This is a genomic window from Methylobacterium persicinum, from assembly GCF_022179525.1.
GTDB lineage: Bacteria > Pseudomonadota > Alphaproteobacteria > Rhizobiales > Beijerinckiaceae > Methylobacterium > Methylobacterium persicinum.
Genome location: NZ_BPQX01000031.1, coordinates 1 through 56,333 on the forward strand (window position 1 = coordinate 1; position 56,333 = coordinate 56,333).

Consider the following 56,333-nt stretch of genomic DNA (forward strand, 5'->3'; position numbering starts at 1 on the left):
TACGAGCCGGCCGAGTCGACGACCGCCACCTTCGGGGGGAACTCGAACTGGCGCGGTCCTGTCTGGATGCCGATCAACATCCTCCTGATCGAGGCGCTGGATCGCTTCGGGGCCTTCTATGGCGACGACACCCGCTTCGAATGCCCGACCGGTTCGGGCCATTTTCTCAGCCTCCCCGAGATCGCGGACGAGTTGAGCCGGCGCCTCTGCGCCCTGTTCCTGCGGGGACCGGACGGCCGCCGCCCGGTCCTCGCGTCCTACGGTGAACTCGCCGACGATCCTCACCTGCGCGACTGCATCCCGTTCCACGAATATTTCAACGGCGATACCGGTGCGGGGCTCGGCGCGATGCATCAGACGGGCTGGACGGGCTTGGTCGCCCTGCTCCTCAGGCCCGGACGCCTCGCGACGACGCCGGCCGCCCGCACCATCCCCACTTCAGGGCATGCGTCCCCGACCCCGGCCGGCATGGATCCCGACAGTCCCCGCCATTGATCTGCCTCAAGATCGATCCGGCAGGGAGGGCTAGGCTCGAGGGGCGATCGAAAAGAGCCTTCGGAGGACGCCGCGCGGCTGCGACCGCCCCGGCAGGCTCGCGCGATCGCCGGGGCGGCTTTCTCGGTGACGGGAGAGGACCATGTGCTTTGCCTGCAGTCCTTTCGCCGGGGCCCTCGCGGACGCCGTATCCCGCCGCGTGCTCCTGAAGCACGCCTTCGCCGGGGTCGCATCGGCCGGCTTGGCGGGAGTGACCCGGCGCTTCGTGTGCAGCCCGGCCGAGGCGGCTTCGGAGGGGGCCGACACGCTCTTCAGCGGTGGCCCGATCGTCACCATCGACGACGCGCGGCCGACCGCCGAGGCCATCCTCGTCCGTGGCGGGAGGATCGTCGCCGTCGGCGCCCGCGCCGATGTCGAAAGACAGGCCAGCGGCCCCGTCAGGACCGTCGATCTCCAGGGCAAGGCGCTGCTCCCGGGTTTCGTCGATCCGCACGGGCACGTGGTCATGGTCGGGTTGCAGGCGCTCGCGGCGAACCTGCTGCCGGCGCCCGACGGGGCGGGCAACGATATCCCGGCGCTGCAACGCATCCTGCGGGACTGGATCGTCGGGAACAGCAGGATCATCGATCGTTACGGCGTCATCATCGGGTTCGGCTACGACGACTCCCAGTTGAGGGAACAGCGCCACCCGACCCGCGCCGACCTCGACGCCGTCTCGTCCGACGTCCCGATCGTGATCGTCCACCAGTCGGGCCATCTCGGGAGCCTCAACGGCAAGGCGCTGGATCGGGTGGGCGTGACCAGGGACACGCCCGATCCGCCCGGCGGCGCCTTCCGCCGCGGGGCCGACGGCGCGACCCCGAACGGGGTCTGCGAGGAGGCCGCGTTCTTCACCGCGATCAGCACGCTTCTCGGCCGCCTCGACCGGCAAGCCTATCTCGACATGATCAAGGCGGGGGCCGCCTTCTACGCCTCCTTCGGGTACACGACCGTTCAGGAGGGCCGGGCCATGCCCGGCAGCGCCACGATGCTCGCGCAGGCGGGCGAGGCCGGGCTGCTCGATGTCGACGTCGTTGTCTATCCCGACGTCTTCCAATCCCTGAAGGAGGCCGCGCCCTCGCGCGACTACACGCACCACGTCCGCATCGGCGGCGTGAAGGCGACCATCGACGGCTCGCCGCAGGGCAAGACGGCGTTCCTCTCGCAGCCCTACTACAAGCCGCCCGACGGGAAGGGCCCGGACTACCGCGGCTACGCGGCGATCACCAAGGAGCAGATCGTCGGCGCCGTCGATCTCGCCTTCGCCAACGGCTGGCAGATCCTGACCCACGCCAACGGCGACGCGGCGGTCGACTGGCTGATCGAGGCGGTCGCGGCGGGGACCGCCAAGCATGGCCCCGGCGACCGACGCGCGGTCCTGGACCACGGCCAGACGACGCGGCTCGACCAGTTGCCCAAGCTGAAGGAGCTGGCCATCCTGCCGTCCTTCTTCCCCATGCACACCTATTACTGGGGCGACTGGCACCGCGATTCGGTTCTGGGGCCGGAGCGGGCTGCGCGGATCTCGCCCTGCCGCTCGGCACGGACCCTCGGCCTGATCTTCACGACCCATCACGATGCGCCGGTCGCCAACCCGGACTCGATCCGCGTGCTGTCGGCCACCGTGACCCGCGTGACGCGCTCCGGCCATGTGCTCGGCCCCGAGGAACGTGTCGATACGCTGACCGCGCTCAAAGCCATGACGCTCTGGCCGGCCATCCAGTATTTCGAAGAGGCGGACAAGGGCACGATCACGCCCGGCAAGCTCGCCGACTTCGTGGTCCTGAGCGAAAACCCCCTCGCGGTGAAGCCCGAGGATCTGATCACGCTCAAGGTCGTCGAAACGATCAAGGAAGGGAAGAGCATCCACCGATCGACCTGAGCACGGCAGGCCGTCGCGGGATGCGGGACGCCTCAATCCCATCGAAGGGGACAGCGATGCGCGTTCGAGCCTTGCCCCGTCTCGCGGTCATGATCGCCGCGATGGTCGCCGTCCCGGCGCTCACGGGTCGTGCGCAGGAGACCAAGCCCGACTGGCGGGAGATGTACGCCTATTCGCTCGGCGTCCAGGCCTACATCTATACGTCTCCCTGGTCTTACATGACCGAACAACGGTGGAACCGGAGCGCCGATGTCGGACATCAGGCGAACCGGCTGTTCCATTTCCGCGAACTGAAGGACGCGAGCCATGTGGATGGCGGCTCGCCCAACAACGACACCCTCTATTCGCGTTCGTGGTTATCCCTGAAGGACGGGCCCATCGTCCTCAGCGTACCGGCCATTTCGGACCGGTATCACTCGGTCGAGCTGACCGACTACATGGATGACAACTTCGCCTATGTCGGCACGCGCACGACCGGCGACGGGGCCGGCCACTTCGCCATCATCGGCCCAGGCTGGACGGGCCCGCTGCCGGCCGGCGTGACCGCGCTCCCGCCCTCGCCGACCCCCTGGGCGTTCCTCCAGGTGCGCACCGCCGTCAGGGATGCCGCCGACCTGCCGGCGGTCCACGCCATCCAGGACGGGTACACGCTGACGCCCCTCTCCCAATGGGGACACGCCCATCCCGCTCCTCCGCCGGGCGCCGGGATCTGGGAGCCGTTCGACCGGCACGCCGACCCGCTCAACGAGTGGCGAACGATCGATCGGGCCATGCGCGAAGTGCCCGCCGACCCGCGCGATGGGGATATGCTCCAGTCCTTCGCCCGTATCGGCGTGGGGCCCGGCCTCGATCCCGACGCGCTCGATCCAAGCACCAAACGCGGGCTGGCGCGGGCCGCCATCGACGGGCGAACGATCATCAATGCAGCATTCGCGGCCGGCTACCGGCAGACGAACGTCAACGGCTGGAACTATCCGCCCCCTGAAACGGGGAGAATGACGCAAACCCGCGACTGGCTCCTGCGGGCGCTTCAACCGGCCGCCGGCTTCAACGCCAACGACCCGGTCGAGGCGACCTATCTCAACGCGTCGGTCGATGGCGACGGAAGGATGCTATCCGGCAACCATCGCTACGTCATCCATTTCGGTAAGGGCGCCGAACCCAAGGTCGAGGCGTTCTGGTCGATCACGATGTACAATCTCAAGTACAATCTCGTCGCCAACCCGATCGACCGTTACTCGCTGGGTGACCGCAGCGGGATGAAGCACGACGCCGATGGCGGGCTGACGATCTATGTGCAGACGACTTCGCCGGGCGGGGACAAGGACAGCAACTGGCTGCCTGCGCCGGACGAACCGTTCTTCCTTTTACTTCGCACGTATCTGCCCGGCGACGACATCCTGAAGCAGACGTGGCAGCCCCCGAAGATCTCGCGCGTCGATTGAGAAGGGTGGGGTGGACCGGGGAGGAGACGGCGATGTGCATGATCTGCAGCTCGGCGATGGCCGCCGCCTTCACGGCTCTCAGCGCCACATCGCGCAGGTCTTTCCTGGGCAGCGCCGCCGCGGCGGCCGGCGTCTTCGTCGCCGAGGCGGTCGGACCCGCCGGCATCGGGCCTGCTTTGGCCGACGGCTCCCTGAACGGCGTTCTGGAAGGCGATCTGCCGAGGGACGGCGGCAAGGCGAACCCAGCCACCACGATCTTCACCGCGAAGGCCGTCATCACCATGGAGCGGGAAAATCCAAGAGCATGGGCGGTGGCCGTGCAGGGCAAGACGATCGTCGCGGCCGGGTCGCTCGAACAGGTCAAGGCGGCCCTCGGCGACCGGCCCTCCACGATCGACGACACCTTCGCCGATCACGTGATCCTGCCCGGCTTCATCGACCAGCATCTGCATCCGATCCTGGGCGCGCTGACGCTCGCCGTGGAGGTGATCGCGCCGGAGGATTGGCCCATGCCGGGGCGGACCTTCAAGGCCGCCACGACGCCGGAGGAGTACAGGTCCCGGCTCCGGTCGGCGGAGGCCGCCCTCAAGGATCCCGGGGAATGGCTCCTGTCATGGGGCTATCATCCGCTGTGGCACGGGCCGCTGATGCGCGCCGACCTCGACGGGGTGAGCGAGGCGCGGCCCATCGCGATCTGGCAGCGCTCCTGCCACGAATTCACCCTGAACTCCGCCGCGATCACGGCGCTGGGCATCCGTGAAGACGCGACACGGGGCAAGGGTGAGTGGAGCCGGCAGGTCGATTTCGCCAACGGTCATTTCTGGGAAGGCGGCCTGAATTTCATGATCGGCCCGATGCTGAAGGTTCTGGCGACGCCCGAACGCCTTCGCTCCGGCCTCCGGCAGATGGTCGCCTACCTGCACGCCAACGGCGTGACCGCCTATAACGAACCGGGCGCGCTCTACACGCCCGACATGTGGACGATCTACGAGGCGATCCTCGGCGCGCCCACGACGCCGATGTACGCCACCTTCCTCGCGGACGGACGGGGCATTCCCGACCGGGTCGGCCTCGCCCGGGCCCTGGAGGCGACGGAGGCGCAGATCGCGGTATCGCCGGCCGGCCCGGGCAAGAAGCTGATGTTCTTCCCAAAACAGATCAAGCTCTTCGCCGACGGCGCAATCATCTCACAGCTGATGCAGATGAAAGACGGGTATCTCGACGGCCACAAGGGCGAATGGATCATGCCGCCTGGGCAACTGGAAGAGCGCGCCCGCCTCTACTGGAACGCGGGCTATCAGATCCATGTGCATGTCAACGGCGACCTCGGGCTGGAAGTGCTCTTGAACGTCCTCGAAAAGCTGATGGCCGAGAACCCGCGCGCCGACCATCGCACGGTGATCGTCCATTTCGCCAACTCCACCGACGAGCAGGTCGCGCGGATCGCCCGGCTCGGCGCCATCGTCAGCGCCAATCCGTATTATCCGGTGGGCTTTGCCGACAAATACGGGGAGAGCGGCCTCGGGCCGGAGCGCGCCGACGTCATGGTCCGGGCGAGATCGGTCCTCGATCACGCCATCCCCTTCTCCCTCCATTCGGACCTGCCGATGGCCCCCGCGGCGCCCCTCGCCCTGGCCTGGTACGCCGTCAACCGCCTCACGCCTTCGGGCCGCGTGGCCGGACCGGAGCAGAGGATCGACGTCGATGCGGCGCTGCGGGCCGTGACCATCGAGGCGGCCTATTCCTGGCGGCAGGAGGACAGGATCGGCAGCATCGCGCCGGGCAAGGTCGCCAACTTCACGGTGCTCCACGACGATCCCTACGCCGTCGATCCGATGAAGCTCAGAGATATCCCGGTCTGGGGCACCGTCTTCGAGGGGGTCGTGTTCCCTGTCGTACGCGCTTAGGGCGTTGTCCGGGACACTTGGATCACGTCATCTCCACGGTCATTGCGAGCGAAGCGAAGCAACCCAGGGATCCGCTCCGTTCTGAGTTGTCCCGCGGCCCTGGATTGCTTCGCTCCGCTCGCAAAGACGAAAAGCGCGCGATCCAGTGGTTTCCGGGCCGGCCGACGCGGACTCTCGCGCGCCGTCCTTCGGCCGCATTGTGAAGTACCTGACAGTTTGGATTAACCGCTTCGTGCCAGGGTCCGGCGGTTTCGTGGTAGGACGTCGTCATGCGGTTGCGCACGCTCCTGGCCCTCGTCTTCGCGGCCGGGGCGCTGATCCTCACGTTCGCCGCCACGATCGCCGTTTCTCAGTTCGTCGCGCAGCGGGCGCAGATCCGCGCCGAAGCCCACACGGCGGAACTCGCGGAGCACCTGCGGCAGATCATCGACGTCAACATCACGGAGCGGCTCGGCGACATGGCCGTGCTGTCCGCGGTGGCGCGGACGAACGCGACCACGCCGGAGGCGCGGCGCGTCTGGGTCGACGCCTTGAGCGAGAGCTATCCTGCCTATGCCTGGATCGGCTTCGCGGACAGGAGCGGCGCCGTCGTGGCCAGCACCGGCGGCGTCCTGGAGGGTGAGAGCGTCGCGGCGCGGCCGTGGTTCCGGCAGGGCATGGAAGCCGCGTCCGTCATCGACATCCACGAAGCGAAGCTCCTCGCCACACGCCTGCCGGCCCTTCCCTCCGGCGAGCCGTGGCGATTCGTCGATGTCGCGATGCCGCTCCGCGACGCATCCGGCGCCAAGGTCGGCGTCGTCGGCGGCCACCTGAGCGTCAGCTGGATGCGCGACATGAGCCGGGCGGCCATCGCCAGGGCGCTCAAGCGGGAGCCGAGCGTCGAGGTGCTGATCCTCGCCGGTGACGGGACCGTCGTCCTCGGCGCGGGCGACCGGACCGGCCAGAGGATCGGCTCCGACCTGCCCGCCCTCCCGGCGCTGACGGCCGGCGCCGAACTGTCCAGCGCCCGGGGACGATGGCCCGATGGCGGAGACTACTTCACCGGCGCGAGCCGGGGGCGACCGTCCGCCGACAAGCCGACCCTGCCGTGGACCGTCCTGGTTCGTCAGCGCGTCGAGGTGGCGAAGGCCATCTCAGACCCGATCATCAACCGCCTGATGCTCGGGGGTGCGGCGTTCTCGCTGCTCTTCGCCCTGCTGGGCTGGTGGGCCGCCGAACGCTTGGCCGATCCCCTCCGCGCCCTCGCCAGGGCCGCGGGCGACGTCAGCAATGCCCCCGCCGACGCCCGGTTGCCCAAGCCGAGGGGGTACCTCGAGATCTCCGAACTGACGGGGGCGCTGACCGGATTGCTCGTGCGCCTGAGCGAGCGTGACCGGGCCCTCGAGCAAGCCAATGCGGACTTGGAGGGGCGTGTCGCGGCCCGGACGATGGAACTGGCCGAGGCCTGCGACCGGGCCGAGGCGGCCCAGTCCCGCGCCGAAGCCGGCGAGCGGGCCAAGAGCGACTTCCTGGCGACGATGAGCCACGAGGTGCGTACGCCCCTGAACGCCATCGTCGGCTTCGGCGACCTCCTCCGCGACGATCACAGCCTCACCCCGGGCCAGAGGCGCTGCATCGAGCAGATGCGCGTCGGGTGCGAGGTCCTGACGACGGTGGTCAACGACATCCTCGATTACGCCCGCATCGAAGCGGATGGCGTCACGCTCGAGGCCGCTCCGTTCTCGCCGCACGGCCTCGTGGAGGAGACCGTCGCTTTGGTTGCGGGCACCGCCGAGCGCAAGGGTCTAGACCTGCGCATGGTGGGCGACGCGGCGGACGACCGTCCCGTGATCGGCGACAAGAACCGGCTTCGCCAAGTGCTGCTCAACCTCGTCAACAACGCGGTCAAGTTCACGCAGCAGGGGTCCGTGACGGTGGCGATCACGCAAACGGAGGCGGCCGGGGGCAACGCCCTGCACGTCACCGTCCGCGACACCGGCATCGGTATCCCCGCCGAGGCGCAGACCCGGCTCTTCGCGCGGTTCGTGCAGGCCGACAGCAGCACCACGCGGCGGTTCGGCGGCACGGGATTGGGCCTCGCCATCGCCAAGGGGCTGATCGAGGCGATGGGCGGCACCATCGGCCTGGAGAGCCGCGACGGCGAAGGATCGACTTTCTGGTTCGATCTGGTCCTGCCCTTCGCATCCGCCGGCGAGCGCGGGCTCGAACCAACGGCCGTCGCGGCCCCGCCCGCCTCGTCCGGTTCGTCCCCGCGGCGGCCGGCGCATCTCCTGCTCGTCGAGGATGGGGCCATCAACCGCGAGATCGCCCAGATGGTCCTCGAAGCGATGGGCTACCGCGTGTCCACCGCCTGCGACGGACGGGAGGCCGTGGACATGGTCCAGGCGGAGCCGTTCGATCTGGTTCTGATGGATATCGAGATGCCTGTCATGGATGGCATCACCGCCACGAGGCTGATCCGCGGCCTCGAGGGGCAGGTCCGCGAGCTGCCGATCCTGGCCATGACGGCGCATGTCCTGCCGGAGCAGGTCCGGACCCTGATCGCGGCCGGTGTGAACGACCACGTCGGAAAGCCCTTCGACCGGGCCCATCTTCAGGCCGTCATCGAGCGCTCACTGGCCAAGGCACGCGAGCGCGCGGCTTCGGCGGCGTGAACCCGGTCGGGGCGGGCCGCCAAAGCCCCTGTACGAGGGCGCCGGCGCATCATCTTGGACGGATCACGACGTGAGGCCGCTCTTCACGGCGAAACGGATGTTCGGGCGAACCACGACATCCGGCGTCGCCGCAAAGCTCTCGAGCACTTGGCGTGAACCGCCGCGGGGATCAGTACGAGCGCGACGTGGTGGTCGGGGCCGTCGAACCCGCCGAGGTCGGCATCGTGTTGGTCGTGGTGGCCCGGTTGGCGCGGTGATGGCCGATGGCGCAGCCGGCGGCGGCTCCCGCCACGCCGTGGCCGACCATATGACCCGCCAGACCGCCGACGACGGCACCCTTCAGACAGCCCTTGGCCTCAGCCTGTCCGACGCCGGCCACGGCAGTCATGGCAAGGATGGAAACAACGGTCAGCACGCGCATGGGGAAACTCCTGGATCAATTGTGGCTTTGAAACGTAATGCGCCCGCATCCCGTTCCGCATCGGTCCGTGCGAGCGAGGATCCTTTCGTCGCCATGACCGGGAACATTGCGCGTGTCTGATCAGACGTCACCGGATTCTCTCTGCGCGCTCGTCGTCGATGACGATGCCCTCATCCTGATGGACGCCAGCTACATCCTCGAGGATGCGGGGTTCCATGTCCTCGACGCGATGAACGTCGTCGACGCCATGGCCGTGCTCGAGCGGCATCATGGCGAAGTCCACCTGCTGTTCACCGACGTGCACATGCCGGGCGATCTCGACGGGTTCGCCCTGGCGCGTCGGACCTCCGAGCGGTGGCCGCATATCGCGATCGTCGTCGCGTCCGGCGAAGCCAATCCCAAACCGGGGGATCTGCCCGACGGCGCGACGTTCATCGCCAAGCCGTTCAGCGCCGAGGTGGTCTACGACCATGTGAGCGAGACGATGCCCCGGGAAAAGCACCCGGCGCCCCTTCGGAAGCGCGTCTCCCGCAAGCAGTCTTGATACGTGAGGGACGGCGGATTCGGACCCAGCCCCGGCGCCGTGACGCCCCGCCGGGGTGCCCGGCTGCGCGTCAGGCACGCATCGCGAAGTGGATCAGCCCTTGGTGAGCCGCCGATGGTTGGCCTGGACTTTCCGGCGATATCCCCGGACGACCTTGCGCGGCGTCCCCCCGGCCGCGAGCGTCGCCGCCGCCTGGCCTGCGGCGAGGACCTTCTCGGCCACCATGCGCCGCGCCTCCCGGCGTGCCTTCGGGCCGCCGACCATCATCAGTGCCATCCGCTCGCCGATGACCATCTGCGCCTCGACGCCGAGCATCGCGATCTCGGTCCCTAAGGCGAGCCACGATCCCGGGCCGCTTCCTGTCCGACGACGTCCCCGCATGGCGCTGCCTCCGTTCGGCCGGTCGCGTGCAGTGTCAGCCCGTCAGGCCGCACTCTCACGCCGGGTGACCACCAGAGCCCAGATCGTCGCCGGGATCCAGCCGATCAGCGTGATGTGGAGCAGGATACACAGGATGCCCTGAAGCACCTTCCCGCGCAGGAACATGGCGAGCCATGGCGCGAGAATGCAGATGATGATCATGACCATGGCGATGTCGGGTCTCCAGAACCATGACCGAACACCGACCGTGATGGATCGTTCCCCCGCGCCGCCGCCCATCCGCCGGCCATCGCACACAAAAAAGGCCACCCCTTGGGGGCGGCCCGAAGTCTAGGGAGGAAACGCCCAAGAAGGGCACAGGGAGTATGCGTACCTCGCTGCACCGCGTCAACGGACATCGATTGATGGAGTTCCCTATAACCAGCGATTCGATTGCTAAACCCGGATCGCCGAGACCCTCAAGCTAGGGATTGTCTGACGTAGGTGAGACCGGCAGTCCTGCACAGGTCCGCATTGAGACGGCAGGGACAGGTGCGCAGCCACACGTTGGTGTGAAGCCGTTCCGGTCAGCCTTCGGTCGAATTGCCACGAGAATCGCGGATGATGGCATCGCCAGGGTACAGGGTTCGAGGCTCGCAGAAGCGGCAGCGGCACCGGCAGGCCCGCAATGCCGTGGTCCCGTGAGGCGAGCTTTTTTGGGGTGACGTAGGTGCTACGGCTCCCGTCCCCCGTCTGGACTGCGCCGACAGCGGTCTCGAAATGGCCAATGCGGGATGTCTCGAGCATTCCGTGCACGGCTTCTTCACGCTGAATGACGACGCACCGGCCCTAAGCTGCAACAGGATCCTGTGATCCTGTTACCGGAGGTTAAGTGAAACCATCGGTGCTTCCGTATTCGGTGGTAAGGAGCCGATCCAGACCTCGTGACAACATGCGATTTCGAAAGTCTTCCAACACCCTACCACTCGTCGAAACCAGATCGATCCAATACAAATCCGATAATCTACCCTCATCACGCTAGGCTTGTCTCACATCATCCATGAGTCGGCGATCAGAACATATTTGCTTTTGTGCCGCGATACGGCCTATTTACCACTAAATCGAGCCAATCAGGGCATTTTTTCTCAAAAGATACAGATTGTTCCAAAGTCTAGGCGCATTGACAAGATAGCGCACTGCGAATACCCATTGCCGCCGCGACCGCTTATAGCGTCGTTTGCCATCTAATATACTGAAAATCATTCGGGGAGATGGTGATGGGTCATGCGGTAATTCTATCGTTCACCGATGAAGAAGCTGTCGGATTGACGGCCGTAGAGCTGAACATCCGCAATGATATCCTCCATCGATATCAGCGCTTTTCCGACGAACTGCGAAAGGCCGGGTGGGATGCCATCGTGGAGATGGAAGGCACCCTCGACCCGTCCCAGCGTGTGGCCTGCCAGCGTGCGTTCCAGCTCTATCGCGCCGCTGCGGCGGGAATTGACGAGACGCTCGCCGAACTGAGCGAGAGCTTCGACAATTCATCCGAAGAGCCGCAGTGGCGAACGGGGTCTTCAGCCCGTTCAGGTCCTTCCCCGCGATGTGTCGGTCAGTCCCGGAGGCAACGATGACCTATTTCGTTCCGCAAACGGTCACCGATTGGAAGCAGGTCGGCTATACGGGGCTGCGCATCATGCATTGTCCCCGTTGTCGGGTCTCGACCTGGGCGAGCTGGGGACAACTCGAGGCCGTCGAGGATGAGGACGTGATCTCCGTCGCGAAGCGCCTGCGCTGCGAAGGCTGTGGCGAGGCGCCCACCGGCCTTGCCGTCGTCGCCAGCATGTCACCGCCGCTGCATTGAGCCGGCGGCGATCACCCGGCGGAGGTGCCGGGGCGCGCCCACTCACACGACAATCCCGCTGAAACCGCCATCGGCGCCGGTACGGGGCAGGCCTCGATCAAAGCCGTTCAATGGGAACGGGATGCGTGGCACAATACGGCCGAAGCAGCGCGGGCTTGTCTCGCTCGGTCGGCCTGACGCTCCGCGACAAGGGAGGACATCATGGGCCTACTCGCTTTCATCCTGATTGGCGGTCCCTGGGTGGCCATAACGGCATGGCTCTGGCTTCAGTCGGGCGGCGTCGAGGCGTGGCGGCAAGCCGTTCACGGAACGCCGCGCGATGGCGGCCGATAACCGGAGCACGCAGGCTAGAGCCGCCCCGGAACGAGTTGGTCAGCAAGCCTTCTCCAAATTTTCCCCTCATCCTGAGGTGCGGCGACAGCCGCCTCGAAGGAGGGCTCCAGGGATCGCGCGGCAGGCTGGAGCCCTCCTTCGAGGCCCGCTGACGCGGGCACCTCAGGATGAGGCCTTAGAGGCCCGCTGACGCGGGCACCTCAGCCTGAGGTGAGAGGCTGGGGGCCGCCTTGACGTGATCGGTCGCTGCTCGAGAGGCCCGGAACCGGCGCCTCAGACCGCGGGGCGCAGGATGCCGCCCGCCGAGGCGGGGTGAGGCCGCGTTCGGCTACCACCCCTGTGTGCCGGGCTCGCCCTTGAACGGGCCGACGACCTGCCCGGTGATCCAGCCGCCATAGAAGCCGCCCGGCTGGGGGCTGGCACGCTCCTCGCCGACGTAGCAGGCGTCCATCGCCCCCACGTAGAAGGCGACGTGATCGCCGAGCTCCGCGAAGGCTGGGGTCGGCGACGGATAGGTCCAGGCCGCCCGGGAAGCCCGGCGGCGGGCGCCGACCACGTCGAAATAGGCCGCGCGCCCCTTCCACTCGCAGACGCTGCCCGCGCCTGCCGCAACGAGGCAGCCGGGACGGATATCGTCCGGGGGCAGGTAGTAGGACGGAGGATGGCTCGTCTCGAGCACGCGCCAGCCGCGAATCGTGTCGGCGATGTCCACGCCGTCGAAGACGACGCGCAAACGGACGGTCACCCTCTCCAGCCGCGGTGGCCTGGGATAGTCCCAGACGCTCTCTTGGCCGGGACCGGGTGGGATGGCGACGGGACTGCGTAGGGTCATGGTGGGGCGATCCGTGTGGGCGGCGGAACAACCCGGTCCTTGCCGTCGGGATCCGACGAATCGACGGCCGGCCCTCAGAGACGCCGTCCGCTCTTCAGCCGGAGGGCGGGCAGGAAATCGGGGTCGGTCAAGGCCGCCGCGAGGACGGCGAACAGGCCGGCGTGCAAACCCAGGGCCGCGACGCCGAGATGATGCAGCGACCACATCCCCGCCGCGCCGGCGGCCATGAGCGGCGGCGCGGCGACGTAGATGGCCATCCGCCAGGGGTTCGCCGGCCGTGCGAGGCGCCAGTAGCAGGCCGTGAAGGCCGCCAGGGCGAAGGTCCCCTTCATCGCAGCCATGAGCCGGAGCACCCGCGCGAGATCGGGTTCGACCCGTGTCGGATCGCCGCCGAGGATCGCGGCGCTCCCTGCCGCGATGGCCAGGGCCGAGAGAACGAGCAGAGTGACACGCGCCGGCCGTGCAGCCGATGCCGTCTGCCTCGCTCCCACGTCCGCAACGGTGACTTGCATGAGCCCCTCCCGTCCGAGAGAGCAACGATGGTGGGCCTGCTGCCCGAAATGATCAAGCCACGGCGAACGCGTCCGCCGCGCGGGCGCGGGCTTCGATGTCGCCGGGGACAGCGCCTTGGCAGCCGGCGAGGCCGGACCGACGGAGAAGGTGTCGGCGCAGGCCGATCAAGTTACCGAAGCGCTCCCCTTGGGCCAGCACCGATCCGCACCGGCATATCAGTGGCCTGGATGGCCGCTTCCGGCTTCGTATAGCGTTTATCCCACGCTGGATGGGCCGCTGTTTATATCCATGACCTCCACGAGTTCTTGGATCGCGACGGATCGATAGAGTAAGGGGCCACGCATCAGGCCCTCCTTCGTGGTATGCTCTCACCGCGCCGCGCCGCGGCGGCGCTCGGCATCATGCGACGAGAGCGGGAGAATGGGCAGGCCAGCCACCGGGCGTCGCCTCTCAGCGATCCTGATCGCCGACATCGTCGGATATTCCCGCCTCGTCGGCGCCGACGAGGAAGGTACCGTGCGGCGCTTCCGAACCCTGCGCTCCGGGCTGATCGATCCGGCCGTCCGGCATCATGACGGGCGCGTCGTCAAGTCGACGGGCGACGGCGTCCTCGCCGAGTTCGCCAGCGCGGTCGAAGCGGTGCGATGCGCCCTCGATCTCCAGCAGGCGATGATCGACACCAATGCCGGTGTTCCTGAATACAAGCGGATCTGCTTCCGCATCGGCATCAACGCCGGCGAGGTGATGATCGAGCGCGATGGGGATATCTCCGGCGACAGCGTCAACCTCACGGCACGCCTGGAGTCTCTCTCGCCCTGCGGTGGGTTGTGCTTCTCGCGCACCGTCCGCGATCAGATCCGTGATCGGATCGAGATCGCCTTCGAGGACTGGGGCGAGCGATCCCTCAAGAATATCAGCCGTCCGACCCGCGTCTTCGCCGTCACGCCGGACACGATCGCCGCCCTTCCCACGGATGGCCCCGTTCGCGCACGGCCCACGCGCCGCCCCCTCCTCGCCCCCGCGGCTGCCCTGGCCGGCTGCCTGATCGCGGGGACCGGTTGGTACGTGTCACGGCCGGCCCCGCCGCCCCTTTCTCCCGCCACGCTGGCCGCAACCTCCGCCGGCATGCCCGAACCGGACAGGAAAACGGCCCATGACGGGGACGCCCCGCGGCTTTCGATCGTGGTCCTGCCTTTCGCCAACCTGAGCGGCGACCCCGGACAGGATTACCTCGCGGAGAGCCTCACCGCAGACCTCACCGCCGACCTGTCGCGCATCCGCGAGAGCTTCGTCATCGCGAGCGGCACGGCGATGTCCTACAAGGGAAAGGCGGTGGATCTCCGGCAGATCGGGCACGATCTCGGCGTGCGCTATGCACTCCTCGGCAGCGTGCGTCGTGCAAGCGACAAGATCCACGTCAACGCCCAGCTCGCCGATGTCGCGACCGGCGCGCAGGTCTGGTCCGACCGCTTCGTGGGCGACCGGAGTACATTCGCGGATCTTCAGGACGATCTGATCGCGCGTCTTGCCCGCACGATGGACCTCGAACTGACGGAGGCCGAGAGCCAGCGCGCGCAGAAGGAGCGGTCCGGAAACCCCGACGCGAGCGACCTTGCGATGCAGGGATGGTCGGCCCTGAACCGCCCGATCTCGCCCAGGCAATTGTCGGAGGCCCAGTCGCTCTTCGAGCGATCCCTGACGCTGGACCCGCACCACATGCATGCCCGCGTCGGCCTCGCCAGGACCCTGGCGGCCAAGGTCAATGCCAGGATGTCCGATGCGCAGGAGGCCGACCTCGCACGGGCCGAGGCCCTGAACGAGGAGACGCTCACTGCCCGCCCCGAGGACGCCATGGGGCATTTCGTGAGAGCGGACATCCTGCGCGGCCGAAAGCGATTCGACGATGCGGTCGCCGCCTACGGAACCTCCATCGCGCTCAACCGCAACTTCGCCCCCGCCTACGGCGCCATGGCCAGCGCCCTCCTCCGGGCGGGCCGCTCTGCCGATGCGATCCCGCAGATCGATCACGCCGTACGCCTGAGCCCGCGCGATCCGCTGCTGAGCTTCTGGCTGTACGTCAAATGCCACGCTTACACGCACTTGGCGCGAGACGAAGAGGCGGTCGAGTGGTGTCGCCGTTCGCTCGCGGCTTCCGCCGTGCCCTACTGGCTCAACTACGTCGATCTGGCGGCCTCCAATGCCTGGCTCGGACGCCAGGACGAGGCGAAATCCGCGGTCGAGTCGCTCCTCAAGCTCAAGCCTGGCTACACGGTCAGCCATTGGCGGCACGAAGGCTGGTCCGACAACCCGACCTTCCTGCGGGAGTACGAGCGCATCGTGGCCGGCTTGCGGAAGGCGGGGCTCCCGGAATAGCCGTCCACCCCCGCCCCACCCCCGCCCGAGTGCCGGCGCTGTCGATAATATACTTATGTTTCCGCCCTCAAGTTTCATGCATGGACAATTTGTATTTCCAGTATTACTAATGCGATTGGTATAATTTATTGCTTTAACGCGATTCTATGACAGCCAATATTGTCATAAATGACAGGTTATTGGGCCACTAGGGAGAACCGCAATGACGCGAGCTCATGGTATCGTGCGTGGCGCGACCTATGTTGACCGCTCCCCGTTGGATGGCGCGCGTTTCGGGCGGATGTTCAGATGGCTGCCGCCCGAAAACTATGAAAAGGCGGATCTGGCCAATCTAGCCAAGATCATGATCCAGCAGGAAACAGCACATTTTCGCAAGAGCGGCGAAGCAACGCTCCCGCCGAAGACGCCCGTCGCGGAGGGCCCCGATGTCGTGTTCGGTGCGGTCCCTTTCGACCGGGACCCGCCCGACACGAACAAGCTCCTGGACACCCCCTATGGCGAGCCGGAGCCCGCCGACGAGAACCCGACGATTCCCGCGGGCTATACCTATTTCGGTCAGTTCATCGACCACGATCTGACGTTCGATCCCAACAGCTCCCTGCAGAAGCAGAACGATCCCGATGCCACGGAGGACTTCCGGACCCCGCGGTTCGACCTCGATTCCCTCTACGGACGAGGACCGGACGACCAACCCTACCTCTACAAGGATCGGCCGGTGGACGGCGGCGGCATCCGCTTCCTGCTCGGCCGGCAGACGGGGAACCCTTCGATGGAGCGCCGGGGCGAGTTGCCGCGCAACGTCGAGGGCCGGGCCCTGACGGGCGACCCCCGCAACGATGAGAACGGCATCATCTGCCAAGTCCAGGCACTCTTCCTGAACTTCCATAACAAGGTCGTGGACACGCTCGAAACCGCCCGCCCCGATCTCAAGGCGGACCGGCACAGGCTCTTCCTCGAGGCACAGCGGATCGTGCGCTGGCACTACCAGTATCTGGTGCTGAACGATTACCTGCCGCGGATCGTCGGTGAGGAGACGTGGAAGCGCGTCTATCTGGGCGGCGGAACCAAGCCCCACCCCCACATCGAGTTCTACAAGCCCAAGGACGGTCAGGCGTACATGCCTGTCGAGTTCTCCGTCGCCGCGTTCCGGTTCGGCCATTCCATGGTACGGCCGAGCTATGCCCTGCGGCGCGGCGATGCCAACGTCGGGGGCGATGCCGTCGCGCCCTTTGCGGCCGACCACCGGTTCCACCGCATTCCGATCTTCTCGGACAACTTCGAGGCGGACAAGAGCCTGAACGGTTTCGGCCCCCTCCCCCCCGGATGGGAGATCGACTGGCGCCTCTTCTTCAGTGCCGGGGCTCTGCCGACCGCGGTCACGGGATCGGGGAAGGACAAGGGCATCCTCGGCGTCCTCCCGCAGACCGATACCCAGCGGACCCAGCCCGGCTACCGGATCGATGCCCAGATCGTCGATCCCCTCGCGATGCTGCCCCCCGACGTGGCCAAGAGCGGCGATCAGCCCGACGGCATCCCCTCGCTCGCCTACCGGAACCTGCTGCGCGGAAGCGCCTTCTCCCTGCCGTCCGGGCAGAACGTGGCGCGGGCGATCCGTGTGCCCGTTCTGTCGGAGAAGGAACTCTGGGACGACACGGCGGGCGGCAGCCGGGGCCATGACTTCAGCGCCACCGCTTCGACGCCCAATCCGTTCGCATTCCGGGCGCCGCTCTGGTTCTACATCCTGAAGGAATCGGAATTGAAGGGTCGGTCGGCCTTGCCGAAGGACAAAGCCGGCGGTCATCACCTCGGCCCGGTGGGCGGGCGGATCGTGGCCGAGGTGCTGGTCGGCATCGCCTTCAACGACCACACGTCCTTCTTGTACCAGGACCGCGAGTGGACACCGGCGGCCGAAAAGGCGCGGAGCGGGTTCGACCCGGGCACCCCAGTCACCACGATGTTCGAACTCGCCGCGTGGACCACGGGCGGGACGATGACGCTCGGTTGAGGGGCTTGCTCGCGGGGGGAGATCAAGGCCGGGGGGGCCGATGCCGCCTTACCGGCGCGACCCCCTGGCGGGTTCGGCCCCGAGGCGGCGCATGCAGGCGTGATAGAGCTCAGCCCCGAGACCGTAAGGCGACAGCCCCTTCGGGTTCGGCGCCGTGAAGACGTGGTCCCGTGCCTCGTCGCGGCACCTGGCATCCTCCGGGCTCTTGATCGGCTGGTTCTGGGCCACGGCGGGCGAGAGGACGCCCGTAAGCAGGATCGCCGCCGCGAGCCCCGTCCGGAGGACCCTCACTTGCCGCCCCGGGCCTGGTAGGCATCGATGGCCCGGCGGCAATTGTCCGACAGCTCTCGCCGATGCGCGGCAAAACAGGCGTCCATCTTCTTGCTGTGCGGGTCGAGGTCGCCGCAGAAGGTTGCGGCATCCCCCGAGCAGAAGCGTCTGAGATCGGCGTTGCCCCGCTTCCCGGCGGCGAGGCCGGGGGTCGCCGACAGGAGCGCGAAGGTCATCGCAAGGCCGAGGCGGCTTATCATCATCCCTCTTCGTGTTCCCATCTCTGTTGGAGAAGCGACGCCGGGCGGTGGAGGCGCAAGGACAGCGTCCGTCCTTGATCGCGACGATAAACAACGGCTCGGGAATTCCGTTCGCGGCGCTCAAGCGGGGATTTTCATCAGGCGACACCTTGCCGCTCACGGGATGCGTGGGGGGGCGAGGGTGCGAAACGATGGCGCAATCGGCCTGTGGTGTGGTGACGGTCCTCGGGCGCGTCGGGTAAGGAGCGTCCCCACATCCGCCTGTGAGATCGTTCCCGGTCATCATGTGGAGTGACCGGGGTTTCGATCGATGCGCCGCGGGCCGCCGAGTCTCAGGTCTTCGCGCTGGCGGTTCGGCCTGTTCTCCCTGCTGTACCTCTATCAGGGCCTTGTGGCCGGCTTCGCGCTGACGGCGCTGGCCAACCACTTCGCCGCGGCGGGCGCCTCGACGGCGCAGATCGGCCGCCACCTCGCGGTCGTCGGCCTGCCCTGGGTGCTGCAACCGCTGCTCTGGGGACCGGTGATCGATCGCGGGACCCCGTCCCGCATGGGAGCCCGCCGATTCTGGCTGGTCCTGTCCCTGGCCTGCGCCCAGGCCTGCCTGGCCGGACTGCTTCTGCTCGGCGCGGATGCGGGCCTGACGGCGATCAGCGCCGTGCTCTTCCTCCACAGCCTCGCTGCCTCCCTCGCCGACACCGCCACCGACCGCTTGATCTCCGGCACAGTCCCCGCCGACGAACTCGGACGCACCAGCGCCGGGACGCGGGCGGGGTTCGTGATCGGAAGTGCGGCCGGGACCGCGATCTTCGCGTGGATTCTCGCGCAATACGGCCTGCCCGCCGCGGCCGGCGCGCTGCTCGCCCTGACCACGCCGCTCGCCCTGGCCCCCGTCATCGTGCGCGAAACCCCCGATGACCGGCTCTTCTCCCTCCGCCGGGATGCCCCGCCGCGGGCACCGGGCCGGGGGAGGATGGCGGAGGTTGTCCTCTTCACACGCGGGCTCCTGGCGGCGTTCCGCGGCCGCGATGCGGCGATCCTGCTTGCCATGTGCTTCGCCATCGATTTCGGGCTCGCCCTGTTTCAAGTGCCCTTCGCCGTCGCCCTGGTGCAGGTCCACGGTTGGGACGCGGGTGATCTCTCACGCCTCCAGGCCGGGCTCGCGCTCCTGGGCGGGACCCTGGGTGCGGGGGGTCTCGGCGCCGCGGTGGACCACATGGGACCGCACCGGGTCTTGCGTGGCCTTCTCGTGGCCTGCGCTCTGGCGTTCGGGGGGGCCGGCGTGCTGATCGGCGCCGGGTGGGAGGCCGCCGCCGGTCCGTTCATTCTGGGGCTGGCCAGCGTCGTGCCGGCCCTGCTCTACGTCGCCCTGCTGCCGACCGTGCTGCTGGCGAGCCGCGCGGGACGGGCGTCGGCGACGCAGTTCCAGGTCTATATGGCGGCGATGAACCTCGGTGACGTCGCCGGCTCGGCCCTGGCGGGCCCCCTCGCGGCCGTGATGGGATCGACCCTCGTCGCGTTGGCGGTTGCGGCCCTTTTCGTCCTCTGCACGGGCGGCGTGCGCCATCGGGGGCCGGCGAACGTTGCACAGCATTCGGAGGCGTAGGCCTCCCCACGGGCATGAGCGAGGCTTCAGGATGAGCGAGACCGACCACCGCCCCGTAGCGAGGGGCACGGAGACGGCCCCGGCCGCCTCCGGGTCCACCCCACCGGGCACATGGGAAACCCTGAACCGCAGCCAGCGTGACAGCGCCTACAACAACTCCGGTGCCGTCGCCGACGGGGCCAGAATCGTGGAAGGCTGGACCAGAGACTCGGCCAAGCTGCGCGAACGGTTCTCCGGCACGGTGGACCTCCCGTACGGACCGAAGCCGCGGAACAAGTGGGATCTGTTCCCCGCATCCGATCCCTCGTCCCCCTGCTGCGTCCACATCCACGGCGGGTATTGGCAGACGCGCTCGCGTGAAGACTTCGCCTGCGTGATGGAGGGGGTGCTCGCTGCCGGGTTCTCCGCGGCGATGCAGGGCTACACCCTCGCGCCGGACGCGACCCTGACGGAGATCGTCGCGGAGGTGCGGCAAGCCCTCGACTGGCTGGCCGCCGAGGGTCCGTCGCGCGGCATCGCCGGACCCGTGATCCTCACCGGCTGGTCCGCCGGCGGTCACCTCTGCGCGATGGCCCTCGATCACGCGAGCGTCCGGGCGGGGCTCGCCATCTCCGGCATCTACGAACTCGGCCCCCTGCGGGACACCTACCTGAACGACAAGCTGCACCTCACTGACGAGGAGGTCGCGACCCTGTCGCCGATGCGGCTGCCGCCCGTCGACAAGCCCCTGGCGCTGGCCTACGGGGCGGGCGAGCTGCCCCGGCTGACCGAGAACAGCCGCGCGTTCCACGCGTTCCGCGCCGCCCACCACGGGGCGGGTGCGCTGATCCCCGTCCCCCATGCCAACCATTTCACCGTCTACGACGAGCTGCGGTCGAAGGATGGGATCCTGGCGCAGGCCGTCGTCGCGCTCGCGCGGGCGTGACGGCTCACCGTGATCGGACCGGGTCTGACGGGGCTCAGCGCGAGGCTCCCGGCCGACCGGATCCGCGTCATGTCATGGGGCAGCTCATGGGGCGGCCATTCGGACCGCCACTTCGTTCCTGCGGAGGAATGGGATGGCGAAAGGCGGATCGTAGCCCATGAAGAACGTCGCGCCAGCGGTCGGCCGGTCGGCCGCCGCCAACACGTCCGTCAGGACCCGCGCCTTCTCAGCCCGGACCTCGGGCGTGATGCGCCCGGAGAAGCCGAGCGTCGCCACGCGCTCGGCCGGGATCTGGACCAAGCGGACACTGGCCTCGGTCGGCTCCGGCGCGCCGGCCTCGGCGACCTCCCGCGGCAGGAAGAAGCGCATCGTGCCGCCCGCATCCTGCTCGACGGGGACCGTCATGGCGATGCGCCTGCCGCCGGTCTCGACGGGCGCCGTCATGGCGATGCGGCCGCCGGTCCGGTTCGCGCCGGTGATGTAGCGAAACAGCCGCCCGAACGCCTCGCCATCGCCCTGGTTGCGGGCGTCGGTCTCGACCGCGAGCCGCGGTGCGTAGGCGCGGATCTCGACACCGCGGTCGAGGTGCTCGACCACGGTGTAGCGAGGTTGCTCGTAGAATGACCGCACGCCGAAGATCCCGAGGACCGATTCGAGCAGCGTGACGAGGTAGTAGACGAACATACCCATTGCTGGTGCCTCCGGTCTGGGGCCCGCCCCGACCGTGTCTCGGGGATAGGAACTTCCGTCAATACGTGTTCGACCCGGTCCGCCGGGACCAGCCACTGGGCCGTGCGGGACAAGATCCTGGCGGACAATTTAGTGCGGCAGTACGGTCTTACCTGACGCGGGAGGAGCCGATGCGGATCCCGCCTGCGTCACGAACGGCACGAGATGAGGAGCAAGCTCATGAATCTCGGAAAAGCTGTCTCTCTCTACGCGGGAATAGTGTCGATCTTGCTTCTCGCGGTCGCACCCCTTCACGCCGCCGATGAAGGCGCCCGGCGGATCGTCAAGTCGGACGGGATCGAGATCGAGCTGTTCGAGTACGGCAAAGGCCCCGAGACGCTGATCATGGCGGCCGGAAACGGGCGGCCCGCGGCACAGCTTGGCGACCTCGCCAAGGGCATCGCGGCAACCGGCACCCGCGTGATCACGTATAATTACCGCTCGTTGGGCGCCAGCACCGGCCAGATCGACAACCTCACCCTTCACGACTACGCCAATGACGTGTGGCGGGTCGCCGATGCCCTTGGCGTCGATCGCGTCCATCTGGCTGGCAAAACCTACGGAAACCGCGTCGTTCGCGCCGCCTCGCAAGACAAGCCGGATCGCGCGCTCAGTGTCATTCTGATCGGCGCGGGCGGGGAACAGTTGCCCTCTCCGGAAACGCGTGCCCTCTACGAACGCTATCTCGATCCCACGACGCCCAAGGCTGAGTGGATGACGCTACAGGGCCAACTCATGTACGCGCCGGGCCACGAACATCTGGCTGCCCTGGACGCCGAACAGGGAGAATACCCTGTCCTTGCCGCGGCTCAGGTCAAAGCGAGCGATGCCACCCCGAAAGACCAGTGGGCGAGCGGCGGCACGGCCCCCATGCTGGTGATGACCTGCCTTCTCGATCGTGTCGCCGTGCCGGAAAGCGCACTCATCGTCGCGAAATCGAGACCCAACGCTTGGCTCGTCGGCTTGCCGGGCTGCGGCCACAACATGCTGAACGAACGGGGCGAGGATCTGGTGCGGCTGATGGCTGAATTCATCGCACGCACGTCGAAGCGCCCCTAGTGCATCGATCCAGACGAAGGCGTCAGCCGTGTCTGGAAAAATTGATGCAAAAACCAGAGGATAGTCCTCTGGCGCATGAACGAAGTGACTGCGTCAGTGCACTAGTGCGGTTTCGGTTTGATCTGGATCGCCCGCTTCACCGTCTTTGCGAGCGGAGCGAAGCCCGGTCATCGCGGGGAGCCGTCGGCCACGTGCACGACCTTGTGCAGGATCCCGAGCAGGTCGAGGCGGGGGGTTTGGCCCGCCGCATCCACGGAGACCGTCGCCGTCCTGCCCGAGACCAGCCGCGTCTGCGCGGGCAGGCCATCCAGCTTGATCCGCACGGGAATGCGCTGGGCCAGCCGGACCCACGCGAAGGTCGGGTTGACGTTGGCGAGCAGGGTCGCCCCGGCCGAACGCTCCCGGTCCTCGATGCCGCCGGCGACGCTCTCGACGTGGCCGGCCAGAAGCCCGTCCTCCCCCATCAGACGGATGCTGGCCCGGTCGCCGACATGGATGCGCGGAAGCTTGGTCTCCTCGAAGTAGCCCTCGACCCGGAGCGTGTCGCGGTCGACCAGGGCCATCACGCCCTTGCCCGTGTTGACGTAGGTGCCCGGGCGCAACTCCATGTTGGTGATGCGTCCGTTGACCGAGGCCTTCACCGCCGAGCGATCGAGGTTGAGCTTGGCGAGGTCCCGGTCGGCCATCGCTTGGTCGTAGGATGCCTTGGCCGCCAGGTCGGTCGCCCGGGCAAGCTCGACCTTCTGCTGCGAGACGGCCGCATCGCTCAACTTGATGTAGCGCTGGTAGTCGGCCGCGGCCTGCTCCGCCGTGGCCTTCCTGCCCTCCACGATGGCGTCGGCCTGCCGCAGGGCCAGGGTGAAGCGCTCCGGGTCGATCTTGAACAGGACGTCGCCGCGCTTCACGGTCTGGTTGTCTTCGACGAGGACCTCGGTGACGAGGCCGGAGACGTCCGGTGCCACCTCGACCACGTCCGCCCGCACGCGGCCGTCCCGCGTCCAGGGCGCCTCCATGTAGTAGTCCCACAGGGCGAGGCCGACGACGACGGCCGCGGCCACCATCGCCAGGGTGACGACGAGCCGGACAGAGAGGGCGAAGAACCGTGTCATGGCGGGAACCGGGGGTCGGGGAAGGGTGAGAGGGACTGACGGCGGGCCGTCAGGAGATCAGCGGCTGCCCGAGCGCGACGACGCAGCCCAGCAGGACGACGTAGAGCGCGAGGTCGAACAACGGCCGGTGCCAGACGAAGCGGTAGAATCCGGCCAGGGCGAGGACCCGGCGCAGGGGAAGGCCGATGAGGAAGGCGAGCAGCATCCAAGCCGCGAGGCTCGGGACGAAGACGCCGTAGATGTCGAGTTCGCCGGTCATGCCGCGAGCGCCGTCCGGGTTGGGGCCATCAGACTTGGCCGGTAAGGGGGAGAATCGGGAAACAGTCCGCGGCGGACGCCCACGAGCCCGAGGAGCGCCGCGCGATGGGCCGGCTGCTGCGGTTCGGTCGCCACCGCGTCGAGCGCCGCATCGATGGACATCAGGAGTTCGGGCGGCGGCCGGGTCGCGCGGCCGCCGAAGTGCCGGGCCATGCCGGCCAGGAGCCCCTCGACCGCAACCCTGGCTTCGGTCGAGAGCTGCCGCCGGTCGCGGCGCAGCTCGACCACGTTGACCCCGACCCGCACCTCGGCGAGGAGGTCGGCCGTCCATTCCGCGTCGTCCGGCGGCAGGGCCGCGAGACGCGGGGCGAGCAATCCGACACGGTCGAGCATGACGGCGGCGAGCTCCAGGCCGCTCTGCGCGCCGCGTCGCCCGGCGGCCTGGGCGAGGCTGCGCCGGTTCACCGCCCGGAGGCGGTGGGCCGACCACCCGGCCCCCACCGAGCGGATGAGGCGCGTGACCAGCGCGGCGACCCACATCCCGACGATGATCGAGAGCGCGGAGTTGGCGAAGGCCGCGAAGTCGCCCGTATAGCTGCTCTGGAGCGCGATCACGGCCGAGCCGTTCACCGCCGCGCCCATCGCCATCGGCGCCGTCCGCGGCTGCGTCATGCAGACTCCGCACAGGATGAGGGCCGGGGACAGGGCGAGCGCCAGCATCTCGAAGCTCGTGGCCTGCGGCAGCACCCCGAACAGGTAGATGGCGGCGACGACGGCGCCGAGCACGGCCGAGTTGGCGAAGCCGAGGATGGACGGCGCGGGGTCGTCCTGCGCGGCGAAGAAGCAGCAGCCGACCGACGCCATCATCGGCGCGCCGGCCCCGTCCGGCCAACCGGTGGCGATCCAGATCCAGCAGGTGAGCAGCACGACGAGGAACACGCCGACCGCGGACAGGATGGCCATGCCGTGGTCACGGTGGCGGATCGTGCGCGCGGCGGCGGTGTAGCGGAAGGCCAGCTCTTCGCTGACGGATGTCCCGTCGGTGATATGCTTCTGCAGGAGCCTCACGTCCTGGCGCAGGTCGATGAAATCGCGCAGGCGCGCCACCAAGCTGGCAAGCACCAGATCCGGCCAGCCGAACTCCCCGCGCAGGACTGGATCGACCGCGTCGGCGGCGCTCCGCAGCCGGTCGGCCTCGACGGGGTCGGTCGTCCCCGAAGCGAGCCATGCAGCCATCTCGTCGAGGAGGGCGCGCATGCGGGCCGGCATAGCCCCGGCCCGTTCCAGGGCCTCGACCCGGTCCGCGACCGCGGAGACGATCGGCAGGACCATCAGCATGTGCTGGCGCAGGGTCGCCATCGCCCCTGCGGAGCGTTCGGCTCCGGTCATGTCGTAGCGCAGGGGCGTCGCCAGGGCGTCGAAGGCGATGGCGTCGGAGGCGAGCTTCAGCCGCCGGGCCTGGGTATCCCCCGCCTGACGCGCCCGGCCGACCACGTCGGCGACCCAGCTGCGGGCGTCGCGCAGCAAGAGATCGAGGCGCGCGGAGATCGTCGGCGCCACGGACTGGGGCAGCACGATGGTGTTGACGAGGCTGGCGCACAGGATGCCGAGGGTGATCTCCTCGGCGCGGGCCACCGCGGTGTCGAACATGGTCCCGGGTTCACCCACGCTCGGGAAGCCGATCAGGGCGGCGGTGTAGCCGGCCAGCATCATCAGGTAGCTGCGGGGGGTGCGGTCGAGCAGCGAGAAGTACAGGCAGACCGACACCCAGAGCGCGATGGCGAGGGTCAGAAGCTCCGGCGAATCGGCGAGGTTCGGCACCAGGGCGATGCTGACGACGGCGCCCAGCACGGTGCCGAGCACCCGGTAGAGGGCCTTGGCCCGGGTCGCGCCCGCCAGCATCTGGCTGGTGATGTACACCGTGCCCAGCGCCCAATAGGGCCGGGGCAGGTCGATCCACATGGCGAGATACATCGCCAGCACCGCCGCAGCGAAGGTCTTGATCGAGAACGCCCAGTCGCGCCAGCCGGGAAGAGTCACTCCGCGGCCTCCCCCCGCGTCGCGGCCTCCGGCGTCTCCCGCGCATACCGCTGGAGGGCCTGGAAGACCCTCAGGCTCGCTTCCAGGTCGGCGGTGTCGACGTCGGCGAAGACCTGCCCCCGCAATGCGATGAGCTCGGCCTCCATCTGCGACACGGTTCGCTGCCCGGCCGGCGTGAGGTTGAGGACCTTGGCGCGGCGATCCGTCGGATCTTCCTTCCGGACGACCAGCCCGGCCGTGCAGAGCTGATCCAGCAACCGCACCAGCGACGGGCCTTCGATGCCGACGGCGTCGGCCAGGGCGTTCTGGCGCGGCTCGCCCTCGAGCCGGCCGATGAGGATGAGGGGGAGCGCGGTCGCGTCGGAGAGGCCATGCGCTTCCACGAGGCCGTTGGCCGCCCGCCGCCACTGCCGCCCGGCCAGGAGCAGGGTGTGCGTGAAGGCTTGGCGCAGTTGGTCGAGCTTCTCGGACATCCGGATCGCCTCGTCGCCGAAGGCCCTTAGGCCAACGAGTTTGAGCCTTATAGATATGTCACTATCCGTTAGGATGCGATCTTTTTGAAGCGCAGCCATGCGGTGGTGGCAGGCGATCGGAACGAGTGTCATTCGCGCCGTGTCTCGCGTCTTTGCGAGCGCAGGGAAGCAATCCAGGGCAGCGGGACATCTCAGAACTGAGCGGATCCCGGGGTTGCTTCGCTGCGCTCGCAATGACCTTGGAGATGACCTGAACCAGGTTTCCCGGAAAATGCGCTAGACGCCCTGAATGTAGCGGTTGGCGACCATCGACGCCGCGGTGCGGTTCTCGACGCCGAGCTTGGCGTAGATCGCTTCGAGATGCTTGGTCACGGTGCGGTGACTGAGGCCCAGAATCTCTCCGATATCGCGGCTCGACTTGCCCTGGGATAGCCAGAACAGCACTTCGGCCTCGCGGGCTGTAATGGGCAAGTTCGCCCGTAGCCGGGCGAGGCTCAGCGCCGGATCGTCCTGCGACAGCCGCAGGAGGATCTCCTCGGCCGTCCCGCCGACGAAGCTCAGGCTGTGCGGCGGCCCGTTCGATCCCTTCAGCGTCACGGACCCGGTCGTCGTCCCAGCGATGCAGCCTCGCAGCCATGCGATGGCCGCGGGCGGCAGGGACAGGACGCCGTCGGGTGTCGCGGCCAGTTCGGCGATGAGCTGTCCGGCCTGGGGCGTGCACCACAACACCCGCCCGTCTGCGGAGACCGCCAGCAGGGTCCGGCCCATCGCATCGAGGGCGGTGCGGGCGCTGCGGGCGGAGCGCGCCCCGGCGAGATGGGTGCGGATGCGGGCCAGCAATTCGTCGGGGACGATGGGCTTCGTCACGTAATCGACGCCGCCCGCGTCGAGGCCCCGGACGATGTGCTCGGTCTCGCTGAGGCCGGTCATGAAGATCACCGGAACGCTGGCGAGATGCGGCTTGGCCTTGAGGCGGCGGCAGGTCTCGAAGCCGTCGAGGCCCGGCATCACCGCGTCGAGCAGAATCACATCGGGGGTGACCTCATCGACGAGGGCGAGGGCGAGATCGCCCGCCACCGCGATCAGCACCGTCGCGCCGGACCGTTCGATCGCCTCCGTCAGGAAGCTCAGGGTCTCGGGCGAATCGTCGACGACGAGGATCACGTCGCCGCCGGACTCACTCATCGCCGGCGAGCTCCTTCAGTACCGTCAGGTAGCGGCGCAGGTCGTAGCCGGCGATCAACCCGCGCATCTGCGCGACGAAGGCCGGGGGAACGGCGTCGTCCTCTTCCATCGCCGCGAGCTTCGCCTCGATGCCGCGGATATGCCCGATCCTGCCGAGGCGCAGCAGGTCTCCGACATGGACGGCGGCGGGGCGGGCCGCCGCGGGCGGGAGGTCCGCCTTCGCGGCCGGGCGAGGCCCCGCCGCCGTCTCCGTCCAGTCGAGGCGCAACAGGGCACCGGTCCGGTCCAGCACGTCGCGCAGGTCGAAGGGCTTGGTGAGGATCGCGTCGTGGGGTGGGCTGTCGCCCCGCAGGGGGCCGAGTTCGTGGACGTTGGCGGACATCATCGCGATCGGCCCGGTATGGCCCCGCGCGCGCAGGGCCGTCGCCACGTCCCAGCCGCTCATGCCCGGCATCGCGATATCGAGGAGGATCAGGTCGATCCCCTCGGTATCCGTCGCCTCCGCGACGGCCGCGAGGCAGGCGGGTCCGGTCTCGGCCTCGCGCACCGTGAGCCCGCGCGGTTCCAGGATAGCCCGCATCAGGGTGCGGTGCGCGGTGTCGTCGTCGACCACGAGGACGGTCCTGCGCGGTCCCGCGTAACCGGGCTCCGGGCGGACCGGCGGTGCGGGAGCGGGCGTGAGCGCGGGTTGCGTCACCGCCGCGAGCATCAGGCGCAGGCGTGCCTGCGTCCCTCCCCCCGGGGCCGCCGTCAGCGAGATTTCCCCGCCGAGGAGTTGCGCCAGCAGGTTGGCGATGGTGAGCCCGAGGCCGGTTCCGGGCGTGCTGCGGGCAGCCGGTGTCGAGCCGCGCTCGAACGGCTCGAAGATCCGGGCGAGGTCCGCCTCCGGGATGCCGGGCCCCGTGTCACGGATCGTGAAGACCGCGACCTGGCTGCGGTAGCTCAGGTCGAGGGACACGGTCCCGCGCGGCGTGAACTTGATGGCGTTCGACAGCAGGTTGAGAAGCACTTGGCGCAGGCGCTTCTCGTCGGTGGCGACGACCTGGGGCAGGGTCTCGGGGCGCGTGAAGCGGAAGTCGAGCCCGGCCTCACGGGCCTGGAGCCGGACCATGTCGGCGAGCTGGTCGAGGAAATCCGAAAGCCGGATCTCGTCGCGGTTGATCTGGAGACGGCCCGCTTCCATCCGCGAGATGTCGAGAAGCCCGTCGATCAGGCCCGAAAGGTGCTGGGCGCTGCGCCGGATCACCCGGATGCCGTTAAGGCGGGCCGCGGGGATCGTCGGGTCCGTCTCGAGGAGCTGAGCGTAGCCGAGCACGCTGGAAAGCGGGGTGCGCAACTCGTGGCTGAGGCCGACGACGTAACGGCTCTTGGCTTGGTTGGCGGCCTCGGCCCGCTCCTTGGCGTCCTGCAGCTTCGCGTCGGTCACCTTGTGCGCCGCGATCTCGGATTCGTAGAGGACGGTCTGGCGTCTCGTCTCGGCCTGGGCGACCCGCCGGCTTTCCTGCGCCAGCACGAACAGCCACGCGACGACCCCGAGGATGACGACGAGGATGAAGAACACGCTGGTCAGCGCCGCCCGCAGGACCTCGCGGTGGTCCGGGTGGGCGATGCTCGCGCCCGCATGCACGACGCCGAGGATCAGGCCGATCACCGCGCAGAGCGTCAGCATCACCGCCAGATAGCGGCCCAGCGGCGCACCGATCCAGGCGGCCGTGCGGCGCGGCAGGATGCGCCCGAGGGCGTCCTGCGCCTGGACCTCCAGCCGGCCGTGCGGCTTGCAGAGGTCGCCGCAGCGGGCGTCGAGGGAGCAGCAGAGCGAGCAGATCGGCGCGTCATAGGCCGGGCAATGAGCCATGTCCTCGCCCTCGAAGGGCAATTCGCAGACCCGGCAGGTGATCTCGCCCGCACCCCAGTCCCGGCGGGGCGGCCGGGCGAGGTACCAGCGCCCCCCCGTCGCCCAGGCGAAAGCGGGCGCCGCAACGAACGCGATGGCGAGCGTCAGCATCGGGGCGAAGGCCTGTGGCGCCGGGCCGAGCAGACCGAGGTGGAGCAGGCAGCTCGCCGCCAAGGCGAGCACCATCGCCCCGGTGCCGACCGGGTTGACCGCGTAGAGATGCGCCCGCTTGAACTCGATGCCGGGCGGCGACAGGCCCAGCGGCTTGTTGACGGCGAGGTCGGCGGCCAGCGCCCCAACCCAGGCCGAGACCACGCAGGCATAGAGCGGCAGGGTGCTTTCGATCGTCTTGTCGATGCCGAGCATCATCAGCAGCACGGCGATGGCGACGTTGAAGACGAGCCAAACGACCCGGCCCGGATGGCTGTGCGTGAGGCGCGAGAAGAAGTTCGACCACGCGATCGAGCCGGCATAGGCGTTGGTCAGGTTGATCTTGAGCTGCGAGACGAGGACGAAGGCCCCCATCAGCAGGAGCGCCGCCTGCCCGTTCCCGCCGGTCACGTAGCCGAACGCGACGCGGTACATCTGGGTCGGTTCGGCGGCCTTATCAGGCGGGACGCCGTGGGACAGGGCGAGGACCGCGAGCCCCGCGCCGAGCAGGATTTTGACCATGCCGGGCAGGATCCAGCCGGCGCCCCCCGCCAGCACCGCCAGCCACCACGCCCGGTCGCGCCCGGCCGCCGGCTCCGGCACGAAGCGCAGGAAATCCACCTGCTCGCCCACCTGGGCCAGCAGGGCCAGCAGCACGCCGGTGGCGGCACCGAACCGCGTGAGGTCGAAGCCGTCCCCCCGCCCGTCGAGACCGGGGAACGCGGCCAGCGCCCGGAGCGCCGCAGGATCCTGGACGGCGATGCAGATGACAGGCAGCAGGCCGAGGGCGAGCCAGAGGGGCTGCGTCCAGATCTGGATCCGGCTGATCAGGCGGATGCCGTAGGCTACCAGCGGGATCACGGCGCTCGCGCAGACGAGATAGCCGATCCAGAGCGGCAACCCGAGGCAGAGCTGCAGCGCCAGCGCCATGATCGCCGCCTCGATGGCGAAGAATAGGAAGGTGAAGCTCGCGTAGATCAGCGACGTCACCGTCGAGCCGAGGTAGCCGAAGCCCGCCCCGCGGGTGAGCAGATCCATGTCGACGCCGTAGCGGGCGGCATAGGTGGTGATCGGCGCGGCGGTGGCGAAGATGATCAGGCCGACGACGAGGATCGCCGCCAGGGCGTTGACGAAGCCCGCGGTGAGAACGAGCGTGCCGCCGATTGCCTCCAGCGCCAGGAACGAGACCGAGCCGAGCGCGGTCTGCGCGACTTCGAATCCCGACCAGCGCCGCGCCTTCTTGGCCGTGAAGCGGAGCGCGTAATCCTCGAGGGTCTCATCCGCGACGAAGCGATTGTAATCGCGCCGGATCGGGATGATGCGCTGCGGGCCGCTCATCGCCCGCCGATCCGGCCCCGGCCGCTGCCGACTGGCCATGCGGAAGCGACCGCGCGTGACCTGCACCGCACGGCGCCATGCGCTCCTGCGCGACTGGGATTCCCGACCCTGAGCGCCATCGGTCCCTGGACTAGACGGTTCGACGGTGCCGGAGAGGCAAGAGCCCGGCCATACGCAAAACAGCGTATATGCCGCACCGCGGCGACCGCCCTAGCCTGCACCGGTCGATCCGGAGGCCGCCTCTCAAGGCCCCGGACGCAACCGGGGCAGGCACATGGCAGACGACACCGACACCGGCGCGGATCACGGCTTGCGGTCACCGTTGCGGCGCAGGCTGCTCATGGGGCTGGCAGGCGCCCCGGCGCTGGCGCTGATGCCGCGCACCGCCTGGGCGGCGGCCCCGACCTCGGCGGTCAACACCACCGGGCTCGCGGTGACCGACAGCGAGGTGACGGTCGGCATCCTGCACTCGATCACCGGCACGATGGCGATTTCCGAAACCGGCGCGCAGGAAGCGGAAAAGCTCGCGATCCAGCAGATCAACGATGCCGGCGGCGTGCTCGGCCGCAAGATCAAGATCATCCAGGAGGACGGCGCCTCCGACTGGCCGACCTTCGCCGAGAAGGCGAAGAAGCTCCTCGTCAACGACCATTGCGCCGCCGTGATGGGCTGCTGGACCTCAGCCTCGCGCAAGGCGGTTCTGCCGGTCTTCGAACAGTATAACGGGCTCCTGTACTACCCGACCTTCTATGAGGGCCTGGAGCAGTCCAAGAACGTCTTCTACACCGGACAGGAGGCGACGCAGCAGATCCTCGCCGGCCTCGACTGGGTCCACAAGGAGAAGGGCGGCGACAGCTTCTACTTCATCGGCTCGGACTACATCTGGCCGCGCACCTCCAACAAGATCGCCCGCAAGCACGTCGAGAACGTGCTCAAGGGCAAGGTCGTCGGCGAGGAGTACTTCCCCCTCGGCCATACCCAGTTCAACTCGGTGATCAACAAGATCAAGCTGACGAAGCCCAAGGTGATCTTCGCCGACGTGGTCGGCGGCTCGAACGTGGCGTTCTACAAGCAGCTCAAGGCGGCCGGCATCGACCTGTCGAAGCAGGTGCTGATGACGATCTCGGTGACGGAAGACGAGATCGACGGCATCGGCGGCGAGAACATCGCCGGGGCCTATGCCTGCATGAAGTATTTCCAGTCGATCGAGAATGAGAACAACAAGGCGTTCGTCGCGGCCTTCAAGAAGATGTGGGGCGAGAAGACCGTCATCGGCGACGTGACGCAGGCGGCCTATCTCGGGCCATACCTCTGGAAGATGGCCTGCGAGAAGGCCGGCTCGTTCGACGTCGACAAGGTCGTGGCCGCCTCGCCGGGCATCGAGTTCAAGGGCGCGCCCGAAGGCTACGTCAGGATCGACGAGAACCATCACCTCTGGTCGAAAACCCGGGTCGGCCGGGCCAAGACCGACGGCCAGTTCGAGATCGTCTACACCAGTCCGGAACTGATCAAGCCGGACCCGTTCCCGAAGGGGTATCAGTAGTCGCACAAGACGCGCGCTTCCCATACGCGCCCTCATCATGAGGTGCAGGGCGATCAGCGATCGCCCTGCCTCGAAGAAGCTCTCCAGGGCCCGCGCGAAATCTGGAGCCCTCCTTCGAGGCCTCCGCTGCGCTCCGGCACCTCAGGATGAGGTGACCTGAGTGGGATCACGGGCCTCCGCCGCCGGCGGAGTTCATCTCTGATCGGAGAGACTGAGGCCATGCTCGGCGATTATTCCTTCAGCGATCTCGGCGCGATCTTCGCCATGCAGGGCTTCGCCGGCCTGATTCTGTTCTCCGTCTACCTGCTGATGGCGCTGGGGCTCGCGATCATCTTCGGCCAGATGGGCGTGATCAACATGGCCCACGGGGAGTTCATGATCCTCGGCGCCTACGTCACCTACCTCTGCTCGACCTTCTTCCAGACCTACCTGCCGGCCTTGTTCCCGATCTACTTCTTCATCGCGATGGGGCTGGCGTTCCTCGCCTCCGGCGCCCTGGGGATGCTGGTGGAATGGGGCCTGATCCGGTTCCTCTACAAGCGCCCGCTGGACACCCTGCTCGCCACCTGGGGCCTCTCGCTGATCCTCCAGCAGGCCTACCGCTCGATCTTCGGCGCGCGCGAGGTCGGCGTCGAGCTGCCCTCCTGGCTGATCGGCTCGGTGCAGGTCACCGACACGATCGAGATCCCGATCAACGGCTTGTTCGTCATGGGCGTGACCATCCTCATCACGGTCTGCGTCGCGCTGCTGATCTTCCGCTCGCGCTTCGGCCAGCAGGTCCGGGCGGTGATGGCGAACCGGGCCATGGCGGGGGCGGTCGGCATCGATACCGAGAAGGTCGACCGCTACACCTTCGGCCTCGGCTGCGGCATCGCCGGCATCGCCGGCTCGGCCTTCACGATGATCGGCTCGACGGGGCCGACCTCGGGCCAGCTCTACATCGTCGACACCTTCCTGATCGTCGTGTTCGGCGGCGCCGCGAGCCTCGTCGGCACCATCGCCTCGGCCTTCTCGATCTCCCAGACGCAATCGACCCTCGAGTTCTTCCTCTCCGGCTCGATGGCCAAGGTGATCACCCTGCTCGCGGTGGTCGGCATCCTGATGTTGCGGCCTCAGGGCCTCTTCACCCTCAAGGTCCGGCGCTGAGGATCTTTTTCAAGATGACCAACCCCGTCCAGACCCTCACCAAATCCGTCACCGTCAACGACAACCCGTTCATGAAGCCGGTGGAGTGGCTGAGCCTCCTCCTCCTGGCCGGGGTGATCCTGGTGGTCCTGCCGCTGGCGCTCGACGGCTTCCGCCTCAACCTCGTCGGCAAGTACCTGACCTACGCCTTCGTGGCGCTGGGGCTCGTGATCTGCTGGGGCTACGCCGGCATCCTGTCGCTGGGCCAGGGCGTCTTCTTCGGGTTGGGCGGCTACTGCATGGCGATGTACTTGAAGCTGGAAGCTTCGAGCGTCGCCAACACCAAGATCCAGTCGACGCCGGGCATCCCGGACTTCATGGACTGGAACCAGATCACGGCGCTCCCCTGGTTCTGGCAGCCGTTCAAGAGCCTGCCGCTGACGCTGATCCTGGTCATCGCGGTGCCGGTCCTGTTCGCGATGCTGATCTCCTTCGCGATGTTCAAGCGCCGGGTCGGCGGCACCTACTTCGCCATCATCACCCAGGCCATCGCCGCGATCCTGACGATCCTGATCGTCGGCCAGCAGGGCTATACCGGCGGCATCAACGGCATCACCGACCTGCGCACCCTCCACGGCTGGGACATCCGCACCGACAGCGCGAAGTCCATCCTCTACTTCATCAACGGCGGCCTGCTGATCGCCTGCATCCTGGCGGCACAGTACGTGAAGAAGTCGAAGCTCGGCCGCATCCTCGTCGCCATGCGCGACAAGGAGGACCGGGTGCGCTTCTCCGGCTACTCGGTGGCGGGGTTCAAGGTCTTCGCCTTCTGCTTGGCGGCAGCCTTCGCGGCGATCGGCGGGGCGATGTTCACCCTCCAGGTCGGGTTCATGTCGCCCTCCTTCGTCGGCATCGTGCCATCGATCGAGATGGTGATCTACGCCGCGGTCGGCGGGCGCCTGTCCCTGTTCGGCGCGGTGTGGGGCACGCTGCTGGTCAACTGGGCCAAGACCACCTTCTCCGAGAGTTTTCCGGATCTTTGGCTGTTCGGCCTCGGCGCCCTGTTCATCGCGGTGGTGCTGGCCTTCCCGAACGGCCTCGCCGGGATCTGGCGGGAGCACATCGAGCCCCGCCTCACCCGCCGCGCGAAGGGCCTGCGGGCCCCCGCCCCCGCCATCGCCCCGCCTCAGAATGCGCCCGCCGGCGCCCCGGCCGAGTGAGGATGCCATGAACGCCGCGATCCTCTCCTCCCCCGTGGTCGGCGCCGAGGCCGCGCCGCCCGACCATCTCCTCGCCGTCGAGGCGCTGACGGTGTCCTTCGACGGGTTCAAGGCGGTGAACGACGTGTCGTTCTACGTCGAACCCGACGAGATCCGGGTGATCATCGGCCCGAACGGCGCCGGCAAGACCACGGTGCTCGACCTGATCTGCGGGCGCACCCGGGCCAGCGCCGGCTCGATCAAGTACAAGGGCCAGGAGCTGACGAAGCTCTCCGAGAGCGCCATCGTCCAGGCCGGCGTCGGCCGCAAGTTCCAGACACCGTCGATCTACGACGACCTGACGGTGTTCGAGAACCTGGAGATTTCGTTCCCCCGGGGCCGCTCGGTCTTCGGCGCCCTTACGTTCAAGCGCGACGCCGAGGTCAGGGACCGCATCCACGCCATCGCCGAGACGATCTTCCTGAAGGACCAGCTCCGGGAGCGGGCCGAGTTCCTGAGCCACGGCCAGAAGCAGTGGCTGGAGATCGGCATGCTGCTGATCCAGGACCCGGAACTCCTGATGCTCGACGAGCCGGTGGCCGGGATGAGCGTCGGCGAGCGGATCAAGACCGCCGAACTGCTCAACCAGATTATCAAGGGCCGCTCGGTGCTGGTGATCGAGCACGACATGAAGTTCGTCGAGGACATCGCCCACCGGGTGACCGTCCTGCACCAGGGCAAGGTGCTCTCCGAAGGCTCGATGGAGCGGGTCAAGACCGACCCGAAGGTCATCGAAGTATATCTGGGACATTGACGATGGCCTCGCTCCAGACCGCGCATTCAGCCTCCGTCCCGCCGCCCCTCGCGGCGCTTCCCTCCGCAATGCCGGCGCTCGCCGTCGAGGACCTGCACGCCGCCTATGGCCAGAGCGAGGTCCTGCACGGGCTCACCTTCGCGGTGGCGCCGGGCGAAATCGTCGCCGTGATGGGCCGCAACGGCATGGGCAAGACCACGCTGATGAAGACCCTGATGGGCCTCGTGCCCGTCAAGGCCGGCGCGATCCTGGTCGAGGGCACGGATGTCGCCGCCCTCAAGAGCCATGCCCGGGTCGCCAAGGGCCTCGCCTACGTGCCCCAGGGCCGCATGATCTTCTCGACCATGACGGTCCAGGAGAACATCGAGACCGGCCTGACGGTCACCGGCACCCGCAAGGTGCCGCAGGACCTCTACGAGATGTTCCCGGTCCTGCTGGAGATGAAGGGAAGGCGGGGCGGCAACCTCTCGGGCGGCCAGCAGCAGCAGCTCGCCATCGCCCGGGCGCTGGCGAGCCGTCCCAAGGTGCTGCTCCTCGACGAGCCCACGGAGGGCATCCAGCCCTCTATCATCCGCGAGATGGGACGAACATTGAAAACAATCCGCGACGAGCGCGGCCTCTCCATCATCGTGTCGGAACAGGTCCTGAGCTTCGCCCTCGACGTCGCCGACCGGGTCATCGTCATGGAGAACGGAGCCATCGTCCACGAGGCCCCCCGCGAGGGCATCGACGAGGCGGCCGTCGCCCGGTTCCTGTCGGTGTGAAGTCTGGGCCGACCATCGTGGTCGTCATTGCGAGCGGAGCGAAGCAATCCAGGGCAGCGGGACGTATCCGACCTCGGCGGATCCCTGGATTGCTTCGCTCCGCTCGCAAAGACGGCGGCGACAAAGATTTGACCATTATAATCGCAGCAGGGAGTCCCAAAAAATGCCCGAGACGCTGATCAAGGTCGATCTCACGCAGTCGGCTTACGACAACGACATGGTGCACAACCGCTGGCACCCTGACATCCCGATGGTCGCCACCGTGAAGCCGGGCGCGGACTTCATCGTCGAGACCTACGACTGGACCGGCGGCTTCATCAAGAACAACGATTCCGCCGACGACGTGCGCGACATCGACCTGTCGATCGTCCACTTCCTCTCGGGTCCCATCGGCGTGGAGGGCGCGGAGCCCGGCGACCTCCTGGTGGTGGATCTGCTCGATATCGGCGCCAAGCCGGAGAGCCAGTGGGGCTTTAACGGCTTCTTCTCCAAGAAGAACGGCGGCGGCTTCCTCGACGAGCACTTCCCGCAGGCCCAGAAGTCGATCTGGGACTTCGAGGGCATGTTCACCAAGTCGCGCCACGTCCCCGGCGTCCGCTTCCCCGGCCTGATCCACCCCGGCCTGATCGGCTGCCTACCCGATCCGAAGATGCTGGAGACCTGGAACACCCGGGAGAAGGCCCTCTACGACACCAATCCGGAGCGCGTCCCGGCGCTGGCCACCCTGCCCTTCGGCCCGACCGCCCATATGGGCCGCCTGAAGGGCGACGCGAAGGACGCGGCCGCCGCCACCGGTGCCCGCACGGTCCCGCCCCGCGAGCATGGCGGGAATTGCGACATCAAGGATCTGTCCCGCGGCTCGAAGATCTACTTCCCCGTCTATGTGCCCGGCGCCGGCCTCAGCATGGGCGACCTGCATTTCAGCCAGGGCGACGGCGAGATCACCTTCTGCGGCGCCATCGAGATGGCCGGCTGGGTCCATCTCAAGGTCGACCTGATCAAGGGCGGCATGGCCAAGTACGGGATCAAGAACCCGATCTTCAAGCCATCGCCGATCACCCCGAAGTTCGACGATCACCTGATCTTCGAGGGCATCTCCGTCGACGAGCATGGCGGCCAGCATTACCTCGACGTGCACATCGCCTACCGGCAGGCCTGCCTGAATGCGATCGAATACCTGAAGAAGTTCGGCTATTCGGGTGCGCAGGCCTACTCGATCCTCGGCACGGCGCCGGTCCAGGGCCACATCTCGGGCGTCGTCGATATCCCGAACGCCTGCGCGACGCTCTGGATTCCGACCAAGATCTTCGAGTTCGACATCAATCCCGGCGCGGACGGACCGACGAAGTTCCTCGACGGCTCGGTCCAGATGCCGCTCTCGCCGGATCTGTGATCATGCCCGTCTACGAATACGCCTGCGCGGCCTGCGGGCCGTTCACCGCCATGCGGCCGATGGCGGAGTTCAAGGATCCGCACGCCTGCCCGGACTGTGGGGAGGCCTGCCAGCGGGCCTTCCTCACCGCACCGCGCATCTCCGGGATGGACGCCGGGCTGAAGGCGGCCCACGCCACCAACGAGCGCAGCCGCCACGCACCGCGGCGCTCCGGAAGCCACGGGGCGGGCTGCGGCTGCTGCACGCCGAAGAAGGCGGCCACGGCGCCGGCCGCGGCGAAGAGCTTCCCGGCGGCCCGGCCGTGGATGATCAGCCACTGAGCGGGACACCCAGTGCCCTCCCCCCTCCACGGGGGAGGGTCACGGCGCAACAATCATCGAAGGAATGACGCCATGATGCACGGAGACATCTCGTCCAGCCAGGACAGCGTCGGCGTCGCCGTCGTGAACTACAAGATGCCGCGCCTGCACACCCGCGCCGAAGTGCTGGAGAACGCCAAGGCCATCGGCAGGATGATCGTCGGCATGAAGACCGGCTTGCCGGGCCTCGACCTCGTGATCTTCCCCGAATACTCCACCCACGGCATCATGTATGACGCCGCCGAGATGTACGAGACCGCCTCGACGGTCCCCGGCGCCGAGACCGAGGTGTTCGCGGCCGCCTGCCGGGAGGCGAAGGTCTGGGGGGTGTTCTCGCTCACCGGCGAGCGCCACGAGGAGCATCCGCACAAGGCGCCCTACAACACCCTGATCCTGATGAACGACCAGGGCGAGATCGTCCAGAAGTACCGCAAGATCATGCCCTGGACGCCGATCGAGGGATGGTATCCGGGCGACCGCACTTACGTGTCGGACGGGCCGAAGGGCCTCAAGATCAGCCTGATCATCTGCGACGACGGCAACTACCCGGAGATCTGGCGCGACTGCGCCATGCGAGGCGCCGAGCTGATCATCCGCTGCCAGGGCTACATGTATCCGGCCAAGGAGCAGCAGATCGTCATCTCGAAGGCGATGGCGTTCGCCAACAACACTTACGTCGCGGTCTCGAATGCGGCCGGGTTCGACGGAGTCTACACGTATTTCGGCCACTCGGCGATCATCGGCTTCGACGGCCGCACCCTCGGCGAGTGCGGCGAGGAGGAGATGGGGATCCAGTACGCGGCCCTGTCGAAGTTCCTCATCCGGGATTTCCGCGCCCACGGTCAGTCGGAGAACCACCTCTTCAAGCTTCTGCACCGTGGCTACACGGGCATGATCAACTCGAAGGAGAACCGGCACGGGATGTCGGAATGCCCCTACGACTTCTACCGGCGCTGGATCGAGGATCCCGACGGGACCCGCGACGCGGTGCGGGCCATCACCCGGCAGAGCGTCGGCACGGAGGAATGCCCGATCGAGGGCATCCCCTTCATCGGTCAGGGCGACGCACCGCCCGATCCCTGACCGGCCGGAGCCTGCCGGCGACAGGCCGGCGCGCGTTCGGAGGATCGCACGTGCCCCGATGCCGGGTGTCGGGGCTGGCGGGGCGTTCACCGTGGCACCACGTTCTGACGGACTTGTCCTCCTGAGGAGCACGCCATGCCCGAGCGCACCGTCAAGATCCCCGGTCCCGATCATCCGATCACCGTCGCGCGGACCGGGGGCCGCGTGGTCGTCACCGCGGGCGGGCGCGTGATCGCCGACACCCGCGAGGCGCTGACCCTGCGCGAAGGACGGTATCCGCCCGTCCAGTACATCCCGCGCAAGGACGTCGATCTGGCTTCGCTGGCCCGCTCCGCAACCACGAGCTACTGCCCCTACAAGGGAGAGGCCTCGTATTTCAGCATCCCGGACGCCGGCCAGCGGTCGGTCGACGCGATCTGGACCTACGAAACACCGTACGTTGCCGTGGCGGAGATCAAGGACCACATGGCCTTCTATCCCGATCGCGTCGACGCCATCGAGGAACGCGCCGCCTGAGCGACGGGCGCCCCGGGGCGCAGTCGCCGGCTTCCACCTGCCCCCGGGCAGAGGGAAGCCGACCCCCGACGGCCTCTCAACCCTGCGCTCTTGGTCACCGACGATCCGACATCATGCGCTGCCGATCAGGATCCCCGTCGCCAGCACCAGGGCGCCGCCGAGCATGACTTTCGCCGCGGCGGAGAGCGGAGGCGTATCCATGTAGCGCCACTGGATGTAGGCGATGGCCAGGAGTTCGAACACGACCACCACGCCGGCCACGATGGTCGCGGTGAGGAAATCGGGGATTAGGTAGGGGATCGTGTGACCGATCCCCCCGGCGATGGTCATCAACCCGCAGACGAGGCCCCGCAGGAACGGGGTACCCCGTCCGGACAGCTTGCCGTCGTCGGCGAGCGCCTCCGCGAAGCCCATGCTGATGCCGGCGCCGAGGGAAGCGGCGAGCCCGACGACGAAGGCGTTCCACGGATCGTGGGTCGCGAAGGCGGCCGCGAAGACCGGCGCGAGCGTGGAGACCGAGCCGTCCATCAGCCCGACGAGGCCGGGTTGGATGACCTGAAGCACGAAGCGGCGCTGTGCGCTCGTATCCTCCTCCGCCCGGACCTCCCCCGGGAGGCGCGCCTGCTCGATGTCGCCGGCCGTGCGGGCATGGCCCTGCTCCGCCTCGGCGAGATCGCCGAGGAGGCGGCGGATGCCGGCATCCGAAGTCCGCGCGGCGGCCTCGCGATAGAAGCGGGCCGCATCTTCCTCCATCTGCCGGGCATGGCTGCGGACCGCCTCGATCCCCCGCGCGCGGACCTGCCACACAGGCTTGCGGCGCACCCAGCCGCGCACGTCCTCGCGCCGGATCAGGGGGATGTGGTCGCCGAACCGGGCGACGAAGGCGTCGATCAGTTGACGCCGGTGCTCGCTCTCCTCGGCTGCCATGTCGGAGAAGACCCGGGCGCTGTCGGGATAGTCGGCCTGAAGCTCATGCGCGAAATCCGCATAGACCCTGCCATCCTCCTCCTCGCTGGCGATGGCCAGGGCGAGGAGCTCTCTTTCGGACAGGTCGGAAAAGGGACGCATCGTGGAATTCCGTCGTCGGCGGCCATGCGCAGGGAGCCCCCGGTGGGGACGCTGGATGCAGCCATATAATTAGAATCGTTCTAATATGGTGCGCTCTGATCGAGGTCAACCGGCATGGCCGGGCCTGCCGTGACGATGCGAAATTCCGGACGCAGTCGGTAATCAGCAGTCAAATCAGCGCGCTACGCTAACTCGGCCCGTTCGAATGCAGGACATCGCGCCTTCGAGACCTGACTTCGCAGTTTAGAAAAATTCTACTTTCCAGGACGGCCGAGTGGGTCTATGAGGCCTACCGCCAGACGCATCCTCGCGCCTCCGGCCCCACCCCGAAGACCCATGCCTAGCGACAGTCACAGTCGATCGACCGTGCCGCCTCGTCGGTCCGGCTCAAGGGAAGGCGCCCGTCACGGGTGATTCTCTGCCGGTCCGCGTGCGCGGTCCGGTCCTGGAGATCCCCATGCCGATCATCGACCTTTTCAGAAGCGGGCGCGCGACCCGCTGCATCGTCGAAGCGCGCGTTTCGCACGATGCAACGCCCACGAACCTGCAGGCCGTTTGGTCTCGTGCGCCGCTCACCGGGCACCTGGAATGTCGCTGGCGGAGCGCTGCCAGCGTCGTGAACTTGCCGTCCGTCGAACCCCAGGCCGAGGCTGGGTTCGGGGCCGCGGTCGTGGTGTTCACCCGACAGTCGGTGCCATCCCGTTGAGGATCACGGGGAGTTCCGGCGTCAAAGGAAGCAGGCCCACCGGAACACCTCGGGCTGGCTGTACGAGCCAACCCTCCGATGCGACCATCGCGGCCAGCCGCGCCGTCCCATCGAGTCCCTCCCCGGCAGCAGCGGAGTCGCCGCGATGAGTTCGAGCACATCTTCTGTCATCGGCGCCGGGGAGCGGGGAACCCCGACCTACGACAGGGGCACCATCGCCCTGCACTGGCTGACCGCCGGCCTCGTGCTGGTCCTCTGGCTGATCGGCACCTTCCTCGAAGACCTGCTGCCGAAGGGGGCGTTGCGCTCCGGGATCTGGTCGGCCCACTTCGACCTGGGCTTCGTCCTGACCGCACTCATCGTCGCCTTGCCGGTCTGGCGGCATACCGGTGGACGCCAGCTCCCCGTCGACGATCCCGGCCCCCTGCATGTCCTGGCCAAGGCGACCCACGCCGCCCTGTACGTGCTGCTCTTCGTGATCGCCGGGCTCGGCATCGCCAACGCCTTGGTGCGCGGTGTCACCCTCGTGGGGCCGCTGGCGTTGCCGGCCGTCGGCGATCCCGAATGGCGCCGGCCGCTCACCCACTGGCATGGCCTCGCCGCCAACATCCTGATGGCGCTGGCCCTGTTCCATGCCGCGGCCGCCCTGGTCCACCACTACCTCTGGCACGATGGCATCCTGCGGCGCATCCTCCCCGGCCGCGGCGCCCCGCTTCCCCGCGACAGGCGTTGAAGACCGAACGCGGGCCTCACGCGGGACCTCACCCCCCATCGACCGCATTCGGATTCCGGCGCGTCACAGCGGTCTTATCGGGCTACGCCGTGCGCCGCCCCTTCAGCGCTCGAGATGCCGATCCAGGAAGGACGCGATTTCCCCGAACGCCTCTTTGACCTCGGGCACGCGGTCGTCCCGGTAGAACTGCGCATGCGATTGTCCCTCGAACACCTGCAGGACGGCGTCGACCCCGGCCTGCCGCAGCTTGCGATGCATCCGCACGGTGTTCGAGAGCAGGAGGTCGCGCGTGCCCGTGGTCAGGATGGCGGGCGGGAATCCCTTCACGTCGCCGTAGACCGGTGACAGCATGGGGTCGGACAGGTCATGTCCGGCGGCGTAGAATGTCGTGGCGGCGTGGCAGAACCCGTCGGGCGAGACCAGCACGTTGTCCACCAACGCGTTGGTCTGGAACGAGTCGCCGCGCTTGGTCGTGTCCGCCATCGGGGTGCCGGGGGCGATGGCGCCCGGCATCGGCAGGCCGTCCTGCTTGGCGCGCAGCATCATCGCCAGGGTCAATGCCCCGCCGGCCGAACTGCCGAAGACCGCGACCCGACCGGGCGCGGTCGTCCTGAGCACGGCCTTGTAGACGGTCATGCCGTCGTCGAGGGCGGCGGGGAAGAAGGCCTCTGGCGGCATCCGGTAGTCCACGGAGATGACCTTCATCCGGCCGAAGCCGGCGAGCATCATCGCCTCGGGCAAGGCCGCCTCCCGGGGATTGAGGACGTAGCAGCCGCCATGGACATGGATCGCGACCCGGTTCCGGTTCTCGGCGGGGATGTCCGTCGGCGTGATCGTGTAAGCCCGCACGCCGTCGATCAACGTCGCCTCTACGCTCACCCGGAGGCGCTCCGCCATCGGGCCGATCTGCGGCGCGGCCTTCGTCGCGAAGCTGTCCGAGAGCTGCTTCCAGCCTTCGGGGGTCGTCGGCGGCCTGTCCCAGTCCGTCCGCAGGGGCTGGGCGATGATCGCCTGCATCGCCGGACTGACGGTGTCCGGCACCGGGATCGACTTGGCGGGTTCGTCGCGGGGCGGCAGGGGGCTCTGGGTTTGGGTCTGGGCTTGGCTCTGGGCTTGGCTCTGGGCTTGGGCCTGGGCCGCGAACGGGGCGGCGAGGCAGGCGATGATGACCGGGATCGCGGGGCGCATGCGGTTTGTCCTCCCGTGAGGGGGTTACGGATCTGGCGTGAGGGTACGACGGGAGGGGCGCGTGGGGGTCAGGGGCCGGGCGCGTCGCGGGCAGCGGCGACCGACCGGTCCCCGTCCTCCCGCAACATCAACCGCGCCGCCACGAGGCGGTCGACGGCCTGCGACACCGCCGCGACATAGTCCGCCTGGGCGGGATACCGCTCCGCGAGGGAGAGGCGCGGATCGCCCCTGGCTTCGCGGTCGGCCTTTGTCGCGGCGAAGGGGATCATGCTGCCCTCCCGATCGCACAGCTCGCCCGCCGGGAAGGGGTCGGCATAAAGGTTCCATCCGGTTCGGGTGGCCCGGGGCGCCGCGACGTCCGGCAGGCGGATGCCGGCGAGATCGTCCCCGTCCGCGTCGACCTTCGGGACCAGCGGCCGGTACTGCGGGCCGGCTTCGGGATGGGGATCGACGTAGGTCGCGAACCGGGCGATCGCGTTCGGAGCGGCGGCGGCGGGGATCCCCGGGATGTAGGGGAAGCCGGTATCGACCGCCTCAACGAGGGTGCCGTCGGTCAGACGCGGCACCCGGCTGTCCGGCGGGGCCCGTCCGTCCCGGACCCAATCCTCCAGGTCGACGAGGAGCGCGCGCAGGGCCGGCCCCGGATTGAGGGTGTTGCGCCGGTAGGCACACGGCCCCTTGTCGGACGTCAGTCCCGAGCGCCCGTAATGGAAGCCGCTCGCGATCAGGAAGGCGCGCGCCGTGTCCGGCAGGACGACGTCGTGCCGGCCGAGGGGATCGGTGGTCAGGAGCGAGGCGCCCTTCTGCCAGTACTCCGTGCTCGTGTTGGTCTCGATCAGGAGGGGGTCGAAGCCGTCGCCGCGCAGGAGGGCGCCGCTCTCGCCGGTGACCGGGTCGTGCTGGGCCGCCGCCGAGAAGGGGAAGGCATTTTCTGGGTAGAGGTGATCCTCGTGCTGCGTGTTGGTGCGGGACGGCTGTCCGAAGCGCGCGTTGAGGAACACGCCGCCGACCCCGGCGATGTGGGACAGCACGCCGTCGAACACGCGATGGCCCGCCTCGTCACGGTTGAACCCCTGATGGATGAAGTCCCGCAGGAAGCGTCCGCTCTGCGAGATGCCCAGGGCGACCGTGTGCCGGATGGCGCCCCCCGCCGGGTTGGCGCCGCCCGCGGCGTCGCCCCGCAGATACGCCACCACGTCGCGGGTCGCGGCGAAGCCGATGCCGAGCACCTTCGGGCCGGTTGCCCGGTAGGTGAACATGTACAGGGAGCCGGGCTCCGGCTTCGCGCCCGCCGGCAGCAGCCTGAGCTGCTTGGGTCCGGCGAAGGCCCAGGCCTCCCGCGGCACGTCCCGCGGCGCATCCGCCTCCCGCCGGCGCAGGGTGAGGTTCGCCCCCGCCTGATCGAGGCTCGCGCTGTTGAAGGTGAGGTAGAACGGCGCCTCGGTCGGTCCGCGGGTGCCGCTGACGAGCTCGTCGCGGACCGTCTCGACGATGGGATTGCCGTTCCGGGTCGCGACCGGGACGTCGATCGCCATGCCACCCTGCTGGCGCAGGGCGTCCGCCTCCCAGCCTGACCAGACGATGGTGTCGCCCCGCCGGAGGACGAGACCGGTGCCGGCATCGGCAGCCGTCTTGGGGTCGTTCACGGCCTGGGCCGCCTGGGCGGGGGCGTCCAGAACCCAGTTGAAGAGGAACTTGCGGCCGCGGTTGAGGGCCTCGTAGAGGAGGGTTCCGCTCCCGCGGGAGGGGTCCTTGGGGCGCAACATGAACAGGTCGGTGTGGTACTCGACCATCCCCCGGGCGTTGCGCGGCGCCAGCACGAGGTCGGTGATGCCGCTGTTGGCGGGATCGGCGGGGTCGAGTTCGCCGCTCGCGGTTCCGATCACCCGCTCATAGGGCCCGGCATCGCCCCATGCGGCCCCGTCCGCGAAGGGTTCGACCGTCCGGATATCGAGGGACGTGATCCGCGACTGCGCGGCCGTCGCGACGAGGCTGCAGCCGACTGCGCCGAGGATCGCCCACGTCACCCGCATGATCGCTTCCGCCCCGATTCCGCCCGGCCGTCTCGCCCGGTCTTCGGGTCGACAGATAGGGCGATGCCCGATCCGTCGACGGCACCGGCGCACCCGCCGCTTGGCGTCCGGGGCGATCTGTCAGGTTCGAAGGCCGCACCGGCCCGGGGGATGACGATGGCGCCCGCCTGTCGTCCCCGCGTCACGTCTCCGGCTCGTCAGGGGATGCAACCAGAGGCTAGGAGGATCCGGCAAGCCGGGCCAACCGGCAGCACGATGTCGTTCGGGAGAGAAACATGACGCCGGCCCAGTCTCGCGGCCTCGCCGCCGCCCTCGCCTGCCTCGGGCTCGGTGCCCTCGGACCGCTGCCGGCCGCGGCTCAGGAAACGAAGGCGACCGCCGCCCCGCCGCCGACCGTCCAGGCGGACAAGGGCTCGGCGCTCTATGGCCGCCCGGACGGGACCGGCGCGGCCAAGCTCGCCCCCGTCGCCGGACCGCCGCTGCCGACGCCGGCCGCCAAGCTGCCCCTCGACAAGCTGAAGGTGGCCGACGGCTTCAAGGTCGAGCTCTATGCCAGCGGCCTCGCCAACGCCCGCTCGATGACCCAGGCGCCGGACGGGACCCTGTTCGTCGGCACCCGGACCGTCGGCAAGGTCTACGCCGTCCTCCCACAGGCCGGCGCGGACGGGACGCACGAGGTCAAGACCATCGCCTCCGGTCTGCATCGCCCCAACGGCGTCGCCTTCCACGACGGCGCCCTCTACGTCGCGGAGCTGTCCAAGATCTCGCGCTACGACGACATCCTCAAGCACCTGGACGGCGGCGAGCAGCCCCAGCTCGTCACCGACGACCTGCCCAAGGACGAGGCCCACGGCTGGAAGTTCATCGCCATCGGGCCGGACGACAAGCTCTATGTGCCGGTGGGCGCCCCGGGCAACATCCAGCTTCCGCCCGACACCCATGCGCAGATCCGGCGGATGGACCTCGACGGCAAGAATGCCGAGGTGATCGCCCGGGGGGTGCGCAACTCCGTCGGGTTCGACTGGAACCCGACGACCAAGCAGCTCTGGTTCACCGATAACGGGCGCGACTGGGTGTCGGAAGATATCCCCAACGATGAACTCAACGTCCTGACGGAGCCGGGCAAACAGCATTTCGGCTACCCCTTCTGCCACCAGGGGACCTTTACCGATCCCGAATACGGCTGGGGCCATTCCTGCAGCGAGTTCACCGCGCCCGCCGCCCTGCTCGGTCCGCATACCGCCTCGCTCGGCATGCGCTTCTACACGGGGACCCAGTTCCCGGACGCCTACAAGGGCGCGATCTTCATCGCGCAGCACGGATCGTGGAACCGCACGACCAAGCTCGGCGGGGATGTCCTCGTCGCCAAGCTCGGACCCGACGGAAAGGTCGCCTCGACCGAGCCGTTCCTGACCGGCTTCCTGCAGGACAACAAGTATGCCGGACGCCCCGTCGATGTCCTGGTCGCCAAGGACGGCTCGCTCCTCGTCTCGGACGACTACAACGGCGCGATCTACCGCGTGAGCTACGCCAAGTGAGGGGTTTTTCGAGGGGTTTCTTGAGGGGCTTGGCGGGGCTGTTCCAAGCCCTGCCCGGCCTCGCCGCCGCCTCTCTAGCCGGGACCGCGATCGCGGCCCCGGCCGCCGACGCCCCCGTGCCGGAGCGGCTCACGGCCTGCGTCGCCTGTCACGGCGCCGGGACCTCTGCGAGCGAGGGCGTCCCCTCGCTCGGGGGCCAGCAGGGGGATTACGTCGTCACGCAGCTCTTCCAGTTCCGGGAGAAGCAGCGGGAGGCGGCGCCGATGAACGACATCGCCGCCGGGTTCTCTGACGACGACCTCCGGGCCTACGGTGAAGCCATCGCGACGCTGCCGGCACCGGAATGGTCCGGCCCGCCCGCCGATGCCGCCCTCAAGGAGCGGGCGCAGGCCGCCATCGCCAAGCACCAGTGCACGTCCTGCCACGGGGCCGACCTCGCGGGCCGGGACGCGATCCCGCGGATCCGGGCCCAGCGGGAGGAGTATCTCGCCAGGGCGCTTTCCGCCTACAAGTCGAACGCGCGGCCGGGCTACGACCCGGCGATGAACGAAGTCGCCCAGGACCTCAAGGACGACGAGATCCGCGATCTTGCCGCCTATATCGCGAGGCTGTGAGACTTTCTCGGACGAAAGATTCACACGCGTCTCTCGCTGCCCCTGTCGGCTTTTGAGGGCGCTTTGATCCTGCGGCGACGACCGCCGCGGGTCTAAAGCGGGAGAACAGTTCAGACTGGATTTCAGCCACCCCGCTTCCCGCAAGTCCTCCTGGCCGACGCTGCCGTTTTCCCAACCGGGGGATCATGTCGATAGCGCCACAGGGATGGACCTTTGCGCTGCACACCCTGTTGGTCCCGTAGATTCATCCGCTGAATCGACGGGGGCATACACATGGCCGAGCGACATTCGACCCAAAACGGGCAGCACGACACGGCGCATCTGCCGATTTATTTCGCATCCATCGGGAGCGTCGGCTTAATGCTGGCCGCCCTCGCGGTGATGATGACCGGGCAGATGGCGAATTCGCCTGTAACGGGCAAGGCGCGCGCCATCGGTGTGCCTGTCAGTGACAGCGCAGCTAGCTCTGCACCCTCTCCCCGGTAGATCGCTCGGCAGTGCGCGGGGGGATCGGGACCCTGTCGAAGATTCATATCAAGGCGGTGACGAACGCCTGTCTTGGATCCTGGTGCGGCACGATCCCGAAGCGTGCCTGACGGCAGGACGCGCAACCGATGACCAACTCCGCTCGTTCGAAGGCCCCTCTACCGTTTCACGCCCGCGGCGATCGTCTGCGAGGCCGTTCTCTGAAGTTGAGCCTCGATTGCCGCATTGGCACGGCTGCGCAGTGCCTTCGTCGCTTCCACCTCGTCGAACGTGTCGGGGAAGCGTCGACCCAGCCAGAGATAGGCCGCGGCGAGTTTGACCGTCCGCTCGAGGTCGTCGAGTTCACCGTCGACACGGGCCCGCAACGCGGGGACGAAGGTGCCCGCCGCACGGGCTTGGACCCAGCGGTCGAGAACCGCTTTGGACACGGTGTCCCGTCGGTCGATCGGGGCGACGGCGAAGGCAAAGGCCTCGCGGATCGGGAGCCGCGCCTTGTCGACGGCGCGGGCGGCCTCCAAGGCCTCCTCCATCTCGGAAGGCTGGAACGGCGAGCCGTCGTAGAAGGTCGCCCGTGAGAAGTGGACCAGCACGTCGGCGAGCGATGCGGTGCCGAGTTCCAGGGCCGCCGCCTCGATCGCGATCAGGTCCGGCCTGACGTAAAACCGGGTGTCGGCGGCGGGCGCCGTCGGGGCCCCGGCGAGGGCGTCGCGGATCGGCCCGAGGCTCGCCTCGTCCGTGGCCGAGACATGCCCCTCGTCCTGATGGCCGAAGCGTCCGGCCCGGCCGGCGATCTGCCGGATTTCCGGGTTGGTGAGCGAGCGTGTCGTCGTGCCGTCCCATTTGGTGACCGCCGAGAAGATCACCCGCTTGAGCGGCCCGAGGTTGAGGCCCATGCCGATCGCGTCGGTGGTGACCAGCGCCTCGGCCTCACCGTCGCGGAACCGTTGCGCCTCAGCGCGACGCACCTCCGGCGACAGGGCGCCATAGATCGTCGCGACGCTCCGCCCCTCCGCCACCAGGGTCTCGCGGATCTCGTGGACAGCCCGGCGCGAGAAGGCGACGACGGCGTCTCCGGGCTGCACGGCTTCGAGGGGGACGGGCGCCTCCAGCGCCACCAGCGGCGTCTTGCGCGCGAAGGTCACCACGTCGAGGGATTCGCCGGCCGCCTCCGCCGCGCGGCGGACATGCGACAGGGCGTCGTCAGAACCGCAGACGATGACCGTCTTCGCCGGGATCCCGAACAAGGCGTTGGTCCAGGCCCAGCCCCGATCGGGATCGGACAGCATCTGGATCTCGTCGATCACCGCGACATCGACCGGGCGGCGCAGATCCGCCGTTTCGATGGTGCGCGCGGTGTGAGTGGGATCGGGCTCGCCCAGAACCTCCTCGCCGGTGACCATGCCGACGCGGAGGCCTCGCTCCAGCAGGGCTTCGTAGTTCTCCAATGCGAGCAGCCGAAGCGGCGCAAGATAGGTGCCGGTCGGCGCCTTCGTCAGCGCTTCGAGCGCCGCGTAGGTCTTGCCGGAATTGGTCGGCCCCATGTGGAAGATGATCCGCCGGTTCAGCCGGCGGGCGGGCACGAACTTGTCGATGTAGCCGCCGAAGCCGACCCGGTCGCGCAGGCGCCGCCTGCCGGATTCCTCGCGCGCCACCACCTTCGCCCGGGTGCGGACGGTCTTGAGCGTGTCGCCGATGACGTGGGTGAGGTTCGGCGACGGTGTAAAGATCCGTGCGCGGAGCGACCGATCCAGGTGCGCGATGTAGGTCGGCGCATCCGCACCGATCTTGTGAAGGTCGTCGCGGATCTGGCCGCGCAGCCGGGCGACCGCCTGACGCAACCGGCCCTTGAGTTCCGTGTCGGTCGCGGCGAGAGCGGCGCGCAGGCCATCCAGCCGTCGTGTCGGGTCGCCGCCCAACGCCATCTCGTCCAGGATCTCGGCGGCGGTCTCCCCGGGTGGAACGTCGATGCGGAGATCGAGGCGGCCATCGTCCAGGAGGGGGATGCTCACCCGAAGCCGCCACACGAGGGCGGCGTCGCCCCCCGGTTCAGACCGCAGCGCCGGGACCGTCGACCGCAGTGCGGAGACGCCCGTCTCGGCGAAGGCGCGTCGCGCATGACCGTCCCGGAGGGCGGCGGCCACCGCGTCGTCCTCCGCGAAGCCGTTATACTCGGGCAGGTCCATGCGCAGGCGCAAGGCCTCGCGGTCTACCGCCGCGGCCCCGATGCCGAGCCGATGCAGGGCGTCCGCCAGGAGGTCGGTCGTCAGGTGGTTGCGCTTGCGGGCCATGCCCCACCTTTTCGGTCGGGCGGCCGCAGATCAAGCACGCGGTGAGGCCGAACCCGCGTGAGAGCCTGCGTCGTGTTGTGCTGTCGCCGTGCCTTCCGAGGGGGACACCGTCACCGGCCCGGGGCGGCCTTCGGGACGCACCGCCCGATGACGCCGTGCCGGATCGCCCACGTGCGCCCTCTCGGACGCTCCGCCTCGAGCCCACTGCGGTCATCCGCGCGCCGCCCTCGCTGTTCTGAGAGCGGAGGGTCGATCAGGACGCACCCCCATGCTCCGAGCGCCGCGGGCTCGACTGCTCCGGACCGTGGAGACTATTTCCCAATGCAATTCAGTGTTCGAAGACTCCACCGAGATCCCGGAAACCCTTGATTTCGATCGGGTTGCCGCTCGGGTCGAAGAAGAACATCGTGCGTTGCTCGCCGGGTTCACCTGCGAAACGGACCACCGGGGGGATGTCGAACGCGACGCCCTCGGCCTCGATGCGGGCGGCCAGCGTCTCCCAGGCGTCGAGGGGCAGCACCACGCCGAGATGCGGCATCATCACCCTGTGGTGGCCGACCTGTCCGGTCCGGGTCGTCGCGAAGGGCTCGCCCAGGTGCAGCGAGATCTGATGGCCGAAGAAATCGAAATCCACCCAGGTTTCCGTGCTGCGCCCCTCACGGCATCCGAGAACGCCTCCGTAGAAGCGGCGCGCCGCGTCGAGGTCGGTGACATGGTAGGCGAGGTGGAACGGTGTGAGCATCGTCGGTCTCCTGATGTGTCGGTGATGATGGCGGCGTGCCCTCAGGCGGCCGAACCGGTGGGGCTCGCCGAGACGACACCGTCGATGAGGTTGCAGGACAGCAGGAATGCGCTGTCGAGATCGAGGCCGCCGGCCGGCACCAGGGCGGCCAGCCGTGCGGCGAGGGTGCGTCTCGCCCCGCGGGCGAGGGACTGGGCCGCCTCGACGGTGACGGCCTCGAACCGGATCGTCTCCCCCGGCCGCACCTGTGCCAAACGGCCGAGATCGGCCGAGATGACCGTGGCGATCTTCGGGTACCCTCCGGTGGTATGGCGGTCGGCAAGCAGGATCAGCGGCCGCCCGTGGCCCGGCACCTGGATCGAGCCGTTCACGATCCCGTCCGAGACGATGTTGAAGCCGTCGGCATGGGCGATCGGTGGCCCGTCGAGGTGACAGCCCATCCGGTCCGCCCGCCCCGTCAGCGTGTAGGACGCGGACAGGAAGGTGCGCAGCCCCTCCTCCGTGAAGCTGTCCGCCTGAGGCCCGAGCACCACCCGGATCGGGCCGCCGAAGCGAGGCCGGTGCGCGGGCGGCAAGGTCAGCGACCGCCCCGTGGGCCTCGGGGCATGCAACGGCAGCAGGTCGCCCGCGGCGAGCGAATGCCCGTCGAGGCCACCGAGAAGGGTGCGGGTGTGGGTCGAGACGCTGCCGAGCATCGGCGCCACGGCGAAGCCCCCTGCCACCGCGAGCCAGGCGCGCAAGCCCTGACGCGGGGCGCCGAAGGTGAGCCGGTCGCCGCGCCGCAGGTCGTGGGCGGTGAATGGATCGAGGGCGCGCCCGTTCAGGCCCATCGCGAACGGCGCTCCGGCCAGGGCGACGCGGCATCCCTCCGCCTCGCAGACCAGGGTTGGGCCGAGCATCGCCATCTCGATGGCTGCCGCGTCGGCGGGGTTGCCCACCAGGGCGTTGGCCAGCGCCAGGAGGTCGGGGTCCATCGCCCCGGAGCCCGAGATGCCATAGCGCAGGTATACCTGCCGCCCGGCATCCTGAAGGGTGGTGGCCACGCCGGGCGCGAGGATCCGCAAGCCCTCAGCCATCGATCCGCTCCATCGTCGCGACGGTCTCGCCGGCGAGGGCCGCCGCGCTCATGGCGTCGAAGGCGGCATGGCCGATCGGCTCGAACCGGATCAGATCCCCGGCAGCGAAGAGGAACGGCTCGGCCCGCGCCGGGTCGTAGGAGCGCGCGGGCGTCTGGCCGATGAGCTGCCAGCCGCTCGGCAGTTCGAGGGGCGGCGAGACGCCGGTCTGGTTGCCGCCGATGGACACGCTGCCCGCCGGGATTCTGGGGCGTGGATCCGTGCGCCGGCTCGCATGGATCCGGGGATCGAGACCGCCGAGATAGGCGAAACCGGGGGCGAACCCGATCATGTGGACGCGGTAGTCGCAGCCGGCATGGAGGCCGATCACCTCCGCCTCGCTCAGTCCGGCCGCCGCCGCGAGGGAGGCGAGGTCGGCCCCGTGCTCGCCGCCATACAGCACCGGCACCCGCCAGCGGCGCACCGCACCGGCCCTTGTCACCGGAGGCGGCCAGTGGGTGGCGATCAGCGCGACCAGGTCGGCCCGGGGCAGCCGGTCCGGATCGTAGAGGACGAGAAGCGAGCGATAGGTCGGCACCGTCTCCAGCAGGCCCGGCCGCCCGGCGCCACGGATCGCCTCGTCGAGGGCGACCACCTGCGCGTTGATGACGGGGTCGACGGCGCGCCCGAGCTCCACGGTGAGCGCCCGGTCGCCGCAATCGAGCAGCCGGTAGGCGGGCTCAGACACCGAGCACCTCGGCCATCGGGCGCAGGGCGACGCCCTTCGCGGCGACATCGTCCCGCAGGCGGCGGGCCAGGGCGACGGCGCCCGGCGTATCCCCGTGGACGCAGATCGTGTCGATCCGCGTCGGAATGCGCCGCCCGGACAGGGCTGTGATCGCCCTGTCCTCCAGCATCCGCGCCACGCGCTCCGCAACGGCCCCGGGATCGTGCAGGACGGCGCCGGGGAGCTTGCGCGAGACGAGGGTGCCGTCATCGGCATAGGCCCGGTCGGCGTAGACTTCACGGGCGATGGGCAGGCCGAGCCGCTCGCCGGCCCGCTCCGTCTCGAGGCCGGGCATCACGACGAAGATCAGGTCGCGGTCCAGCGTCCGGATCGCCCGGGCGACGGCGAGGGCGAGGTCCACATCCTCGTTGGCCATGTTGCCCATCGCCCCATGGGTCTTCACGTGGCGCACCGGGCAGCCGGCATCCTGGGCCAGGGCCAGGAGGGCGCCGACCTGATAGAGGACCGCCTTCTCGATATCCGCCGGGCGCTCGCCGTGGATCGGCCGCCGGCCGAACCCCCAGAGATCGAGGAAGCTCGGGTGGGCGCCCGCCTGTACCCCGTTCGCGGCGGCGAGGCGCAGCGTCTCGTGCATCACCAGCGGGTCGCCGGCATGGAAGCCGCAGGCGATGTTGGCCGAGGTCGCCACGGCCAGCATCTCCGCGTCGTCGCCGAGGCGGTAGACGCCGAAGCCCTCGCCCATGTCGCAGTTCAGATCGACGATCATCGGTGCATCCTTTCGCGCGGGTTCACTCGGAGGCGACAAGGTGGGCGACCAGGGTCGCGGCGGCGCAGAGATCCTCGATCCGCATCGCCTCGTGCGGATTGTGGCTGCCGTTCTGGTTGCGGATGAAGATCATCGTGCTCGGCACGCCCTGGCCGGCGAGGGTCGCGGTGTCGTGCCCCGCCCCGCTCGCCATGGTCCGGAACGGGATCGCGAGACGGCGGGCATGGCCCGACAGGGCTTCGATCAGGGCCGAACTCATCCGCGCCGGGGTGCTGCCCGTCCGTTCGCCGAGGGCGAAGCGCACGCCGCGAGCCGCTTCGATCTCGGCGACCCGTTGGGCTAAGGCCGCCTCGATCCGGTCGAGCAATGCGGGCTCGGTGCTGCGCACGTCGAGGCAGAAGCGGACCTCCCCCGGGATCTTGGCGAAGGCGTGCTGGACGGGATCAGTGCCGACCTCGCCCAGCGTGATCGTCGCCGGGCATCCTTCCTGCTCCAGCCGGCCCCACAGGGCATCGAGGCCGGTGATCAGGTCGGCGAGGGCGAAGACGGCGTCGCTGCGCTCGCTCCGCGCCACGGCGCCGGAATGGCCGTAGCGCCCGAAGCAGGCGGCCTTCCGGTAGCGAAAGCTGCCGCTGATCGCCGTGACGAAGCCCACCGGGATCCCGGCCTCCTCCAGCGCCGGCCCCTGCTCGATGTGCATCTCCACGAAGGCGTGGATCCGGGTGGGGTCGAGCAGCCTTTCCCCCCGCGCCACCGCGTCGGGGTGCAGGCCAAGCGCGGCCATGTGCGCGCGCAGGCTGCGTCCGGAATCGGTGCGGGGCAGGTCGAGGGTTTCGGGCGGCAGCAGGCCGAAGGCGGCCCGGCTCCCGACATAGGAGGCGGGGAACCACACGCTCTCCTCGGCCCGGAACACGGCCACCGTCACCGGGCGCACGGGCACGAGCCCCGCGCGGCGCAGGGCCTCGACGGCCGCCAGGGCGCCGATCACCCCAGCCGCACCATCGAAATTGCCGCCGTGGGGCACGGTGTCGACATGAGAGCCGACCATCCAGGGTGCCAGCGCCGGGTCGCGCCCAGGCATGGTCAGGAAGAGGTTGCCGGCCGCATCGGTGTCCGGGCTTAACCCCAGCGACAGCCCGGTCGCCCTCATCAGGGCATGGGCCTGCTCTTCCCCCTCTCCATAGGCGGCGCGGGTGACCCCGGGCTCGTCGCGGCTGAAGGACATGAGCCGCGCGAACAGGCCGGCGCAGAAGTCCGGGTCGATGGCGAGGCCACCCGCCGCCCCGAACCCGCTCATGCCGAGACCCCGGCGGACGACTCACGCTGCCGCCGCCGATCCCAGGCCGCCGGGTTGACGAGGTTCGGCGGGCGACGGCCGGCGAGCACGTCGATCACCTGGCCCGCGACCCGCTCCGCGGCGCGGATCAGGGCCGCCTCGGTGGACGCGGCGACATGGGGTGTGAGGATCACCCGCCGCTCTCGGTGGAGCGGATGATCGTGCGCGAGGGCGTCCCCCGACACCACGTCGAGCCCCGCGCCGGCGATGGTCCCGGCGGCGAGGGCCTCGGCCAGGGCGTCCTCGTCCACGAGGGCACCCCGGGCGGTGTTGATCAAAAAAGCGCCAGCCTTCATCCGGCCGAGCTGATCGCGACCGATCAGGCCACGGGTCTCCGCCGTGAGCGGCAGGTGCAGGGAGACCACGTCGGCCCGGGCGAGGAGGTCCGGCAGGGAGGCGGCGCGATCGGCTCCCAGCGCCTCGAAATCCGCATCCGGCCGCGTCGGGCCGTAGGCGAGCACCTTCATGCCGAGCGCCCCCGCCAGCCGGCCGGTCGCCTGTCCGATGGCCCCGAACCCCACGAGACCCAGCGTCAGACCGGCGAGCTCCACCAGCCGCGCGCCGTAGCGGAAATCGTGGTCGCCCTCCCGCATGGCGCGGTCGGCCTGCGGGATCGCCTTGGCGAGGGCGAAGATGAGGCCGATCGCGTGCTCGGCGACGGACAGGGCGTTGGCGCCCGGCGTGTTGACGACCACGATCCCCGCCCGCGTCGCTTCGGGCACGGCCACGGGGTCGGTCCCGGTACCGTGGACCCCGATCACCCTCAGCCGGGGCGCAGCCGCCACCGCTTCGGCGGGGAAGCCGCCGTTGCGGGTGATGACCGCGACGCAATCGGCCGCCTCGCGGGCGAGAGTCGCCGGGGCGAGGCTCGTCGCGGACCGGATTGCGAGCCCCGCGTCCCGGAGGCGCGCGAGCCCGGCTGCGTGGATCGGCTGAACGATGAGGCAGATGCCGGACGCCCCCGTGGAGGGCCGGACCGGGTCAGAAAGCTCGTTGAACACGTTCGAGGCAGCCCTGCTCAAAAATACCGCTTGAATGCCATTGGTATACCGAGGAAGCTATCTCAGCACTCAAATGTTGGCAACGAAAAAAGCGCAATCAGATCCAGAAAACAAAAACTATTCCGATCTCAATTCGAGATATATGACAATATCACTCTTATAAATCTGCATGTTGCAGGTCTTCCGGGACTGTTTTCACGATAAATAGTTAGGTTAGACGATGACGCAGGTTGAGACTGCTCCGCCGCTCCTCCTGAAGATCAGGAAGCTGCACA

51 protein-coding genes (1 of these 51 running past the window's edge) are annotated in these 56,333 nt (G+C 68.5%); 27 read left to right on the plus strand and 24 right to left on the minus strand.

The window, feature by feature from the left end; genetic code table 11:
* The 5 genes from MFF22_RS13350 to MFF22_RS13370 form a co-directional block, all read left to right on the plus strand.
* Positions 1–495, plus strand: a 495-nt coding sequence (locus tag MFF22_RS13350) for an MGH1-like glycoside hydrolase domain-containing protein (RefSeq protein ID WP_444543598.1), incomplete at its 5' end; no start/stop codon positions are given.
* 142 nt (positions 496–637) lie between these two features.
* Positions 638–2,416 (plus strand): amidohydrolase, encoded by a 1,779-nt coding sequence (locus MFF22_RS13355; RefSeq protein WP_238249462.1) that lies wholly within the window; start codon positions 638–640, stop codon positions 2,414–2,416.
* 56 nt (positions 2,417–2,472) lie between these two features.
* Positions 2,473–3,861 carry a DUF1254 domain-containing protein gene (locus MFF22_RS13360; protein ID WP_238249463.1) on the plus strand — a complete coding sequence of 463 codons (1,389 nt, stop codon included), beginning with the start codon at positions 2,473–2,475 and terminating at the stop codon, positions 3,859–3,861.
* A gap of 32 nt (positions 3,862–3,893) precedes the next feature.
* A complete protein-coding gene (locus MFF22_RS13365) occupies positions 3,894–5,768 on the plus strand; it encodes an amidohydrolase (RefSeq protein ID WP_238249464.1) in 1,875 nt (624 codons plus the stop codon).
* A gap of 269 nt (positions 5,769–6,037) precedes the next feature.
* Positions 6,038–8,422, plus strand: a complete 2,385-nt coding sequence (locus tag MFF22_RS13370; RefSeq protein WP_238249465.1) for a hybrid sensor histidine kinase/response regulator — start codon at positions 6,038–6,040, stop codon at positions 8,420–8,422.
* A gap of 169 nt (positions 8,423–8,591) precedes the next feature.
* Here MFF22_RS13370 and MFF22_RS13375 read toward each other — a convergent pair whose 3' ends face one another.
* Positions 8,592–8,843: a hypothetical protein gene (locus MFF22_RS13375; protein WP_238249466.1), complete on the minus strand. Its 252-nt coding sequence runs from the start codon at positions 8,841–8,843 to the stop codon at positions 8,592–8,594.
* A gap of 112 nt (positions 8,844–8,955) precedes the next feature.
* On the opposite strand from MFF22_RS13375, the gene MFF22_RS13380 reads away from it, so the two are divergent.
* Entirely contained in the window at positions 8,956–9,387 is a 432-nt protein-coding gene (locus MFF22_RS13380; protein WP_283206179.1) for a response regulator, read from the plus strand.
* 93 nt (positions 9,388–9,480) lie between these two features.
* Here the strand turns inward: MFF22_RS13380 and MFF22_RS13385 are convergent, their stop codons facing one another.
* Entirely contained in the window at positions 9,481–9,768 is a 288-nt protein-coding gene (locus tag MFF22_RS13385; protein WP_238249467.1) for a hypothetical protein, read from the minus strand.
* Positions 9,769–9,810: 42 nt separating this feature from the next.
* Complete coding sequence (locus tag MFF22_RS13390) at positions 9,811–9,975, minus strand: YqaE/Pmp3 family membrane protein (protein ID WP_238249468.1); 165 nt, start codon at positions 9,973–9,975, stop codon at positions 9,811–9,813.
* Between the two features lie 1,049 nt (positions 9,976–11,024).
* Between MFF22_RS13390 and MFF22_RS13395 the strand changes: the two genes are divergently transcribed.
* Positions 11,025–11,381 carry a hypothetical protein gene (locus MFF22_RS13395; protein ID WP_238249469.1) on the plus strand — a complete coding sequence of 119 codons (357 nt, stop codon included), beginning with the start codon at positions 11,025–11,027 and terminating at the stop codon, positions 11,379–11,381.
* The gene (locus MFF22_RS13400) at positions 11,378–11,611 is read left to right on the plus strand and encodes a hypothetical protein (protein WP_238249470.1); all 234 of its coding nucleotides are present in this window, start codon (positions 11,378–11,380) and stop codon (positions 11,609–11,611) included. The genes MFF22_RS13395 and MFF22_RS13400 overlap by 4 nt, the downstream gene beginning before the upstream one ends.
* Positions 11,612–12,272: 661 nt before the next feature.
* On the opposite strand, the gene MFF22_RS13405 is transcribed toward MFF22_RS13400, so the two are convergent.
* Both MFF22_RS13405 and MFF22_RS13410 read right to left on the minus strand, forming a co-directional pair.
* The gene (locus MFF22_RS13405) at positions 12,273–12,776 is read right to left on the minus strand and encodes a DUF427 domain-containing protein (protein ID WP_238249471.1); all 504 of its coding nucleotides are present in this window, start codon (positions 12,774–12,776) and stop codon (positions 12,273–12,275) included.
* 74 nt (positions 12,777–12,850) lie between these two features.
* Positions 12,851–13,288 carry a hypothetical protein gene (locus MFF22_RS13410; protein ID WP_238249472.1) on the minus strand — a complete coding sequence of 146 codons (438 nt, stop codon included), beginning with the start codon at positions 13,286–13,288 and terminating at the stop codon, positions 12,851–12,853.
* A 421-nt stretch (positions 13,289–13,709) separates the two neighbouring features.
* Here MFF22_RS13410 and MFF22_RS13415 point away from each other — a divergent pair, with 421 nt between their 5' ends.
* Positions 13,710–15,662 (plus strand): adenylate/guanylate cyclase domain-containing protein, encoded by a 1,953-nt coding sequence (locus tag MFF22_RS13415; RefSeq protein WP_238249473.1) that lies wholly within the window; start codon positions 13,710–13,712, stop codon positions 15,660–15,662.
* A gap of 430 nt (positions 15,663–16,092) precedes the next feature.
* Positions 16,093–17,667 (plus strand): peroxidase family protein, encoded by a 1,575-nt coding sequence (locus tag MFF22_RS13420; RefSeq protein ID WP_238249474.1) that lies wholly within the window; start codon positions 16,093–16,095, stop codon positions 17,665–17,667.
* A 48-nt stretch (positions 17,668–17,715) separates the two neighbouring features.
* Here the strand turns inward: MFF22_RS13420 and MFF22_RS13425 are convergent, their stop codons facing one another.
* Positions 17,716–17,958 carry a hypothetical protein gene (locus MFF22_RS13425; protein ID WP_238249475.1) on the minus strand — a complete coding sequence of 81 codons (243 nt, stop codon included), beginning with the start codon at positions 17,956–17,958 and terminating at the stop codon, positions 17,716–17,718.
* On the minus strand, positions 17,955–18,200 hold the full coding sequence (locus MFF22_RS13430; protein WP_238249476.1) for a 3',5'-cyclic-nucleotide phosphodiesterase: 246 nt from the start codon (positions 18,198–18,200) through the stop codon (positions 17,955–17,957). The genes MFF22_RS13425 and MFF22_RS13430 overlap by 4 nt, the downstream gene beginning before the upstream one ends.
* A 307-nt stretch (positions 18,201–18,507) precedes the next feature.
* Between MFF22_RS13430 and MFF22_RS13435 the strand changes: the two genes are divergently transcribed.
* Positions 18,508–19,800, plus strand: coding sequence for an MFS transporter (locus MFF22_RS13435; RefSeq protein ID WP_238249477.1), 1,293 nt, complete (start codon positions 18,508–18,510; stop codon positions 19,798–19,800).
* 31 nt (positions 19,801–19,831) lie between these two features.
* On the plus strand, positions 19,832–20,725 hold the full coding sequence (locus MFF22_RS13440; protein WP_238249478.1) for an alpha/beta hydrolase: 894 nt from the start codon (positions 19,832–19,834) through the stop codon (positions 20,723–20,725).
* Positions 20,726–20,809: 84 nt separating this feature from the next.
* On the opposite strand, the gene MFF22_RS13445 is transcribed toward MFF22_RS13440, so the two are convergent.
* Positions 20,810–21,415 (minus strand): SOUL family heme-binding protein, encoded by a 606-nt coding sequence (locus MFF22_RS13445; protein ID WP_238249479.1) that lies wholly within the window; start codon positions 21,413–21,415, stop codon positions 20,810–20,812.
* A gap of 219 nt (positions 21,416–21,634) precedes the next feature.
* On the opposite strand from MFF22_RS13445, the gene MFF22_RS13450 reads away from it, so the two are divergent.
* Positions 21,635–22,513, plus strand: a complete 879-nt coding sequence (locus MFF22_RS13450) for an alpha/beta fold hydrolase (protein WP_238249480.1) — start codon at positions 21,635–21,637, stop codon at positions 22,511–22,513.
* Positions 22,514–22,680: 167 nt separating this feature from the next.
* Here the strand turns inward: MFF22_RS13450 and MFF22_RS13455 are convergent, their stop codons facing one another.
* The 6 genes from MFF22_RS13455 to MFF22_RS13480 form a co-directional block, all read right to left on the minus strand.
* Entirely contained in the window at positions 22,681–23,622 is a 942-nt protein-coding gene (locus MFF22_RS13455) for an efflux RND transporter periplasmic adaptor subunit (protein ID WP_238249481.1), read from the minus strand.
* A 49-nt stretch (positions 23,623–23,671) separates the two neighbouring features.
* Positions 23,672–23,881 carry a DUF1656 domain-containing protein gene (locus MFF22_RS13460; RefSeq protein ID WP_238249482.1) on the minus strand — a complete coding sequence of 70 codons (210 nt, stop codon included), beginning with the start codon at positions 23,879–23,881 and terminating at the stop codon, positions 23,672–23,674.
* Positions 23,878–25,920, minus strand: a complete 2,043-nt coding sequence (locus tag MFF22_RS13465; RefSeq protein WP_238249483.1) for an FUSC family protein — start codon at positions 25,918–25,920, stop codon at positions 23,878–23,880. Before MFF22_RS13465 ends, MFF22_RS13460 begins: the two co-directional genes overlap by 4 nt.
* Positions 25,917–26,393, minus strand: coding sequence for a MarR family winged helix-turn-helix transcriptional regulator (locus MFF22_RS13470; protein ID WP_238249484.1), 477 nt, complete (start codon positions 26,391–26,393; stop codon positions 25,917–25,919). The genes MFF22_RS13465 and MFF22_RS13470 overlap by 4 nt, the downstream gene beginning before the upstream one ends.
* Positions 26,394–26,669: 276 nt before the next feature.
* Positions 26,670–27,578: a response regulator transcription factor gene (locus MFF22_RS13475; RefSeq protein ID WP_238249485.1), complete on the minus strand. Its 909-nt coding sequence runs from the start codon at positions 27,576–27,578 to the stop codon at positions 26,670–26,672.
* Complete coding sequence (locus tag MFF22_RS13480; RefSeq protein ID WP_238249486.1) at positions 27,571–30,960, minus strand: hybrid sensor histidine kinase/response regulator; 3,390 nt, start codon at positions 30,958–30,960, stop codon at positions 27,571–27,573. The genes MFF22_RS13475 and MFF22_RS13480 overlap by 8 nt, the downstream gene beginning before the upstream one ends.
* A 274-nt stretch (positions 30,961–31,234) precedes the next feature.
* Here MFF22_RS13480 and urtA point away from each other — a divergent pair, with 274 nt between their 5' ends.
* From urtA to MFF22_RS13525, 9 genes are all read left to right on the plus strand, one after another.
* Positions 31,235–32,503, plus strand: coding sequence for an urea ABC transporter substrate-binding protein (gene urtA / locus MFF22_RS13485; protein WP_238249487.1), 1,269 nt, complete (start codon positions 31,235–31,237; stop codon positions 32,501–32,503).
* A 219-nt stretch (positions 32,504–32,722) separates the two neighbouring features.
* The gene (gene urtB, locus MFF22_RS13490; RefSeq protein ID WP_238249488.1) at positions 32,723–33,649 is read left to right on the plus strand and encodes an urea ABC transporter permease subunit UrtB; all 927 of its coding nucleotides are present in this window, start codon (positions 32,723–32,725) and stop codon (positions 33,647–33,649) included.
* 14 nt (positions 33,650–33,663) lie between these two features.
* Complete coding sequence (gene urtC, locus MFF22_RS13495) at positions 33,664–34,848, plus strand: urea ABC transporter permease subunit UrtC (protein ID WP_238249489.1); 1,185 nt, start codon at positions 33,664–33,666, stop codon at positions 34,846–34,848.
* Between the two features lie 7 nt (positions 34,849–34,855).
* Positions 34,856–35,641, plus strand: coding sequence for an urea ABC transporter ATP-binding protein UrtD (urtD, locus tag MFF22_RS13500; RefSeq protein WP_238249490.1), 786 nt, complete (start codon positions 34,856–34,858; stop codon positions 35,639–35,641).
* A 68-nt stretch (positions 35,642–35,709) separates the two neighbouring features.
* On the plus strand, positions 35,710–36,405 hold the full coding sequence (gene urtE / locus MFF22_RS13505; protein WP_238249522.1) for an urea ABC transporter ATP-binding subunit UrtE: 696 nt from the start codon (positions 35,710–35,712) through the stop codon (positions 36,403–36,405).
* 163 nt (positions 36,406–36,568) lie between these two features.
* Positions 36,569–37,798 (plus strand): formamidase, encoded by a 1,230-nt coding sequence (fmdA, locus tag MFF22_RS13510; RefSeq protein ID WP_238249491.1) that lies wholly within the window; start codon positions 36,569–36,571, stop codon positions 37,796–37,798.
* Between the two features lie 2 nt (positions 37,799–37,800).
* On the plus strand, positions 37,801–38,118 hold the full coding sequence (locus tag MFF22_RS13515; RefSeq protein WP_238249492.1) for an FmdB family zinc ribbon protein: 318 nt from the start codon (positions 37,801–37,803) through the stop codon (positions 38,116–38,118).
* Between the two features lie 72 nt (positions 38,119–38,190).
* On the plus strand, positions 38,191–39,240 hold the full coding sequence (locus MFF22_RS13520) for an aliphatic amidase (RefSeq protein ID WP_238249493.1): 1,050 nt from the start codon (positions 38,191–38,193) through the stop codon (positions 39,238–39,240).
* 135 nt (positions 39,241–39,375) lie between these two features.
* Positions 39,376–39,756 carry a DUF427 domain-containing protein gene (locus MFF22_RS13525; protein WP_238249494.1) on the plus strand — a complete coding sequence of 127 codons (381 nt, stop codon included), beginning with the start codon at positions 39,376–39,378 and terminating at the stop codon, positions 39,754–39,756.
* A gap of 111 nt (positions 39,757–39,867) precedes the next feature.
* Here MFF22_RS13525 and mbfA read toward each other — a convergent pair whose 3' ends face one another.
* Positions 39,868–40,824 carry an iron exporter MbfA gene (mbfA, locus tag MFF22_RS13530; protein WP_238249495.1) on the minus strand — a complete coding sequence of 319 codons (957 nt, stop codon included), beginning with the start codon at positions 40,822–40,824 and terminating at the stop codon, positions 39,868–39,870.
* A gap of 457 nt (positions 40,825–41,281) precedes the next feature.
* Here mbfA and MFF22_RS13535 point away from each other — a divergent pair, with 457 nt between their 5' ends.
* Entirely contained in the window at positions 41,282–41,530 is a 249-nt protein-coding gene (locus MFF22_RS13535) for a hypothetical protein (protein ID WP_238249496.1), read from the plus strand.
* Positions 41,531–41,675: 145 nt separating this feature from the next.
* Positions 41,676–42,263 (plus strand): cytochrome b, encoded by a 588-nt coding sequence (locus MFF22_RS13540; RefSeq protein WP_238249497.1) that lies wholly within the window; start codon positions 41,676–41,678, stop codon positions 42,261–42,263.
* Positions 42,264–42,365: 102 nt separating this feature from the next.
* Here MFF22_RS13540 and MFF22_RS13545 read toward each other — a convergent pair whose 3' ends face one another.
* The gene (locus MFF22_RS13545; protein WP_238249498.1) at positions 42,366–43,451 is read right to left on the minus strand and encodes an alpha/beta hydrolase; all 1,086 of its coding nucleotides are present in this window, start codon (positions 43,449–43,451) and stop codon (positions 42,366–42,368) included.
* Positions 43,452–43,519: 68 nt separating this feature from the next.
* Entirely contained in the window at positions 43,520–45,484 is a 1,965-nt protein-coding gene (locus tag MFF22_RS13550) for an alpha/beta hydrolase domain-containing protein (protein ID WP_238249499.1), read from the minus strand.
* 275 nt (positions 45,485–45,759) lie between these two features.
* Between MFF22_RS13550 and MFF22_RS13555 the strand changes: the two genes are divergently transcribed.
* Both MFF22_RS13555 and MFF22_RS13560 read left to right on the plus strand, forming a co-directional pair.
* Positions 45,760–47,022, plus strand: a complete 1,263-nt coding sequence (locus MFF22_RS13555; RefSeq protein WP_238249500.1) for a PQQ-dependent sugar dehydrogenase — start codon at positions 45,760–45,762, stop codon at positions 47,020–47,022.
* A gap of 20 nt (positions 47,023–47,042) precedes the next feature.
* Positions 47,043–47,636 (plus strand): c-type cytochrome, encoded by a 594-nt coding sequence (locus tag MFF22_RS13560; RefSeq protein ID WP_238249501.1) that lies wholly within the window; start codon positions 47,043–47,045, stop codon positions 47,634–47,636.
* Positions 47,637–48,280: 644 nt separating this feature from the next.
* On the opposite strand, the gene MFF22_RS13565 is transcribed toward MFF22_RS13560, so the two are convergent.
* The 7 genes from MFF22_RS13565 to MFF22_RS13595 form a co-directional block, all read right to left on the minus strand.
* Positions 48,281–50,410: a helicase-related protein gene (locus MFF22_RS13565; RefSeq protein WP_238249502.1), complete on the minus strand. Its 2,130-nt coding sequence runs from the start codon at positions 50,408–50,410 to the stop codon at positions 48,281–48,283.
* A gap of 328 nt (positions 50,411–50,738) precedes the next feature.
* Positions 50,739–51,152, minus strand: coding sequence for a VOC family protein (locus MFF22_RS13570; RefSeq protein WP_238249503.1), 414 nt, complete (start codon positions 51,150–51,152; stop codon positions 50,739–50,741).
* A gap of 41 nt (positions 51,153–51,193) precedes the next feature.
* Entirely contained in the window at positions 51,194–52,228 is a 1,035-nt protein-coding gene (locus MFF22_RS13575; protein WP_238249504.1) for a 5-oxoprolinase subunit C family protein, read from the minus strand.
* The gene (gene pxpB / locus MFF22_RS13580) at positions 52,221–52,955 is read right to left on the minus strand and encodes a 5-oxoprolinase subunit PxpB (RefSeq protein ID WP_238249505.1); all 735 of its coding nucleotides are present in this window, start codon (positions 52,953–52,955) and stop codon (positions 52,221–52,223) included. Before pxpB ends, MFF22_RS13575 begins: the two co-directional genes overlap by 8 nt.
* Complete coding sequence (locus MFF22_RS13585; protein ID WP_238249506.1) at positions 52,948–53,721, minus strand: LamB/YcsF family protein; 774 nt, start codon at positions 53,719–53,721, stop codon at positions 52,948–52,950. The genes pxpB and MFF22_RS13585 overlap by 8 nt, the downstream gene beginning before the upstream one ends.
* A gap of 22 nt (positions 53,722–53,743) precedes the next feature.
* Complete coding sequence (locus MFF22_RS13590; protein ID WP_238249507.1) at positions 53,744–55,018, minus strand: Zn-dependent hydrolase; 1,275 nt, start codon at positions 55,016–55,018, stop codon at positions 53,744–53,746.
* Complete coding sequence (locus MFF22_RS13595; RefSeq protein ID WP_370877575.1) at positions 55,015–56,058, minus strand: hydroxyacid dehydrogenase; 1,044 nt, start codon at positions 56,056–56,058, stop codon at positions 55,015–55,017. The genes MFF22_RS13590 and MFF22_RS13595 overlap by 4 nt, the downstream gene beginning before the upstream one ends.
* A gap of 220 nt (positions 56,059–56,278) precedes the next feature.
* Here MFF22_RS13595 and MFF22_RS13600 point away from each other — a divergent pair, with 220 nt between their 5' ends.
* A protein-coding gene (locus MFF22_RS13600) for an amino acid ABC transporter ATP-binding protein (protein WP_238249509.1) crosses the window boundary here: on the plus strand, positions 56,279–56,333 show its 5' portion. 752 nt of this gene lie beyond the right edge of the window; only the first 55 of its 807 coding nucleotides appear in the window; its start codon is at positions 56,279–56,281; the stop codon falls past the right edge of the window.

What these genes read in the sequence shown, in the direction of transcription:
- MFF22_RS13355 (WP_238249462.1), top strand. Translation starts at nt 638, where the DNA reads ATGTGCTTTGCCTGCAGTCCTTTCGCCGGGGCCCTCGCGGACGCCGTA.
- MFF22_RS13360 (WP_238249463.1), top strand. Translation starts at nt 2,473, where the DNA reads ATGCGCGTTCGAGCCTTGCCCCGTCTCGCGGTCATGATCGCCGCGATG.
- MFF22_RS13365 (WP_238249464.1), top strand. Translation starts at nt 3,894, where the DNA reads ATGTGCATGATCTGCAGCTCGGCGATGGCCGCCGCCTTCACGGCTCTC.
- MFF22_RS13370 (WP_238249465.1), top strand. Translation starts at nt 6,038, where the DNA reads ATGCGGTTGCGCACGCTCCTGGCCCTCGTCTTCGCGGCCGGGGCGCTG.
- MFF22_RS13375 (WP_238249466.1), bottom strand. Translation starts at nt 8,843, where the DNA reads ATGCGCGTGCTGACCGTTGTTTCCATCCTTGCCATGACTGCCGTGGCC.
- MFF22_RS13385 (WP_238249467.1), bottom strand. Translation starts at nt 9,768, where the DNA reads ATGCGGGGACGTCGTCGGACAGGAAGCGGCCCGGGATCGTGGCTCGCC.
- MFF22_RS13390 (WP_238249468.1), bottom strand. Translation starts at nt 9,975, where the DNA reads ATGGTCATGATCATCATCTGCATTCTCGCGCCATGGCTCGCCATGTTC.
- MFF22_RS13395 (WP_238249469.1), top strand. Translation starts at nt 11,025, where the DNA reads ATGGGTCATGCGGTAATTCTATCGTTCACCGATGAAGAAGCTGTCGGA.
- MFF22_RS13400 (WP_238249470.1), top strand. Translation starts at nt 11,378, where the DNA reads ATGACCTATTTCGTTCCGCAAACGGTCACCGATTGGAAGCAGGTCGGC.
- MFF22_RS13405 (WP_238249471.1), bottom strand. Translation starts at nt 12,776, where the DNA reads ATGACCCTACGCAGTCCCGTCGCCATCCCACCCGGTCCCGGCCAAGAG.
- MFF22_RS13410 (WP_238249472.1), bottom strand. Translation starts at nt 13,288, where the DNA reads ATGCAAGTCACCGTTGCGGACGTGGGAGCGAGGCAGACGGCATCGGCT.
- MFF22_RS13415 (WP_238249473.1), top strand. Translation starts at nt 13,710, where the DNA reads ATGGGCAGGCCAGCCACCGGGCGTCGCCTCTCAGCGATCCTGATCGCC.
- MFF22_RS13430 (WP_238249476.1), bottom strand. Translation starts at nt 18,200, where the DNA reads ATGATGATAAGCCGCCTCGGCCTTGCGATGACCTTCGCGCTCCTGTCG.
- MFF22_RS13435 (WP_238249477.1), top strand. Translation starts at nt 18,508, where the DNA reads ATGCGCCGCGGGCCGCCGAGTCTCAGGTCTTCGCGCTGGCGGTTCGGC.
- MFF22_RS13440 (WP_238249478.1), top strand. Translation starts at nt 19,832, where the DNA reads ATGAGCGAGACCGACCACCGCCCCGTAGCGAGGGGCACGGAGACGGCC.
- MFF22_RS13445 (WP_238249479.1), bottom strand. Translation starts at nt 21,415, where the DNA reads ATGGGTATGTTCGTCTACTACCTCGTCACGCTGCTCGAATCGGTCCTC.
- MFF22_RS13450 (WP_238249480.1), top strand. Translation starts at nt 21,635, where the DNA reads ATGAATCTCGGAAAAGCTGTCTCTCTCTACGCGGGAATAGTGTCGATC.
- MFF22_RS13455 (WP_238249481.1), bottom strand. Translation starts at nt 23,622, where the DNA reads ATGACACGGTTCTTCGCCCTCTCTGTCCGGCTCGTCGTCACCCTGGCG.
- MFF22_RS13460 (WP_238249482.1), bottom strand. Translation starts at nt 23,881, where the DNA reads ATGACCGGCGAACTCGACATCTACGGCGTCTTCGTCCCGAGCCTCGCG.
- MFF22_RS13470 (WP_238249484.1), bottom strand. Translation starts at nt 26,393, where the DNA reads ATGTCCGAGAAGCTCGACCAACTGCGCCAAGCCTTCACGCACACCCTG.
- MFF22_RS13475 (WP_238249485.1), bottom strand. Translation starts at nt 27,578, where the DNA reads ATGAGTGAGTCCGGCGGCGACGTGATCCTCGTCGTCGACGATTCGCCC.
- MFF22_RS13480 (WP_238249486.1), bottom strand. Translation starts at nt 30,960, where the DNA reads ATGAGCGGCCCGCAGCGCATCATCCCGATCCGGCGCGATTACAATCGC.
- urtA (WP_238249487.1), top strand. Translation starts at nt 31,235, where the DNA reads ATGGCAGACGACACCGACACCGGCGCGGATCACGGCTTGCGGTCACCG.
- urtB (WP_238249488.1), top strand. Translation starts at nt 32,723, where the DNA reads ATGCTCGGCGATTATTCCTTCAGCGATCTCGGCGCGATCTTCGCCATG.
- urtC (WP_238249489.1), top strand. Translation starts at nt 33,664, where the DNA reads ATGACCAACCCCGTCCAGACCCTCACCAAATCCGTCACCGTCAACGAC.
- urtD (WP_238249490.1), top strand. Translation starts at nt 34,856, where the DNA reads ATGAACGCCGCGATCCTCTCCTCCCCCGTGGTCGGCGCCGAGGCCGCG.
- urtE (WP_238249522.1), top strand. Translation starts at nt 35,710, where the DNA reads ATGCCGGCGCTCGCCGTCGAGGACCTGCACGCCGCCTATGGCCAGAGC.
- fmdA (WP_238249491.1), top strand. Translation starts at nt 36,569, where the DNA reads ATGCCCGAGACGCTGATCAAGGTCGATCTCACGCAGTCGGCTTACGAC.
- MFF22_RS13515 (WP_238249492.1), top strand. Translation starts at nt 37,801, where the DNA reads ATGCCCGTCTACGAATACGCCTGCGCGGCCTGCGGGCCGTTCACCGCC.
- MFF22_RS13520 (WP_238249493.1), top strand. Translation starts at nt 38,191, where the DNA reads ATGATGCACGGAGACATCTCGTCCAGCCAGGACAGCGTCGGCGTCGCC.
- MFF22_RS13525 (WP_238249494.1), top strand. Translation starts at nt 39,376, where the DNA reads ATGCCCGAGCGCACCGTCAAGATCCCCGGTCCCGATCATCCGATCACC.
- mbfA (WP_238249495.1), bottom strand. Translation starts at nt 40,824, where the DNA reads ATGCGTCCCTTTTCCGACCTGTCCGAAAGAGAGCTCCTCGCCCTGGCC.
- MFF22_RS13535 (WP_238249496.1), top strand. Translation starts at nt 41,282, where the DNA reads ATGCCGATCATCGACCTTTTCAGAAGCGGGCGCGCGACCCGCTGCATC.
- MFF22_RS13540 (WP_238249497.1), top strand. Translation starts at nt 41,676, where the DNA reads ATGAGTTCGAGCACATCTTCTGTCATCGGCGCCGGGGAGCGGGGAACC.
- MFF22_RS13545 (WP_238249498.1), bottom strand. Translation starts at nt 43,451, where the DNA reads ATGCGCCCCGCGATCCCGGTCATCATCGCCTGCCTCGCCGCCCCGTTC.
- MFF22_RS13550 (WP_238249499.1), bottom strand. Translation starts at nt 45,484, where the DNA reads ATGCGGGTGACGTGGGCGATCCTCGGCGCAGTCGGCTGCAGCCTCGTC.
- MFF22_RS13555 (WP_238249500.1), top strand. Translation starts at nt 45,760, where the DNA reads ATGACGCCGGCCCAGTCTCGCGGCCTCGCCGCCGCCCTCGCCTGCCTC.
- MFF22_RS13565 (WP_238249502.1), bottom strand. Translation starts at nt 50,410, where the DNA reads ATGGCCCGCAAGCGCAACCACCTGACGACCGACCTCCTGGCGGACGCC.
- MFF22_RS13570 (WP_238249503.1), bottom strand. Translation starts at nt 51,152, where the DNA reads ATGCTCACACCGTTCCACCTCGCCTACCATGTCACCGACCTCGACGCG.
- MFF22_RS13575 (WP_238249504.1), bottom strand. Translation starts at nt 52,228, where the DNA reads ATGGCTGAGGGCTTGCGGATCCTCGCGCCCGGCGTGGCCACCACCCTT.
- MFF22_RS13585 (WP_238249506.1), bottom strand. Translation starts at nt 53,721, where the DNA reads ATGATCGTCGATCTGAACTGCGACATGGGCGAGGGCTTCGGCGTCTAC.
- MFF22_RS13590 (WP_238249507.1), bottom strand. Translation starts at nt 55,018, where the DNA reads ATGAGCGGGTTCGGGGCGGCGGGTGGCCTCGCCATCGACCCGGACTTC.